Source organism: Pseudomonas sp. Pdm06 (genome assembly GCF_014851795.1).
GTDB lineage: Bacteria > Pseudomonadota > Gammaproteobacteria > Pseudomonadales > Pseudomonadaceae > Aquipseudomonas > Aquipseudomonas fluorescens_AA.
Map to the genome: position 1 here is coordinate 168,146 of NZ_JACVAH010000012.1, position 57,191 is coordinate 225,336.

The following is a 57,191-nucleotide window of genomic DNA, read 5'->3' on the forward strand; positions in this document are numbered from 1 at the left end:
TGGCCAACTGTTCGTTGACGATGAAACGGTGGTCTTTGTTGCAGACCACGATCGGCGTGTCCATGCCTTCGAACACCAGGCGCTCGAGGGTCTGCTGGAACAGGGTGTGTTCACCGGTCAGGGCCAGGAACTGTTTAGGGAATTGCTTGCGCGAAAGCGGCCAAAGACGTGAGCCACTACCACCTGACAAGATCACCGGAATCATGTTTGTTACTCCTTGAAGCGAAATGGTTGTTAGAGCTACTGCGTTCTGTCGTTTCACTCTCTTGTTGTTGTTCCGTACCCGAATGACAGCTGTGTCCAGTGTGGGAGCGAGCTTGCTCGCGATGGCGGTGTATCAATCGACATCCATGTTGAATGTCAGATAGCTATCGCGAGCAAGCTCGCTCCCACAGGGCACAGCGTCAGTCAGGAAATCTCATCAGCGGGTCGACACCGGGCGTTTCACCCACACTGGCGACAGGCTGCTGCCCGAACCGGTGACGTACAGCACGGCGGCTTCGCCGCGCTCCAGGGCCACGGGCTTGAGGTCGCCGACTTTCTTGTCGCCTTCGAACAGGGCCAGGGACACTTTCACCGGGTTGATCTCACGTTCGCCACGGCCCTTGGCGGCCACGTTCGGCACCACTTCGGTCTTGCCGTCGGCGGTCTTGAGGGTCAGTGCCTTGTCGCTGAGGTTCTGTACGCGGACCAGGGACTTCTGCTTGTTCTTGAATGGCGGTTCTTCGATCAGTTGCGGCTGGCCAGTGGCGTTGTTGACCAGGGTGTAATAGTGATCGGAGGCCAGTTTCACCGGCACGGTCTGGCTGCCGACCTTGGCGCTGTAGTCGCCACCGGGCATGAAGCTGAAGTCGCTGCTGGCCAGGGGGGCGACGTCGCTGATGTTGGTGCTGCCGACGGTGGCGCTGACTTCGGCGTTGGCGGCGTTATAGACCCGCACGAAGCTCGAGCCTTTTGGCGCGACCGGGCCGTACAGGGCCGAGTCACCGGCAAAGGCGGACAACGAGAGGGCGCTCATGCTGGCGACGAGGGCAACAGCCTTGAAGGAGCGAGCAGCGAGACGGCGAGGAGTAGTGTTGAAAGTCATGGTGGACCTCTCTTTCAGTTTTGCGCCCGGTCGGGCGTCTCGGATGGGGTGTTGGCGGCTACGTTCTGTTGGCGAGCGCCGGCTTGCTTGAGCTCTGCGACCCACTGTGGGTCGGCGTCGCCGATTTCGTTGTTTACAGGCAGGTAACGTTCAGGGAACTCCCAGATCAGCACCTGTGGCGGGCTGTTCTTGAAGGCATCGCTCTTGAGATAGCTGAGCATTGGCAGAATCGGGCCGTGGCCGTCTTCGGCGTAGTTCACGACATCGCTGTGCAGGGCTTGCTTGAGTGCACCGACGAAGTTCCAGTTAGGGTTGGCGCTGTAGCTGGTGCCGATCAGGGCCACGGGCACCTGGGCATCGGCGAACAGCGCGTCGTCGCCGGCCGGCTGGTCGTCGGCTTCGCGGGTGTTGCGCTTGACCAGCGGCTCCTGGGCTGGCATCAGGTTTTCGAACAGCGGGTCCAGCGGCAGGAACTGGCGCAGGTCGCCCTTGTGGGTGATTTTTTCTGCAGGCTCGGTGACGAAACGCTGCGGCTCGCCGTTGAGCGGCGTGCGCTCGGCAATGGCCTTGGCCAGGTTCTCGGCAGCGACCTGGGCGCCTTCCGGGGTCCAGTGGGTGTCGGTGCGCAGGAACACTTGCTGGCCGCTTTGCTTGGCCTGTTGCAGCGGGCCGAGCAGGTCAGGCGCGAGGATATTGTCGGCCGCGACGCGAGCATGGAAATCCTGGTAGAGGTTGGCGTGGATGCTCGAAGGCTTCACTTCGCCCAGGTGCTCGGGGTACAGCCGCGCCTTGGCCGGCACGATCGCCATGACCAGGGTGATGCCTTGTTCCTTGAGCTTCTGGCGCACGCCTTCGACCAGTGCGTAGTTGCCTTGCAGGTTCAGCTCTTCGTTGACGATCGGGTTGAACTCTTCGTCGCTGTACAGCCACTGGTCGCGGCCCAGGACCACGCCTTTGCGGCCTTCGTTGAACAGCTTGTAGTCCAGCGCGGCCCAGATGTTGGTACCCAGGCGCTTGATCGGGAACTCTTCGTCGTAGTGCGTTTCCACGGCCTTGGCCCAGCGCCCGTTGAGCACAGTCGCGTCGGGGTTGGTGCTGAAGCCGAAGAAGCTGCGCATCGACCAAATACCCAGGGCTGTCAGGATCAGCATGAACAGCACGACGTAGAAGATGCGTAATGAGCGGGTCATATTCAGATCCCTCAGAACTGGAAGTAAAGGAACGGCGAGAAGCTTTGCGCCGAGAGTTTGAGAATCGAAGCGATGAACAGCAGCAGCACGAGGGCGCGCATCACGTAGCGCGACCAGTCCACGGTCCAGTAGGCCGGTTGCACCTGGGCTTCGACACCCACGGTGTAGCCCGGTTCATGGATCGCCGCTGGGTTGTCACCCGGTACCGCCTTGATCATCCCCGGCTGCGCAGTGGCCGGGCCGTTGGCCTCGGTGTTGACGTCAGGCTTGGTCTTGACCGGCGGACGGTTGGTGTAGAAGTCCCGCAGGCCGAAGAAGGCGAGGGTCACGTAGGCCACCACCAGCGTGGCGATTTGCAGGCCGGTGAGGTTGGCGCGAGTCAGTTCCGACAGCGACCAGTCGCCGAAGCTGAACATGGCGCCGTACATGCGACCGGCCACGTGCAGGTTCTCGGCCCGGAAGATCACCCAGCCCATCACCACCAGCAGGAAAGTCAGCGCCCAGCGGATCGGGTTGATGCTGCGTGGCGTGGTGTTGATGCCCACCGCTTTTTCGATGGCCAGCCACATGCCGTGCCAGGCACCCCAGATCACGTAGGTGATGTTCGCGCCGTGCCACAGACCACCGAGCAGCATGGTCAGGAACAGGTTGCGATAGGTCATCAGCGTGCCTTTGCGGTTACCGCCCAGGGTGATGTAGAGGTAGTCACGCAGCCAGGTCGACAGGCTGATGTGCCAGCGGCGCCAGAACTCGGTGATCGACTGGCTGATGTAGGGCTGCTTGAAGTTTTCCATGAAACGGAAACCCATCATCAGGCCCAGGCCGATGGCCATGTCGCTGTAGCCGGAGAAGTCGAAGTACAGCTGCGCGGTGTAGGCCAGGGCGCCGAGCCAGGCATCGCCCGTGGTCGGGTTCTGCAAGGCGAAGCAATGGTCGGCCACCACCGCCAGGGTGTCGGCGATGAACACTTTCTTGATGAAGCCCTGCATGAAGCGGGTGCAGCCTTCGGAGAACTTGTCCAGCGTGTGGGTGCGGTTGTTGAACTGGTCGGCCAGGTCGCGGAAACGCAACACGGGGCCGGCGATCAGGTGCGGGAAAATCGCCACGAACGCTGCGAAGTCGATCAGGTTACGGGTTGCCGGCGTGTCACCGCGATAGACGTCGATGATGTAGCTGATGGACTCGAAGATGTAGAACGAGATCCCGATCGGCAACAACACGTGGGTCAGGATGAACGGGTTGAGACCGAAGCCGGTGATGATGGCGTTGAGGCTGTCCACGCCGAAGTTGGCGTACTTGAAATAGCCCAGGATGGCCAAGTCCACGCCCACGCCGAGCAACAGCCAGCGCTGGGCCGGTTTGGTGCGCACACCGGCGGCGCCGACCTTCAGGCCGATCCAGTAGTTCCACAGGGTCACGCCGGCGAACAGGGCGAGGAAGTCCACCCGCCACCAGGCATAGAACACGTAGCTGGCGATCAGCAGCAGCAGGTTGCGATAGCGTTGCCCGCTCAAGTAGTACAAGCCGAGAAAGATCGGCAAGAACAGGAACAGGAACACGTTGGATGAAAATACCATCCCGATCTCTCCATGTTGAATCAACAGTCAAGGGCCAGAGCCCCCCCAAACCCCCCCATGAAACCGGGAGGTTGATTACATTCGAAACAGACCACATTCCCTGTGGGAGCGAGCTTGCTCGCGAAAGCGGTAGATCAGTCGGCATCACTGTTGGATGTCAGACCGCATTCGCGAGCAAGCCCGCTCCCACAAGGGGATCGTGTTGGCCTACGAACCTTTGCCTTTCTCGTTGGCCGGGTCGTACACCCGGGTCAAGTCCCCGCCGAGGCGGAAGGTCTTGAACGGTTGCATTTCATGCTTGCGCTCCAACACATCCTCGGAGCAGGTGTAGAGGCTGCAGAACGGTTCGAGCCAGGCGAATTTCGAATCGACCTTCAGGTCTTTCATGTCCTGCTCGTCGCCGTTCTTCTCTTCGAAGATGTCCGGGTCTTTCACCCCGGCCAGCACCCGGTCACCCAGTCGCTTGAGGGCGCCGTTGTTTTCCTGGCGCAGGTCCACACCGTTGACCTGGGCGAAGCTGGCGATCATTGCCAACGGCGGCAGGGCATAGTTGTGGTAGGACAAGGCCCGTTGCTTGCGCTTGAGTTCGTTGGGCAGGAAACCGTCGGCATCGACCTGGTTGACGCCGACCTTGTATTCCTTGACAGCCCAGTCGAACAGGTCGCGACGGTTGGTTGCCACGGAGGTGGCCATCACCGACCAGGCGGCCCAGTAGGAATGGTTGTTGGTCTTGTCCAACGGCAGGTTGTCCCAGTCGCTGACCACCTGATCGGCCATCCGGCTGAACCAGCCTTCGATCAGTTGCGCCTGCTCCTGGTGGTTGGCCAGTGGGCGCGACTCGGAGAACTTCAGGCGCACATAGGCCGAAGCCATGCTGCCCAGCGCCCATTTGCGCATGGACTTGCCGGTGTGGTTGAAGTCCTTGGACATCAGCGCATCGGCCTGGGCCCAGGCGGTCAGCCAGTTCAGCGTGCATTCCAACTGCTCGGGGCGGCCGTCACGCATGAACTGCATGACTTGCTTGCTGACGCCCCGCTCGATCTTGGTGATGTCGGCGGTGCTGTCGCGGAAGGCTTTTTCCGATTGCACGTTCAACGTCGCGCGGGCCTTGTCGGAGCCCTCGTACTTGCTGCGAAATTGCAGGGAACCGGTATAGGGCGTCGGCGTGGCGTCGCAACCTTTGGCCGCTTCGCCGGCCTTGACCTTTTCGATCGGTGCGAAGTAACCCTGTGGCGGGCGCAGCGGGGCCGCGGCCTGCGTGGCCCCGGCGAACAGCGCCAGGGTCAGCAGGGAGGGCGCCAGCAGCGTTTTCAACGTTCGGGTGCGCGTGGTACTGGTCATGAGACGAGACCTCATTGTCCGATTTGAGCCGTTTGTTGCCCGGCTTGCGGAGATGCGTTGCGTTTGCAGATTTTCGCTTCGATTTGCAGTGGCTCTTTACCGGCTTCAGGGCCCTGGACTTCAACGGCTAGCAGGTTCTGCGAAGCCCAGTCCTCGTCGGTGCGCAATTGGAAGGCGAAACGTCCGTCGGTGTCGGAGGTATCCGGTTTTTCGATCTTGATATCCTCGTGGCGCCCATTCATGTACCAGAGGGTGGCTTGCAAGGTTTTCACCGAGGTGTCGGCGAAGCGGATGTCGACCTGGTGGCTGCTGTTACGCAGATCCATGTTCTTGGTATTGACCATCAATTCGTTCTTGCCTGGCTTGAGCGCGGTCTTGCTGCTCATGAGGGCCGGCTTGCCTTCGCAACCGTTATTGTCCAGCAGCGCCATCATCTGGCGGTAGATGGTTTCCTGGTCCAGGCGATACAGCGGCGAGAATTCCCAGATGAGGATTTTCGGCGGGCTCTTCTGGAACTCTTCGCTGCCCAGGTACTGGATCATCGCGCCTTCCAGACCGCCGCCAGGGAAGGCGACGTTGAGGATGTCGGCGCCGATGGCTTCTTCCAGGAAACCGGCAAAGTTGTAGTTCTTGCCGCTGTGACTGGTGCCCACGAGGGTGATCTGCGGGTTGCCGGAATCGCTGAACAGGTCGCCGTCGCCAGCCTCGCCCTTGGGTTCGGTGGTGAACTGGTCCATGTACTGGATCGCATAGCTGGTGCCGCACAGCTGCCCTGCCATGTTGTGCAGGGTGCCGGTCTTGCCCATGCGGCCGGACTTCTTGGTCTCGAACTCACGCTTGGGAATGTCGGCGAAGGCCGGGATCTGCTTGACCTTCTCGGCGACGATCTTGGCGGTGCGCTGGGCGCCATACGGCGTCCAGTGCTGGTCGCCACGGAAATAGAAATCGTGGGCCGGCAGCGTCTCGGGCAGGTTTTCGTTGGTCAGCGGCGACAGGTCCGGCACCACATAACCCATCTGGGCGAAGCGGCCGAGCATGGATTTGTAGTTGGTCAGGGCTTTCTCGTAGTCGAAGGCGGCCTTTTCCTGTGGGTTGAGCTTGTTGCGGTTCACCAGGCCCCGGGTCGGCTGGTAGACGATCACCAGCTCGACGCCTTTTGCCTTGAACGCATCGTGCAACTGTTGCATGCGCTTGTAGCCGGCGGGGGTGGTGTTGAACTCGGTGCGCAGGTCTTCCTGGGTCCGGAACAGCCAGTCGCCCTGGGCCTGCACCAGCGTGGTGAAGTTCTGCTGGTAGCGCGTGGTGTAGTTCTTCGCATCATGGGCCGCCGGGCACAGGTTGCAGCACGGTTCGGCGGTGAAGCTCGGCGCCTTGATTTCATCGGCGCGCGCGCCGCTTGCAGCGGCGAGAATGCCGGCAGCCAGGGCGGAGAGGCCCAAAAGTTTGATCATCTGTGGGTTCATAAAGGTCATCCTCAGTCCCGCAATTCGGTCTGGCGTTCGACAGGGTCGATCAGCACGGCTTTCTGCTGGCGCACCAACAGGTCGAGAATTTCATCCTGGCGTTCGCCAAGGATCCCCGTGAAGCTGATGCCGCTGGATTTGGTCGGCGCGAGCATGGACACGCGGTACAGCTCGACGCTCAACGGCGAGTCGATGGACAGCGGGCCACTGCCGTTGGCAGCCAGTTCGCCGCCGACCACGATCAGCGAGACTTCGGCGTCGAACGGGTCGAGCTTGATGTCACGGTCGGTGTCGGACAGGTCCTTGATGTGACCGTAGATACCGGTCAGGCCGTTGGCCATGGACACGTTTTCGTAGAGGCGGATGTTCACGCTGTTACGAATCCGGATGCCGTGGCGGCGATTGCTGATCACCTTGTTGCCCCACAACAGGTTGTCAGCACTCTCATAGAGCGTGATGCCGTCGGTGTGGTTCTTGTAGATCTCGTTGTAGGCGATCAGGTTGTTCACGCTGTTACGGTCGATCACCAGGCCCGAGAGTTTGTTGTCGTAGCTGCGGTTGTTGAAAATGAAGCTGTCGTTGACCTCACGGGAAACAATGATCCCGTGCTTTTTCTTGGTCCCATAGACGGTGTTGTCGGCGATGATCAGCCGATGGGAACGGTCATGGGGGTCGATGCCGTAGACGATGTTGTCTTTGTAAGTGTTGCCCTTGACCACGAAGTCGCGGGTTTCGTAGCAGTAGAAGCCGTACCACATGTCCGAGAACTCGGAACCGATGATCCAGCCGGTCGGTTCCGGACGCTTGAGGACCTTGGCCATGTTCGGCGTGTACTGGGAAATACTCACCCCGTACGACTTACTGTTGGCGTAGCCGAAACTCGCCATCTTGGTGTTGACGATGTAGGTCTCGGTGCCACCCCAGGCCAGTAGGAACGGACGGAATTCCTTGGGCGAGCGGAACGTGGCGGGGCCGTTGTCCTTTTCACGCCAGCCGGTAACCTTGGTGTCGCGGATGAACATATGGCCATCGTTGACCAGGAATGAGCCGCCCTCTTGGGACAGGCGCAGTTCCTGGGTCTGTTTGTCGATTTCCAGGATGCCTTTCTGGCCGACCACGATCGGAATCTTCGCCAGGTAGATGCCTGGCGAAGTTTCGATGATGTACTTGGGCGCCTTCTTGGCCAGGTCCTTGAGGTTCATGTAGCCGTCGTCGAGGAAGATGGCCTGTGGGATACCGTGCTGACGCACCACCCACTCGGCCATCTTGTTGTCGCCGCCGATGAAGTCCTTCAAGGCGTTTTCCTGCATCATCCGACGCACGCTGACCTTGCCGGGCTTGGTGCGGACGATTTTTGCCGCGACCGCTTCGGCGGTGTAGCCGGAGAGGTCGGGCAGGGTTGGCTTGGCCAGTTCCAGTGGTGCGGTCGGTGCACTGTTGACGGTGTAGGTCTTGGCCCGTTGCAGTTCCTTGACCACGTTGCCCGGTTTGACCACCGGTTCAACGTTGGCGAACGCCGGCGAGCCGGCCAGCAGCATCGCTGCGACCAACAGGCTGATCGAACCTTTCATCGCCTGGCTGTTCCTGAGGTAGCGGTTCATATCGGGCACTCCCATGGCCATTCGCATCAGAAGCGCCAGATCACGTCGACAAAGGCGCGATGCATGTACGAATCGACCTCTTTGCCGTAGGCGTCGCCTGGCTTGAACACGCCGCCACGAAAGCGCACCAGCGCCGACGGCTCATCAATGGACTGACTCAGCGCGGCCGGCAGCAGGCCTTGCTTGAAGTACTTGGTAACGACCAGGTCGACTTCCTGGCCCAGGTCCTTGTTGCCGTCACGCAGCGGCAGGGTCGAGGTGGACAGGATCGCGCCGGTCACGTCATCGGTGTTGTTTTCCACGGCGTTGATGCCGTTGCTGCCCACCGGCTTGTTACCGTCTACGCGCCAGAACTTGTGGTACACCAGGCTGGCGTCGTATTCGTCACGCAACTGCCAGGAACCGAACAGGCTGGCGCTCTGGGTGTTGGCCATTTCGCCCCGGAACGCTTCGCCGAAACGGTGGACCCGCGAGCGGGTGCCGGTGAAGTTCGAGCGGTTGCTTTGCAGGCCGTTCTGTTCGTAGTCCTCGCTGGCGCGGGCATAGGCCGCACCGACTTGCCATTGCGGGTCGAGACGCAAGCGGATACCCAGGTCAGTGGCCCAGCCGTCCACATCGTCGCTGTGCTTGGCTTCTGTCGGGCGTGTGCCGTCGGCATTGAGCGGGTTGACGGTGTCGCGGTCGCCGGTCATGCCGGTGATGCTGGCCCAGTAGTTGACGGTGTTGGTGTTGCGCCAGTTGTAGGCGTCGCTGTTGGCTTCCAGGCCGAGCCAGGTCAAGTCGCCGTTCTGGGTCTTGTCCAGGGTGTCGGTGGCTTCGCCCGGAGTCGGGTAATCGAGGCTGCCATTGTCATGGGAGTGGTGGGCGCGGATAGCGGCCCACTGGCCTGGCATCCACTGGTAGCCCACGTCGCCATAGACGTGGAGGCGGTCCTTGTCCTTGGGGGATAGTTCCTTGAGGTCGGTGCGGTATTCGCTGAAGCGTTCGGCCACGCCGAGGTTGGCCCGCAGCAAGGTGGTGTCGAAGGTCCAGTTCAGGGCTTCGATGTTGGTGTCGCGCCATTGGCCGTCGTCATTGCGCAGGCGTTGGCGACCGAACTTCAACTGCTCGCCCGGGTAGGGGGTCAGGCCGCGGTAGCCGATCCAGAACTCGCGCATGGCCAGGTAGCTTTTCTTGGCTTCGCGATCGCCGCTGTCGGTTTGCTGGGTGCTGCCATCGGACTGCTGCAGGGTGTCGGTCTCGATGATGTCGGAGGACGTCACGGCCTGGGCCATGGCGTAGGCGCTCCAGGCACCGCTTTCGCTTTCACCGTAGACCCAGGGACGCAGGTCCAGGCCGACACCGTTGACGTCGCCACCGCTCTGGGTGCCGAGGTCACGGTCGTCTTCGGATTGGCCGGTGATCTTCACTTCCAGGCCGAAATTCTTGGTGTCGGTCAGGGCCGCCAGGGTCGGGCAGGACCACAGCAGGGCACACGTCAGGCCAATTCCGGCCTGCACGAAAGGATTGAGCTTCAAAGGCTTCATAGAGGTTCCTCGCCGTCATCTTCTTTTAGGGCTTGCAGTTCCAGCGTATCGGGGCTCATGGCGCCGCGAATGGCCTGCTCTTGTTTTAGCAGGCGCTGGGCTTGTGCAAGTTGTTCCGGCGGTAATTGTGCTTCGAGGGTTTGGGCAAGCTCGGTGGCTTGCGGGGTGTTCTGCACCTTGGCCAACTGGCTGAACACATAAGCGTTGACCGGGTTGGGCTTGGTGCCCTTGCCCTGGGAGAACAGCTGGGCAATGGCGAAGTCGGCACTGTTCTGGCCGTTGCGGGCGGCCTTGAGCAGGTGGTCCAGGGCTTTTTGCGAGTACACCTGGCCCAGGTAACCGCGGCGATAGATCTGGCCGAGGTAGTAATCGGCGGCCACTTCGCGGCCAACGGCTTTCTGGAAATGCGCCTCGGCGGCCTTGGCATCGGCCGGGACCCACTTGCCTTCGTAGTACAGCTTGCCCAGCAACAGCTCGGCGCGAGGCTGGTCGGCGGCGCGGCCGTTTTCCAGGTATTGCATCATCTTGTCGACGTCTCCCAGTTCCGGGAAGTCGTAAAGCAGTTGCGCCAGGCTGACCCAGGCTGCGGGATAGCCAGGGGCGATGCCTTCGAGCAACGACTGGGCGGTCTTTTCGTCAGTCTTGCCCAGGCTGGCATCGGCCAGGACACGGGCAACGCTGTCCACGCGCTGGGCGGATACGACGCCACGGGCGTGACCGTCCTGCATCTGCTTGAGCAATGCGGCCTGCTGTTCCGGCTGGCCGCGTTTCTGATAGACCGTGGCCAGTTCGACGTAGCAGATGTCCGTGGTCGCCAGCGCGGCCTTGCAGACCTTCTCGACTTCATCCAGGTGCTGGTCGTAGGTGCCCTGGGTGCGGTAGAGCAGAATCTGCGCCAGGCCCGCTTCCGGGTAGCCGGCGCTGCGCCATTGGCTGATCTGCTGCTGGGCGTTGACGTTCGGGAAGCTGTGGGGGTATTGCAGGTACAGCATCGCCAGCGGGATCAGGGTGTTACCTTCGCCGTTGGCGAAGGCTTTCTTCAACAGGCCTTCGGCTTCGTGTTTTTCCGCTTCGGTGGAGCCGGGCTTGGCCACCAGCAGGCGACCCAAGCGAGCCTGGGCCCGTGGCGAGATATCGGCCGCGGCGCGGTAAGTCGCCTCGGCTTTTTTCATCTGCTCGGGGTCGCGGCTGTCCACCTGGATGTCGGCCAGGCCCACCTGGGCCTCGCTGTAGCCCAGGTCGGCCAGTTGCTGGTAGTTCTGCTGTGCCAGCGCCGTGTCGCCGCGCTTGAGCGCTTCGTTGGCCAGGCGCTGGTCGGGCAGGCCGGCGCAGCCGCTAAGACTGACTGCCAGCGCCAGAGCACACAATGCATATCCTGTGTGGGAGCGAGCTTGCTCGCGATGCAGGCCGCTCGGTGTACCAGACAGACCGCGTCGATCCCATCGCGAGCAAGCTCGCTCCCACAGGGAATGCAGTGCATTGTTGTTTTGTGGAGTGGTCACGGGCATATCCTCGACTTAAATACCGACGGCCATGGCTTTGTCGATCAGCCAGTTCAGGTTCGGGCCACGGTCGCTGGTGACTTCTACCGGACGGCCGGCCAGCGAGCTGTCCAGGGGTTCGTCAGGTTGGATCAGCACACGGATATCGGAAGACAGGTCGGCGCTTTTCAGGCTGGTGCTGCTGACGATCTTGCCGGTACGAGTGGTGTCTTCGCCGGCGACCTGGAAGCTGACCGGGGTGCCTGGGCGCACGTCGCTGAACTGGCGATAGGAGAAGCGCGCTTCGACGTTGGCTTCGGTGCCCCGTGGGACCAGTTGGAAGATCACGTCGCCCTTGCTGGCGTACTGACCGTTGGCGACCAGTTGCTGGGCCACGATGCAGTCGCACGGGGAGGTCAGGGTGCCGGTCATTTGCTTGCCAAACAGCTCCTCGACCTTGGCCGGCTGCAACTGGTTGTCGTCCAGGTGACCCTTGAGCACGTCGAGCATGCTGGTGCTGAAGGTCGCCAGCGGGGCGCCTTTGGCGGCCACACCGTCAGCCTTGACCAGGCTCTGCACGGTGCCGTCGCGCGGCATGGTGATGGCCATGCCCGGTACGTTCACCAGGCCTGCCTGGGCGTGGCTGACGAAGTACATGCCGTACACCGACTTGAAGATGAAACCGAACGCCGCCAGGCCAACGACGAAGACCCCCAGGCTGAAGGTCACGGCGCGCAGGCGACCCATGGCACTCATGCCACCGTTTTCGTCTTTCTGCTTGCGGGCCTTGGTGAAGTTGTCGCGCTGCAGGGTCGCCAGCACGTCACCGACACCGACGATGTCGCCGGCCAGGTGCGAGGTGATGATGTGACGCAGTGTCGAGATGTCCCGCGGCTCCAGGTTCTGGAACTGGCAACCGGTGCGGCCGGTCTGGCGGTCGTAGGAACGGATCTGCAACTCCACGTCCATGGCCAGGCCAAGGTTGTCGATCACGAACTGCAGGCGAGCCTTGTAGGTCTCGCCAACCTTGAGCGGCAGTTGGCCGGCGTTGAAGCACAGCCCACCGGCGGACAGGTCCAGGACCTTGACTTCCATGGGTGTACGGTCGGGGCCGAAGAAGCGCAGCTTGGCCGGGATTTTGACCCGGGCATGTTGGCGCTGGGCTTCGGATTCATGCACTACGTTGACATTCACGGCGGTGTTCATAGGGGCGATTTCCTAGTTAATTCATTCAAGTCCGGTCAGACCATCGTCAGCAGCACGGCGACAAAAATGCTGCCGGCGGAGAAGGTCATGGTCCGAGACGACCAAGTGTTGAACCAACGTTGAAAGCTGGCGAGATCACGGGTCAGTGAGGTGGGCTGGCGGGTCCAGGACTGCTGGTCGAGGCGGAAGAACACGTAGATCTTCACCAGGGCACCGACGATCTGGTTGTAATAGAGAATCGCCGGGTAGGCAGGGCCGATCTTGTGTCCGGAGCACGACAGCAACAGGGTCAGCAGCAACCGGGTGATGCCGATCCACAGCAGGTACACCAGGATGAACGCGGTGCCGTACTTGAAGCTGGCGATCAGTGCCACGGTCAGGCCCAGCAGCGAGGTCCACATCGACACGCGCTGGTCGAACAGCACCACCGAGGTGAACAGGCCCAGACGGCGCATGCCCAGGCCCAGTGCCCGGGAGTTCTGCCGCAGGTTGTTGCCGTACCAGCGGAACATCAGCTTGCGGCTGGCCTTGATGAAGCTCTTCTCCGGCGGATGCTCGACGGTGTTGATCGCCGCATCGGGCACGTAGAACGTGTCGTAGCCCAGGCGCATCAGGCTGAACCAGCTCGACTTGTCGTCACCGGTCAGGAACTTGAAGCGGCCCAGGCGCCAGTGTTGCAGCGAGTCGCTTTCCACGTCGGCGATGAAGTCCGGGTTGGTGACCACGGTGGCGCGGAATACCGACATGCGCCCGGTCATGGTCAGCACGCGCTTGGACAAGGCCATGGAGCACATGTTGATGTGCCGCTGGGCGAAGCGCAGTTTGTGCCACTCGCTCATGATGTAGCCGCCGCGCACTTCGCAGAACTCGTTGGTGGTCAGGCCGCCGACGTTGCCGAACAGCTGGAACCACGGCACGGTCTTGCGCACGACGCCTTCGGCGAGCACGGTGTCACCATCGATCACGGCGACCACGGCGCGGTCGTCCGGCAGGTGGCGGGAGATGGCGCGGAAGCCGTAGGCCAGGCCGTCACGCTTGCCGGTGCCAGGGATACGCACGAAGTCCAGCTTGACCCGCTCAGGCGGGTTCATGCGGGCCCAGAGGCTCTTGACCAGCAATTCGTCGGACATTTCCACGATGGAGCAGACCACGGTGGTGGGCAGCCCGCAGTCGATGGCCTCGCGGATCACCGAGCCATACACCTGGGCAGTGGTCAGCGCATCGATCCGGAAGCTGGTGACCATCAGGTACACGTGGGACGGATCCGCCGCCTTGCCCAGCTTGCGGACCTTGCGGCGCAGGTGTGGGTAGACGATGTACAGGAAGATCATGCCGCGCACGAAATGCGTCGCTCCCATGGAGTAACGCCAGATGCCCACGGCGCCGATCAGGAAGATGAAGTCCTTGGATTCGGAGTCGAACGTGGACGTGGGCAGCGCCATGGCGATGCCCATCAATAAACTCAAGTAAAACAGCCAACCGGCGGCCTGAAGCAGGCCGTGCTTTAGCCTGTGCATAATCTGCATCCGTCTCTATCTCGGGCGGGCCTTGTGGGCGGCCCGATGGGTTAAGGCAGGCGAAAGGCCGGCCGAGGCATGCCCCGGCCGGCAAACAGACTTACCAGCAGATGCCTTCGGTCCGGCCACTCGGGTTGGTGGCCTTGGACATGAAGCCGACCAGGTCGATGACCTGCTTGCCTTCCGGTACGTTTTCGGTCAGCGCGCGGAACTTCTCGTCGCGGTTACCCAGGATGATGATGTCGGAGCTGTCGATCACCGAGTCGAAGTCGGCGTTGAGCAAGGACGAGACGTGAGGAATCTTCGACTCGATGTAATCCTTGTTCGCACCGTGGACGCGGGCGTATTCGACGTTGCTGTCGTAGATCTTCAGGTCGAAACCCTTGCCGATCAGCATTTCCGCCAATTCCACCAGCGGGCTTTCACGCAGGTCGTCGGTGCCGGCCTTGAAGCTCAGGCCCAACAGGGCGACTTTGCGCTTGTCGTGGCTGGAAACGATGTCGAAGGCGTTCTGCACCTGGGACTCGTTGCTGCGCATCAGCGAGTTGAGCAGCGGCGCTTCCACATCCAGGGTGCCGGCGCGGTAGGTCAGGGCGCGAACGTCCTTGGGCAGGCAGGAGCCGCCGAAGGCGAAGCCTGGGCGCATGTAGTACTGGGACAGGTTCAGGGTCTTGTCCTGGCAGACCACGTCCATCACTTCACGACCATCGACGCCGACGGCCTTGGCGATGTTGCCGATCTCGTTGGCGAAGGTCACCTTGGTGGCGTGCCACACGTTGCAGGTGTACTTGATCATCTCGGCGACGGCGATGTCCTTGCGGATGATCGGCGCATCGAGCTCTTCGTACAGCGACTGCAGGACGTCACCGGAGGCGGTGTCGAACTCACCGATAACGGTCATCGGCGGCTGGTCGTAGTCCTTGATCGCGGTGCTTTCACGCAGGAACTCAGGGTTGACCGCGACACCGAAATCGACGCCGGCTTTCTTGCCAGAGCAGTCTTCCAGGATCGGGATGACAACGTTTGCCACGGTGCCCGGCAATACGGTGCTGCGCACTACGATAGTGTGGCGGGTAGTCTTGTCGCGCAGGACAAAACCAATCTCGCGGCACACCGCTTCGATGTAGTTCAGTTCCAGGTCGCCGTTCTTTTTGCTCGGTGTACCGACGCAGATCATCGACAGGTCAGTATCGCGAATCGCCTCGGCGAAGTTGGTCGTGCCGCGCAGTCGGCCAGTTTGAATGCCTTGCGCCAATAGCTCACCAAGACCCGGTTCAACGATCGGCGATTTACCGGCGTTGATCATGTCGATTTTGTCTTTGGCGACATCCACGCCAACTACATCATGGCCCCGTGCAGACAGGCAACCGGCACATACTGCACCGACGTAACCCAAACCAAATATGCTAATGCGCATCGCATTTACCTCTGTTTTCACGCCATTAAATGGCCGGAGTTAATAGTGTTCAGCGGTCATCGAGCACTCGGAAGTGTGGAATGCAGGCGCCACAGTGCCGTGTGCAGGCATACAAAGTTCCGAGTGTCTAAATAAGTGCACTCAAGTTGTGCGCAAAGCGGCCTAGTTGTTATGACCTGCCCTGTTATGCAGCCAGTCCCTGTAAATCAAGAACGCTCGTGCAAAAAGTCTCTCACCTCTGATCCCTGGCAAAAGCCCACAAAATCAGAAGCTTGTGTGCTCGGGTGAGCACGTTATAGGGGCGCAGCCTTGGCCTTGTAGGGGATAGTAATGGTGCGTTATCTCCTGTCCTTTATAAGATGGATCCAAATAGGCGACCGTTTCGCTAAATTGCCATGACAACTTGGTTACTTGGATCGACGGCCTATGTAAGTCATCTCTTACACGCTCCGTGAGAATCGTTACCGGTGGTATGAGCCGTGCAATTTCACATAGTTCCGATCCGCTCATCGCGATTTTCGTAATTTTTCGAAATATTATCGAAGATGGCACTGCCCTCAATATGATGGCACTTGCCGTTTCATCCTTTGTTAATGGGGAGTTAGGTGGGGTAGATAGTTTTGTGCCACTACGGATAAAAAATTTTGGTGCCACTACGCAAAAAACTGACGAGTGTCGAGTGAAAGAAAAGTTAGCGGGGGAGTGGGGCGATTTATTGACGTCACGAAACTGGCGAAACAGGCGGGGAACTAAGATGACAGATCGGGGCTTGATCGAAGTCCCCGATCAGGGACGATATAAGGTTATGCCTTATTCGGGAGCGTGATCGCGCAAGAACACGAGTTTGTCCTGGCTCGATTGTTGTGCGTTGAAGCGATAGCCCTGAACATCGAATTGGCTGAGTGCCGCAGGGTCGTTGATGCGTTCTTCAATGATGAAACGACTCATCAGGCCCCGGGCCTTTTTGGCATAGAAGCTGATGATCTTGTACTGGCCATTTTTCAAGTCGCGGAATTCGGTATCGATGACGCGCGCTTTCAGTGCGCTGCGCTTGACCGCCGAGAAGTATTCATTGGACGCCAGGTTCAGCAGTACGTCATCGCCTTGTTCGGCGAGGGCTTCGTTCAGCCATTCGCTGATGCGCGTGCCCCAGAAGGCATACAGGTCCTTGCCGCGGGCATTGGCCAGCTTCGTGCCCATTTCCAGGCGATAGGGTTGCATCAGGTCCAGTGGGCGCAGCAGGCCATAGAGGCCGGAGAGCATGCGCAAATGTTGCTGGGCATAGTCGAAGTCGGCTTCGCCAAAGCTTTGCGCATCGAGGCCGGTGTACACGTCACCCTTGAAGGCCAGCAGCGCCTGCTTGGCGTTGGCCGGGGTGAACGCCGGCGTCCAGCTGCCGAATCGCGCGGCATTGAGGCCGCCGATCTTGTCGGAGACATGCATCAGCTCGCTGATCTGCGCCGGCGAGAGTTCGCGCAGCTGTTCGATCAGCTCCTGGGAGTGATCCAGGTACTGCGGCTGGGTAAAGCGCGCGGTGGCCGGCGGTGTTTCGTAATCGAGGGTCTTGGCGGGGGAAATCACCATCAGCATGCAATCGTCTCCTTGAAGGTTCGGCGATTCTAGGGGGTTGTCCGGGTGGACTCCAGCTATCGAGGCAATAGGTGATGGATGGGCGAGCATTGATGGGTTTTTGTGGCGAGGGAGCTGTGGGAGCAAAGCTTGCTCGCGATGAACGATGACGCAGTCTTGCAGATGGACCGTGTCGCCTGCATCGCGAGCAAGCTTTGCTCCCACAGGTCTGCTCCCCAAGTCCACTGACCGCAAGGGTATTGCGCCAGGATCGGCTATGATGCCGCGCGGGTTTCGTTATGGAGACATCCCTTTTGCGCATCGCCCTTGTGTTATCGGCCTGGCTGTTGAGCTTCGGCGCCCTCGCGGGGCCCAACGACGTCGCCACCCTCGACCGCACCACCTGGCCGGAACAACTCACCAGCCCGACGCTGTTCGACGTGGCTTCGCGGGCCGAGATCCTGATGTTCGCCCGGGGCTTGCTGGACGTCGATGCCATGGACGAAATCGCGCTCAAGCAGTACCTGGGGCTGCGCACGGTCAATATGGCCGCGATCGACGCCCTTCGCGCCCGGCTGTGGCAACGATTGCTGAGCAACTACAACTTTGCCCAGCGCAGTTGCGATCAGGATGCGTCCTTCTGTTACCTGGTCGAGGACATGGCGACCCTGCGTGAAGAGGCCCGCAGGTTCCATCTCGATGACGATTCCTACTACATCAAATGGGCGGCACCGAGCCAGATCTTTCATACGCAATATCGTGATGAACTGCTACGCAAAGCCGCACTTTTTCCGCAAACCAGCAGTGAAATCGCCCGTTTTGGCGAATACGAGCGCAACGGCGAGGAGATGAACGACCGGCTGTTCCTGTTGACCTTCGACAGCGCCGCCAACGTCGTGCCGGACAACACCCCGTGGCTGACCGAATACCTGCGCAAGGCGAACATGAACGGCACCTTCTTCGTGCTGGGCAAGGACATCCAGGCGCGGTTGGAAGAGCGCTCGGTCAACAATCTCCAGATGTTGTATGCGGGACAGTGCGTGGGTGTGCAGGGCTGGGAGTTCCGTTCCCACAGTCATTGGCAGGACTGGCAAGACTCGGTCCGGCGCAGTGTCGAACTGGTCAAGGGCAAACTGCCCGAGAATTACGTGCCGCTGTTCCGCCCGCCCCAAGGCCAGCGTCGTGGCGATGCTGAAGGATTTTTCCGACAGCAGGGCCTGCAGGTGGCGCTGTGGGACATCGATCCCCAGGACAGCGGCAATCGGCTCAAGCCTGAGCAAAGCGCCCAGCGTGTGCTGACCCTGATGCTGCTGTGGCGCCACGGGGTGATCAATTTCAACGCCAAGCAGGATGGGGTGAAAACGGCGATGCCCTGGCTCATGGCGCAGACGGCGCAGAGCGGGATCGGTTGGGCGGACTGTCAGGAGGCGTTTCGCTGAAACCGGGAAAGGCCCGGAAACATTGGGGAAGGAGGAAAATCCGGGACACATTCATGACAACCGGACTTCCGACTTTAACGGCGCGACGGCGGTACGCCAAGGGTTATTCGTCACTCTGAAAAATAAACTTCAAAAAAGCGTCAAAGTGCTTTTTCCTGTCATGGTTTTTGGAGTATCAAGAAGTCAGACCGCCGAAACCTGCAACACAGGTGGCGTCTTCCAAGACCCAGATTGTGTGCAGTTCACCTGAATCCTCGCGGGTGAATTCGGTGGCTACCTCGAGGCGCAGCACTGTCACGGTATTGCGTCGAATGGCCCCCACATAGGTGACCGAGTATGGATGACCACGGACGTAGCCCTTCCTCCAACCAGCCAATCCTCTATGTACTCGATACCAACGTATTGATCCACGATCCAAACGCGCTCCTGAACTTCGAAGAACACCACGTCGCCATCCCGATGACCGTGCTTGAAGAGCTGGACAAGCTCAAGAGCGGGCACCACAGCGTTGCGGCCGAATGCCGGCAGGCGATCCGCCTGATCGACAAGACCTTGGGGGATGCCTCCCCGGAAGACGTTGAGCTCGGCGTGCCGATCCAGCGCGGCAAAAGTGGTCCCAAGGGCCTGCTTTCGATCCTGATGAGCAAGCGCACCGAACCCAACCTGGTGCTGCCTGAACACCTGAACGACAACATCATCATCAACCAGTTGATCGACCTGCACGCGCGCAACAAGGACCAGTCCGTGGTGCTGGTGACCAAAGACATCAACATGCGCCTCAAGGCCCGCGCCTGCGGGATCGCGGCGGAGGACTACAGCACCGACCAACTGGTTGATGACGTTTCGCTGTTGCCCAACGGCTACCACACCATGACCGGCTCCTTCTGGGACCGTGTGAGCAAGGTCGAGACTCGCCAGGACCATGGCCGCACCTGGCACCAGGTGCAACTGATCGACAACCTGCCGGCCGTGCACATCAACGAGTTCATCATCGACGAACAAGGCTTCGTCGGCTGGATCAAGGAAATCCAGGTCGACAAACTGCTGATCCTCGACTTGCACCAGGAACCGCTGCTGCACCAGGAAGCCTGGGGCCTCAAGCCACGCGACATCTACCAGAGCCTGGCCCTGTTCGCCTTGCTCGACCCGGATATCCACCTGGTCAACCTGTCCGGCGCCGCCGGTTCCGGCAAGACCATCCTGGCCCTGGCCGCCGCCATCGAGCAGACCATGGTCAGCAAACGCTACCGGCGCATCATCGCCACCCGCAGCGTGCAGGGCCTGGACCAGGAGATCGGTTTCCTGCCCGGCACCGAGGCGGAAAAAATGGAACCGTGGCTGGGTGCGATCACCGACAACCTCGAAGCCTTGCACATGGATGACGAAAGCACCCATGGCAGCGTCGACTACATCCTCAGCAAAGTGCCGTTGCAGTTCAAATCCCTCAACTATATTCGCGGGCGCAGCTTCCAGCAGAGCCTGATCCTGATCGACGAATGCCAGAACCTGACCCCGCACCAGATGAAAACCATCATCACCCGTGCCGGCGCCGGTTCCAAAGTGGTGTGCCTGGGTAACCTGGCGCAGATCGACACCCCTTACCTGTCCGCGACCAGCTCCGGGCTGACCTACCTGACCGAACGCTTCAAGGACTTCCCCAACGGGGTCCACATCACGCTGCAGGGCGTACCGCGCTCGATCCTGGCCGAATACGCCGAATCCCACCTGTAACCCCAACCCAGCCGGGCGGCCTTCAAGCCGCCCGGTTTTTCATGGCTGTACAAAAACTGTGGGAGCGAGCTTGCTCGCGATGACGGTGTATCAGATAAAAAATAAGTGTCTGACCCACCGCCATCGCGAGCAAGCTCGCTCCCACAAGGTTTTGCGCTGACTTTCGAGTCCGATACGCAAGTGGGGTGCGACAATCAACCCTGCCGGAATCTGACCCACAGGTTTACAATCGACATTCCCGATCAGGAGTAACCCTGTGCTGACTCATCTCGATTCCCAAGGTCGCGCCAATATGGTCGACGTGACCGACAAGGCCGTGACGTTCCGTGAAGCCACGGCCGAGGCCTTTGTGCGCATGCTGCCCGACACGCTGCAGATGATCGTCAGCGGCGGTCACCCCAAGGGCGACGTGTTCGCCGTCGCGCGCATCGCCGGCATCCAGGCTGCCAAGAAAACCAGTGACCTGATTCCGCTCTGCCACCCGTTGCTGCTCACCGGCGTCAAGGTCGAGCTCAACGCCGAGGGCGAGGACCGGGTGCGCATTGTCGCCCGCTGCAAACTGTCGGGGCAGACCGGCGTGGAAATGGAGGCCCTCACGGCCGCCAGCGTCGCCGCGCTGACCATCTACGACATGTGCAAGGCCGTCGACCGTGGCATGACCATCGAAGGCGTGCGAGTGCTGGAGAAACTCGGCGGCAAGAGCGGCCATTTCCAGGCGGATGCGTCATGAAGATTACCGTGAAGTTCTTTGCCCGTTATCGTGAAGCGCTTGGTGTGGATGCGGTAAAGGTGGAAGGCGATTTCGCCACGGTCGACGACGTGCGCGTGCTGCTTGCCCAGCGTGACGGTGCCGACGTGCTGAAGGAGCAGAACCTGATGTGCGCACGCAACGAAGACCTGTGCCAGCTCGACGAGCCCCTGGCGGACGGTGACGAAGTGGCGTTCTTTCCTACCGTGACCGGAGGCTGAGCCGTGGCGATTCGTGTGCAGGTCGAACCGTTCGACCCGGGCGTCGAAGTCAACGCGATGCACGCGGCCAATGTCGGCGTGGGGGCGGTGGTGAGCTTCGTCGGCTACGTGCGTGATTTCAATGACGGCCTCGACGTGTCCGGGATGTTCCTGGAGCACTATCCGGGCATGACTGAAAAGGCCTTGGGCAAGATCGCCAGCGAGGCCGAGCAGCGCTGGCCGTTGCTCAAGCTGGAAGTGCTGCACCGCATCGGTGCCCTGGAACCGGGCGAGCCGATAGTCTTCGTCGCGGCCGCCAGTGCTCATCGCCAGGCGGCGTTCGACGCCTGCGCCTTTGTCATGGACTACCTCAAGACCCGTGCGCCGTTCTGGAAAAAGGAAAACACCGTCGATGGCCCGCGCTGGGTTGAAGGGCGGGACAGTGATCATGCGGCGGCGGATCGCTGGAAGCAGTAAGCCCCCTGTTGTTGTTTCGCAAGCCATGAGTCTGTCATCGCGAGCAAGCTCGCTCCCACACTGGATCTTTATGCATCAAGGATCCCCTGTGGGAGCGAGCTTGCTCGCGATGAGGCCATCAGCCACCCATCACATCCCCCTGCCTACCGATTGACGATATGTACATTAAAGTCCAGTATGGATTTATAAGTACAAAACAACTGCGTCCACCTTTCTCTGCCAAACCAACAACAACCTGCGAGAGATTGATCATGAGCAAACTCCCCCTCATCACCGGCCTGGCCTTGAGCCTGTTGGCCTCCAGTAGCCTGTTCGCCGCTGAGAAAACCTTGCGCATCGGCATCGAGGCAGCCTATCCGCCGTTTGCTTCCAAGACCTCGGAAGGGAAAATCGAGGGGTTCGACTACGACATCGGCAATGCCCTGTGCGCGCAGATGGAGGTCGAGTGCGAATGGATCGAGGGTGAGTTCGACGGGCTGATTCCATCGCTCAAGGTGAAGAAGATCGACCTGGCGTTGTCGTCCATGACCATCACCGAAGAGCGCAAGAAGTCAGTGGATTTCACCCACAAGTACTACTTCACCTCATCGCGCCTGGTCATGAAGGAAGGGGCAGTGGTCGATGATCAGTACGCCAGCCTCAAGGGCAAGACCGTGGGCGTGCAACGGGCCACCACCACTGACCGCTACGCCACTGAAGTGCTCGAACCCAAGGGTGTGACGGTCAAGCGCTACAGCAACAACGAAGAAATCTACATGGACCTGGCGTCCGGTCGCCTGGACGCGATTTTCGCCGACACCATCCCGCTGGAAGACTTCCTGTCGATGCCCCGGGGCAAGGGCTACGCGTTTGTCGGCCCCGAACTCAAGGACCCGAAATACGTCGGCGAGGGCGCCGGTATCGCGGTGCGCAAAGGCAATACCCAACTGGTGGCGGACTTGAACAAGGCCATCGATGGGATTCGGGCCAATGGGAAGTACCAGGAGATCCAGGCCAAGTATTTCAAGTCGGATATCTATGGTGACTGATTAATCGCTATCGCGAGCAAGCTCGCTCCCACAGGGGATTGGTGTCGTACACGATATCTGTGTGCAATGAGATCGAATGTGGGAGCGAGCTTGCTCGCGAAGGCGCCAGGCCAGGCAATACAAATCTCAGCCCTTCAACTCCTTCAAATGCTTGTACACCGTCGCCCGGCCCATGTTCAGCACATTGGCCACATAGTTGGACGCGCTCTTGCCCTTGAAGGCGCCTTCGGCATGCAGCGCCAGCACCAGCTCGCGTTTGTGATCGCGGGTCAACAGGTTCAGGCTCAGCTGACGCTCGCGCATCCAGGCGTGGAGGAAGGTGTTGATCCGCTCCTGCCAGTCATCGCGAAACAGTGAGTCCGGCTGGGGAATCAACTTGCCCGGCGACAGGAACAAATCCAACGCGGCCTTGGCATTCTCGAACAGCGAAATATTCAGGTTGATGCACAGCACCGCCAGCGGATGACCGTGGGCGTCGCGCAGGACGCTGCTGAGGCTGCGAATCTTCTGTCCGTCCCAGTTCAGTTTCTCGTACGGCCCGATGTTACGTTCGCTGACGTCCTCACTGAGCATGTCTTCCAGGGACGAGTCATCGCCAATCTCGCGCTTGGACAGGTTATTGGCGATGTAATCGACTTTCTGGCTGCGCAGGTCGTGCAGCACCACTTCGGCGTGGGGGTAGAACAGCGTGGCGATGGCGTCGGCGATGGTGCGGAAGTTTTCCAGCGCCGGATCGGATGGCGAAGCGGTCATGACAGGGCTCCAGGCAGCGTCAGCGCCCCGTGGAACAGGGGCGCGGGGGAGTGTGCCGCAATCGTGGCGATGCGTCACCCCGGTTGGCTCACCCCAAACGCTTGGGGGAGAGCATGGCGCTGCTCAGGCCGAAACGGGCCAGGGCTTCGGGCAGCGGTTCGCCACGCACCAGCGCGGCGCTGGCCTGGCCCATGGCCGGTGACGTCTGGATGCCGTAGCCGCCCTGGGCCGCGACCCAGAACAGTCCGGGCACCTGTGGATCGAAACCGGACAGCAGATCACCGTCATGGACGAAACTGCGCAATCCGGCCCAGGTGCGGGTCGGGCGGCGGATGGTCAGGGTGGTGGCTTCTTCGATCTGGTAGATGCCCATGGCGATGTCCAGCTCTTCCGGCTGAACGTCGTGAGGCTCCACCGGGTCGGCGTTGGCTGGCGAGCCGAGGAACATGCCGGCGTCGGGCTTCATGTAGAAGGATTCGTCCAGGCTCACCAGCATCGGCCAGTCATGGATATCCACGCCTTCGGGGCCGGCGAAGATGAATGCCGCACGCCGCTTGGGTTGCAGCCCCAGCTTCCGGGCGCCAGCCAGGTCGGCCACCTGATCGGCCCAGGCACCGGCGGCGTTGATCACGATGGGAGCGGTGAAGCGTTGGCTGGCGGTCTTCACCCGCCAAAGTCCCTGGTCGTCGCGGCTCAGGCCCAGCACTTCGCTGTCGGTGTGCACTTCACCGCCGCTGCGACGGATGCCGCGCAAGTAGCCCTGGTGCAGGGCGTCGGTGTCGATGTCGCAGGCCGTCGGGTCATAGATCGCTCCGTGGACCTTGTCCCGCCGCAGGATCGGCAGCCGCACGCAGGCTTCTTCGGCGCTGAGCAGTTGCATCTGCGGCACCGTAGCCTTGGCGCTCAGGTACTGGTTGTTCAGCTCGGCCGGATCGCCGGTGAAATCCACGGTCATTTCGCCCCGTGGACTCAGCAACGGGTGCTCGCAGAAACCGGCCGGCGGGGCGTCGAAAAAATCCCGGCTGGCCTGGGTCAGCGCCCGCACCTGCGGGGTGCCGTAGGCGGCGGTGTACAGCGCCGCCGAACGTCCGGTGGAGTGATAGGCCGGATGGGATTCGCGTTCGAGCACAATCACCCGGCCGTGGGGTGCCAGCCAGTAACCGGTGGAAGCACCGGCAATGCCGCCGCCGATGATGATGAAATCTGCTGAGGTCATGAAATGCTCCTGTGGAACACAGTGCCGGGACTCTGGAAAAAACGGTGGGAGCGAGCTTGCTCGCGATGGCGGCCTGACAGTCGACATGGGTGGTGACTGACCCACCGCTATCGCGAGCAAGCTCGCTCCCACAAGGAATTGTGGTGTGTCAGTTGCGAAGTCGGTAAAGCGCATTCGCCAGCGCAACATCCTCCAGCCCCAGGCCGATGGAGCGGAAGAACACGTGGCGTTGGTAGTCGGGACGCGCCACGTGTTCGCTGAGCAATTCAGGCAAGTCGCCGACGATGCGCGACGCCTCCCAGCCGTGCTGTTCGCCGGCGATCAGCATTTCACCGGCCGAGCCCGGGGTGGTCTGACGATAGTCGCAGAACACGTCCATGTCGTTGAGGCGCTGGGGCGGTATTTCGTGGGCGCGTGGGGCGTTGGTGCTGATGGAGGTGATCAGCGCCGGTTTGTCCAAGGTCTGCGGGTCGAGCACGGCTTTGGCGGACGAAGTGCAGAGCATCACCACATCGGCGTCGTGCAGCGCGGCTTCGAGGGTGTCGACGATTTGCAGGCGCGGGTCCAGGCCGGTGAACGAGGCACGTTCCTGTGCCGACTTGGTCTTCAGGCCTGGCGAGTAGAGGCGAATGCCTTGCCAGTCCCGCAGGTCCTTGACGTAGTGCACGTGCGCCTGGGCCACCGCGCCGCTGCCGATGACCGCCAGGCGCCTGGCGTTGTGCGGGGCAAGGGCATCGACGGCGACGGCGGTGGTGGCGGCGGTACGGGCGGTGGTCAGTTCGGCGGCGTCGCACAGCAGCAGCGGCTGGCCGGTCTGCATCGACATCAGCAAGGTCCAGGCGGTGACCAATGGGCCTTGCTCGCGCACGATATAGGGCGAAGTCTTGATCCCGTAGACCTGGTCTTCAGCCAGCACGCCCAGGTAGTTGATGAAATCCCCGGCGCCGTGGGGAAACACCACCAGTTGCTGAGGCGGCTGCACCGCTTGCCCGGCCGCCAGATCACGAAACAGCTGGCGCAGGATGTGCGGCACGTCGATTTGCCCGAGCAGTTCACGGACTTGGGCTTGGGTCATCACAGAGGGCGTGCTGGGCATGGAGGCTCCGGGTACCGTGTAAACTAATTTGTCCATTATGGACTTTTAGTTTAATCGAGCAATATCCCGGGGCAAAAAAAAGCGCAGCTCGTTCTGGCTGCGCTTTTTGCTCTGTGGAGACGGTTAAGGGCGCTTGCGCTCGACCGGTCGCAACAGGTGGGTCGGTGGCATTTCACAGCTGATCTTGCGCCCCAGCAACGCCTCGATCGACGGCAACTGGTAGGAGTCGTCTTCACCGGCGAAGCTGATCGAAACCCCGGCGGCCCCGGCGCGCCCGGTACGGCCGATACGGTGCACGTAGTCGTCCGGGACTTCCGGCAGGGTGAAGTTGATCACGTGGCTGATGCCGTCGATGTGGATGCCGCGGCCGGCCACGTCGGTGGCAACCAGCACGCGGATCTTGCCTTCGCGGAAACCTTCGAGGGTCTTGATGCGCTTGTGCTGGGGCACGTCGCCCGAGAGCTGGGCCGCGTTGACGCCATCGCGCACCAGGCGTTCTTCGATGCGCCGCACTTCGTCCTTGCGGTTGGCGAACACCATCACGCGCTCCCAACCGTTGTCGTTGACCAGGTTGTAGAGCAGCTTGTACTTGTCGGCACCGGCGACTGCGTAGATATGTTGCTCGACGTTTTCGCTGGCGACGTTCTCGGCTTCGATCTCGACGATGGCCGGGTCGGTGGTCCACTGCTTCGCCAGGTTCATCACGTCCTCGGTGAAGGTGGCGGAGAACAGCAGGGTCTGGCGTTCGCTCTTGGGTGGAGTCTGGCGAATGATCTGGCGCACTTGCGGGATGAAGCCCATGTCGAGCATGCGGTCGGCTTCGTCCAGCACCATCACTTCGACCATGTCCAGGTGCACGTCGCCGCGCTGGTTGAAGTCCAGCAGACGGCCCGGCGTGGCGACCAGGATGTCGCAATGGCGGGCTTCGAGGTGCTTGAGCTGCTTGTCGAAATCCATGCCGCCCACGAACGTCATGACGTTCAGGCCGGTGTACTTGGTCAGGTCGGCGGCGTCCTTGGCGATCTGCACCACCAACTCACGGGTCGGCGCGATGATCAGTGCCCGTGGTTCGCCCATGTAGCGTTCTTTGGGCGGCGGGGTCTGGAGCAGTTGGGTGATGATGGAAATCAGGAACGCGGCGGTCTTGCCGGTGCCGGTCTGGGCGCGACCGATGGCGTCCTTGCCGGCGAGGGTGTAACCCAGCACTTGCGCCTGGATCGGCGTGCAGTATGGGAAACCCAGGTCCTGGATGGCGTGCATCAGTTCCGGGGCGAGCTTGAAGTCGTGGAAGCGCGTCTTGCCTTCCTGGGGTTCTACGGCGAAGTCCTCGAGTTTCCAGGCGACGACCGGCGGTTTGGGTGCGCGTTCGCGACGCGGCCGGGGGGCTTCGTTGCGGGGTGTCTCGGGCTCGGGGGACTTGACTGGCTGGGCGGCGGGTTCTTTTTTCGCCTGTGCAACGGGGGCCGTCCGGCGCGGTTGTTGCGCATCGGTACGGCTCGGGCCGTGGGTCGGCGCAGTGGAGCCAGGCGCGAGTTGCTCGGCCTCGCTTTTACCGAACATCTTCTTGAGTGCTTTGAGCACGGTCATCTCATCGATTGGTTAAGGAATGTACGCCGGCCAGTGTAATGCAAGAAACGGGCGCGGCGTAGTGGGATCGTCAAAGGACCGGCGTGGCGATTGGCCTCTTAGCGCAACCGTTCGGCCAGCCAGGTGCCGATGTCATGAATCTCCTCGGGTAACACTTCGTGGCCCATTGGGTATTCCTGCCATGTCACGGTGACACCATGCTGCTTCAAATACTCTTTTGCGGTCCGGCCCATGGGGTTGAGTACCACTTCGTCGTATTGGCCGTGCAGGGCCAGGACCGGAATGCGTTGCTGGCTGGCCGACAATTGCAGTTCATCGCTGAACGTCGGTGCATAAGTAGACAGCGCGATCACGCCGCCCAGTGGCCCCTGCCATTTCACGAAGGCGGTGTGATAGACCACCGCGCCCCCTTGGGAAAAACCGGCGAGGAAAATCCGCGAGGCGTCTATTCCGCTGGCTCGCTGGGTTTCGACCAGGTCGATGACCCGTTGCGCCGAGGCTTCGAGTTGTTGTTCGTCAATGGCCCGCGCCGGGCTCAAGGCGCGGATGTCGTACCAACTGGGCATCTCATAGCCGCCGTTGATCGTTACTGGCTGGGTTGGCGCCTGGGGTAGAACGAAACGTGTGGTGAGCAGTTTTTGCTGCAGCATTTCGGCCACTGGCAGGAAATCATAACGATCGGCGCCCAGGCCGTGGAGCCAGATAACGCACGCGTCAACAGTGCCGCTGGGCTCGAGAATCAAGGGGTCGGTCATGGTTGTGCTCCAAATCTGTGCGGGTGCGCCCAATCAGTGCGTGATTACAGTGCGCTCCCGGTGCCTCAGTTAATTAGATGTCGCAAAGTTGAAAGTTTTTGTCTTGACGTGTTTTACATGGCCCAAGCGCAGCGGTCTGGTACGGGCTTTGCTATGGGGTTGCTGAGTGATGATTCTTACGCTGCGCGGTAACACTATCAGTTAGACGCGCCGCATGGGATATCAGAAATCCGGTGATGAATGTTCGCCAGCAGCCGCTACGGGCTTCGCGAACGTGAAGGGCTACAGCCCGTTCGGCCGATTGGTGAGAGATGGGTATGACCACTGTTTACGGACATCCTCATTAATTAGACTCATAGCGAAGGTCCAGACGTCGGTTGACCCTAAAAAAAGCCAACAAGGGTCGGCAATGCCTCAAAAGGGTGCGACAGGGCTCGAGCTCCGACACAACAAGAGCAAAACTGGAGGTTTGAATGAAGTTACTGAAATCCACCCTGGCAATCGTCACTGCAGCAGCAGTACTGGGTGTCAGCGGGTTCGCTCAGGCGGGTGCAACCCTGGATGCCGTGAAGAAGAAAGGTTTTGTGCAATGCGGTGTGAGTGATGGTCTGCCAGGTTTCTCTGTGCCTGATTCGACCGGCAAGATCGTCGGTATCGACGCTGACTTCTGCCGCGCCGTTGCCGCTGCGGTATTCGGTGATGCGACCAAGGTCAAGTTCAGCCAGTTGAACGCCAAGGAGCGCTTCACTGCGCTGCAATCCGGCGAAATCGACATCCTGTCGCGCAACACCACCATGACCAGCTCCCGTGACGCCGGCATGGGCCTGAAATTCCCAGGCTTCATCACTTATTACGATGGCATCGGCTTCTTGGTTAACAACAAGCTGGGCGTCAAGAGTGCCAAGGAACTGGACGGTGCAACCATCTGCATCCAGGCCGGTACCACCACCGAGCTGAACGTTTCCGACTACTTCCGCGGCAACGGCCTGAAGTACACCCCGATCACCTTCGACACCTCCGATGAAAGCGCCAAGTCGCTGGAATCCGGTCGTTGCGACGTGCTGACCTCCGACAAGTCCCAACTGTTCGCCCAGCGCAGCAAGCTGGCTTCGCCGAAGGACTACGTGGTTCTGCCGGAAACCATTTCCAAGGAACCCCTGGGCCCGGTCGTGCGTAACGGTGACGACGAGTGGCTGGCCGTTGTGCGCTGGACTGGCTATGCCATGCTCAATACTGAAGAAGCCGGCATCTCTTCGAAAAACGTCGAAGCTGAAGCCAAGGCCACCAAGAACCCTGACGTCGCGCGTATGCTCGGTGCTGACGGGGAATATGGCAAGGACCTGAAACTGCCGAAAGACTGGGTCGTACAGATCGTCAAGCAAGTCGGCAACTACGGTGAAGTGTTCGAGCGTAACCTCGGCAAGGGCACGCCGCTGGAAATCGATCGCGGCCTGAACGCTCTGTGGAACGCTGGCGGCATTCAATACGCACCACCAGTGCGCTGATGGTTCTATCACCCGGTGGGCCAACCACCGGGTGATGTTCTGTTCCATTCCTTGCGGGGCACTTCATGCAAAATTCAATCGGCGCACCTAAGCAGAGGCTCAGCCTCAGCGATCCACGAGTGCGTGCGTGGGTATTTCAGATCGTCACCATCGTGGCGGTTATTTCGCTGGGCTGGTTTCTGTTCGATAACACACAGACCAACCTCGAGCACCGGGGCATCACTTCCGGTTTCAGCTTCCTGGAGCGCAGTGCCGGTTTTGGCATCGCTCAAACCCTGATCGACTACACCGAGGCGGACAGTTATGCCCGCGTCTTTGTCATCGGGTTGCTCAACACTTTGCTGGTGACGTTCATCGGCGTGATCCTGGCAACAATCCTTGGTTTCATTGTCGGCGTGGCCCGACTGTCGAAAAACTGGATCATTGCCAAAGTGGCGACCGTGTATGTGGAGGTTTTCCGCAATATCCCACCGCTGCTACAGATCCTGTTCTGGTATTTCGCGGTGTTCCTGACCATGCCGGGGCCGCGCAACAGCCATAACTTCGGCGATACCTTCTTTGTCAGTAGCCGCGGCCTGAACATGCCGGCAGCGCTGGTGGCGGAAGGATTCTGGCCGTTCGTGGCCAGTGTCGTGCTGGCGATTGTCGCCATCGTGCTGATGACCCGCTGGGCCAACAAACGTTTCGAAGCGACCGGCGAGCCGTTCCATAAATTCTGGGTCGGCCTGGCGCTGTTCCTGGTGATCCCGGCCTTGAGCGCGCTGCTCTTTGGTGCACCGGTGCACTGGGAAATGCCGCAGCTCAAGGGTTTCAACTTCGTCGGTGGTTGGGTACTGATTCCCGAGCTGCTGGCCTTGACCCTGGCCTTGACCGTGTACACCGCGGCGTTCATCGCCGAGATCGTGCGCTCGGGCATCAAGTCGGTGAGCCATGGCCAGACCGAGGCGGCTCACTCGCTGGGCCTGCGCAACGGTCCGACCTTACGCAAGGTGATCATCCCGCAAGCCCTGCGCGTGATCATCCCGCCGTTGACCAGCCAATACCTGAACCTGGCGAAAAACTCTTCGCTGGCGGCCGGTATCGGTTACCCGGAAATGGTTTCGTTGTTTGCCGGTACGGTGCTGAACCAGACTGGGCAGGCCATTGAAGTCATTGCCATCACCATGAGCGTGTACCTGGCGATCAGTATCAGCATTTCCCTGCTGATGAACTGGTACAACAAGCGCATTGCGCTGATCGAGCGGTGAGGAAACGCGCATGACATCCCATACTTTCAAACCTGACATGCCCCCTCCGAGCAACAGTATCGGCGTGGTGGCGTGGATGCGCGCGAACATGTTCTCCAGCTGGCTCAACACCTTGCTGACGTTGTTTGCGTTCTACTTGATCTACCTGGTGGTTCCGCCGATTCTGGATTGGGCGATCCTCGATGCCAACTGGGTCGGCACCACCCAGGCCGACTGCACCAAGGAAGGCGCCTGCTGGGTGTTCATCCAGCAGCGTTTCGGCCAGTTCATGTACGGCTATTACCCGACGGACCTGCGCTGGCGCGTAGATCTGACCGTGTGGCTGGCGGTACTCGGTGTAGCGCCGCTGTTCATCTCGCGCTTCCCGCGCAAGGCGATCTACGGCCTGAGCTTCCTGGTGCTGTACCCGATCATTGCCTGGTGCCTGCTGCACGGTGGCGTTTTCGGTCTGGATGCCGTGGCGACCAGCCAGTGGGGCGGCCTGATGCTGACGTTGGTGATCGCCACCGTCGGTATCGCCGGCGCACTGCCGCTGGGTATCGTCCTGGCCCTGGGCCGGCGCTCGAACATGCCTGCGATCCGTGTGGTCTGCGTGACCTTCATCGAGTTCTGGCGCGGTGTGCCGTTGATCACGGTGCTGTTCATGTCGTCGGTGATGCTGCCGCTGTTCCTGCCCGAAGGCATGAACTTCGACAAGCTGCTGCGGGCACTGATCGGGGTGATCCTGTTCCAGTCGGCCTATGTGGCCGAAGTGGTGCGCGGCGGCCTGCAAGCCATTCCCAAGGGCCAGTACGAAGCGGCCGCGGCGATGGGCCTGGGGTACTGGCGCAGCATGGGCCTGGTGATTCTGCCGCAAGCCCTGAAGCTGGTGATCCCGGGGATCGTCAACACCTTCATTGCGTTGTTCAAGGACACGAGCCTGGTGATCATCATCGGCCTGTTCGACCTGCTCAACAGCGTGAAACAAGCTGCCGCCGACCCGAAATGGCTGGGCATGGCCACTGAAGGCTATGTGTTCGCCGCCCTGGTGTTCTGGATTTTCTGTTTTGGTATGTCCCGCTATTCCATGCATTTGGAACGCAAGCTGGACACTGGCCACAAGCGTTAGGAGCGTAGTTTATGAGTGAAGCGATCAAACAGCCTGTGAGCCCTGAAGGCATTATTCAGATGCAGGGCGTCAACAAGTGGTACGGCCAGTTCCATGTGTTGAAAGACATCAACCTGAACGTCAAGCAGGGCGAGCGCATTGTGCTGTGCGGCCCGTCGGGCTCCGGCAAGTCCACCACCATCCGCTGCCTCAACCGCCTGGAAGAGCACCAGCAGGGTCGCATTGTGGTCGACGGCGTGGAACTGACCAACGACCTCAAGCAGATCGAAGCGATCCGCCGTGAAGTCGGCATGGTGTTCCAGCACTTCAACCTGTTCCCGCACCTGACCATCCTGCAGAACTGCACCCTGGCGCCGATGTGGGTACGCAAGATGCCCAAGCGCAAGGCCGAGGAAATCGCCATGCATTACCTGGAGCGCGTACGCATTCCAGAGCAGGCGCACAAGTACCCGGGCCAGCTCTCCGGTGGTCAGCAACAGCGCGTGGCCATCGCCCGTGCCCTGTGCATGAAACCGAAAATCATGCTGTTCGACGAACCGACCTCGGCCCTCGACCCGGAAATGGTGAAAGAGGTGCTGGACACCATGATTGGCCTGGCCGAAGACGGCATGACCATGCTCTGCGTAACCCACGAAATGGGCTTCGCCCGCACCGTGGCCAACCGCGTGATCTTCATGGACAAGGGTGAAATCGTCGAACAGGCTGCGCCGAACGATTTCTTCGACAACCCGCAGAACGACCGCACCAAGCTGTTCCTGAGCCAGATTCTGCATTGATCCGGTCTTAGGCAGTGAAATAAACCCGGACGTGTTCCGGGTTTATTTTTGTGCATCGGTGCTCAGGAAACCGTGAGGGTCTCGTGTTCCTTGTGCACCGTCGTTTTGAATTGCCGCAAGTCTGCGTCTTCAGCGAAGGCATGGACATCGGCAAGCAAATGCGGATAGCGATCAAGCAGGCGCATCAGCAAGATCAACGCCTTGGGTGGCACTACCTCGCCGCGCTCGTAGCGGGAAAACGCATTGTGTCCACCGCCCGATAGCAGCAGTACCGCTTCCTTTTGCGATAGATGCAGTTTGCGCCGGACACGTTTGATCTCTTCGCCGATCATTCGCCTGGCCGCGTTGACCAGCTCATCACCTGCGTGGTCGTAGCGATCCGAGCAGCTTGAATCGAGCTCGACTTCGCCGCACATCTGACATTCCCAGCCAGACAAGTCATCGACCCGGCGTTCCAGTCCCTTGACGCTCATGGTTTCGCCGCGACCTTCGAAATGCAACATGCCTTCCGGGGCACCACAGCTGAAGCATTGCTGGTGTTTCATGAGTTTTTCTCCTTGAAGGAAATGACCGGTGGGCCTCCGCTGGGGCGGTACGTCACCTTCAGGTAAATCTGCAGACCGTGTGAATTGGCGTGGTAGACGTCATGCCAGACTCGATGATCGTCATAGGTGGTCATCGATTTGTAGAACTGTTTTCGCTCAAGCCCATGGATGACCTGCTGCATGTCCGAGACGTTTAAACCGAGCATCCGAGCAGTGTTCTTCGCAGTGCTGGTGAAAGCTTTCCCTTTAAGCCACCTGACATCTGCCTGTATCGCCGCCAAGGCGTAGTGGGGTGTGTTCTTTTCCATAGAACGGCGTGCCTTGTCCTTAAAATTACCCTCAAAGGGTAATTTTGACTAATCGAAAATCTCGTTTCTTTACCTCCCGTTGACCCTAGGCGGTTGCCGTCCTACGCGAAGCTGACTAACATGTCAGAAAATTCATCCTATGATTGGATGAAAGGGTGAGCTCCATGTCAGACATTTCTCCATTAATTAAGCGGTCCTTGGTCGATCAAGCCCTGGACCAACTGCGCCAGCGCATCAGTGATGGCGTGTGGGTCGTGGGCCAGCGTTTGCCCACCGAGCCCGAGTTGGTGGCCGAGCTGGGTATCAGTCGCAATACCGTGCGCGAAGCCATGCGCGTGCTGGCGTTTTCCGGGCTGATCGAGATCCGCCAGGGCGACGGCAGTTATGTACGGGCGACGGTGGACCCGCTCGATACCCTCAAGGTGCTGTCGCGCTGTTCGCTGGACCAGGCCCGGGAAACCCGGCATATCCTCGAAGTCGAGGCCATTGGCCTGGCCGCGCTGCGGCGCACCGAAGAAGACTTGCTGGCCTTGCGCAAGGCGCTCCAGGCCAGTGGCGAGCATTACCACGGCGACCTGGAGCACTACATCGCCTGCGACCTGGTGTTCCACCGCCTGCTGGTGGATGCCGCGCACAATCCAACGCTCAGCGAGCTTTATCGTTACTTTTCCAGCGTGATCGGCGCGCAGTTGCGCCAGAGCCTCAATATCGTCCCTCGCCATCAGCATGTGTTCGACCTGCACGTCGACATTCTCGAAGCGGTCGAACGCCAAGACCCGGAGCAGGCCAAGGCCCTGTGCCGGCAGTTGATCAATGAACCTTGAGCCCGAGCTTTCCATGTCCCGCGATCTGCTTGACCCTGCCACCTCGACGGCGTCCAAACGTGCCGCCGAACTCGAAGAACTGTTGATCGATGCCGAGGCCGACGATGAACAGGCCCAGCAACGCCATCCTCTGGTGCGCCGGCCCTGGCTGTTGCTGCTCGGGCTGATCCTGGTGGCGCTGAACCTGCGTCCGGCGTTGTCGAGCATGGCGCCGCTGCTCAGCGAAGTGTCAAGAAGCCTTGGCCTGTCGGCTGCCCAGGCCGGTTTGCTGACCACGTTGCCAGTGCTTTGCCTGGGCCTGTTCGCGCCGCTGGCGCCGGTGCTGGCGCGGCGCTTCGGGGCCGAGCGCGTGGTGCTGGGGATCTTGCTGACACTGGCGGGCGGGATTGTTCTGCGCAGTGCGTTCGGTCAGGTTGGGCTGTTCGCCGGCAGTATCCTGGCCGGTGCGAGCATCGGCGTGATCGGCGTGCTGCTGCCGGGCATCGTCAAGCGCGACTTCGCCAAACAGGCCGGTGCCATGACCGGTGTCTACACCATGGCGCTGTGCCTGGGCGCGGCGATGGCGGCCGGGGCGACAGTGCCGTTGAGCGAGCACCTGGGCCACAGCTGGGCCTTGGGCCTGGGATTCTGGGTGGTCCCGGCGCTGTTGGCCGCGGTGTTCTGGTTGCCGCAAGTGGGCGAGAAACACGGCGCCCATCAGGTGGCGTACCGGGTCCGCGGCTTGCTGCGTGATCCCCTGGCCTGGCAAGTGACCTTGTACATGGGGCTGCAATCGTCCCTGGCCTATATCGTCTTTGGCTGGCTGCCCTCGATCCTGATTGGACGTGGCCTGACCCCGACCCAGGCCGGGCTCGTGCTGTCCGGCTCGGTCATCGTGCAATTGATCAGCTCCCTCGCGGCGCCCTGGCTGGCAACGCGCGGCAAGGACCAGCGCCTGGCCATCGTGATCGTCATGCTCATGACCCTGGGCGGGCTGTTCGGTTGCCTCTACGCCCCCCTCGATGGCTTGTGGGGCTGGGCGATATTGCTGGGCTTGGGGCAGGGCGCGACGTTCAGCCTGGCGCTCACGCTGATCGTGTTGCGTTCGCGGGATGCCCATGTGGCCGCCAACCTGTCCAGCATGGCCCAGGGCTTCGGCTATACGCTGGCGTCGCTGGGGCCCTTCGCGGTGGGGGTGGTCCATGACTTGACCGGGGGCTGGAATGCCCTCGGCTGGATCTTCGGCCTGGTTGGCCTGGGGGCGATCATCGCGGGCATCGGCGCAGGCCGGGCGTTGTACGTCGGGGTCGAGAGCGAAAGAGTCACCGACCTTCGCTGATATCATTTTCATGGCGAATGACGATAGTCTTCCCCGCGGCGGCAGATTATCGTGCAGGCCTACTGAAACGTTTTTCGGAGCCGGTCCATGAGTGATGCCCACAACGCCTTGATCACCCGTTTTTATCAGGCCTTCCAGCGCCTGGACGCCGACGCCATGAGCGCTTGCTACACCGACGACGTGCTGTTCAGCGATCCGGCGTTTGGCGAGCTGCGCGGGCGCGATGCCGGCGACATGTGGCGCATGTTGACGACCCGGGCCAAGGACTTTTCCCTGACCTTCGATAACGTGCGCAGCGACGAGCGTACCGGCGGTGCTCACTGGGTGGCGACGTACCTGTTCAGCCAGACCGGCAACATCGTGATCAACGACATCCAGGCGCGCTTCGTGTTTCGCGATGGCAAGATCTGCGAGCACCATGACAGCTTCGATCTGTGGCGCTGGTCCCGCCAGGCGTTGGGCACCAAGGGCCTGCTGCTGGGGTGGACGCCGTTGGTGCGCAACGCCGTCAGGGCCCAGGCGCTGAAGGGGTTGCGGGCGTTCCAGGGCAGTCGCTGATAAGATTGCGGCTTGTCTTTGCCCACCTGTTGAACATCTTGTGACGACCGCCGACCTCTCTCCCGATCTGCCTGCGCAAGGCCCCGCCGAAGCGGACAAACCCTGGTTCGTCTATTTGGTGCGTGCCGCCAATGGCTCGCTGTACTGCGGCATCAGTGATGACCCGGTGCGGCGCTTCGCCAAGCATCAAAGCGGCAAGGGCGCGCGCTTTTTCCTGTCCAGCCCGGCAGTGGCCCTGGTGTACACCGAGGCCTGTCGTGACAAGGGCGAGGCCCTGCGCCAGGAGCGACTGATCAAAAAGCTCAAGAAAAGCGCCAAGGAATGCCTGGTGGCCAGTGCGCTGTCGCTTCATCAGCCTGGCTGATAGGCCTTTATCAGGCCGGTAGGCTGGCCCGGTCAGTCGCGCTAAGCTGCAAGACTTCATTCCTGCAGCGGCGAGTCTCATGTCAGAGCTGATTCTTCATCATTACCCAACGTCTCCTTTCGCGGAAAAGGCCCGGCTGTTGCTAGGCTTCAAGGGCCTGTCCTGGCGTTCGGTGAGCATTCCGCCAATGATGCCCAAGCCTGACCTGACGGCACTGACGGGCGGCTATCGCAAGACGCCGGTATTGCAGATCGGCGCGGACATCTATTGCGATACGTCCCTGATCGCCCGTCGGCTGGAGCAGGAAAAAGCCTCGCCGGCCCTGTTCCCCGAAGGCCGGGAAATGCTGGCTGCGTCCTTTGCCGCCTGGGCCGATTCGGTGGTGTTTCAGCACGCGGTGAGCCTGGTGTTCCAGCCTGAGTCGGTGGCGGTGCGTTTCGCCAAGCTATCGCCTGAAGCCATCAAGGCGTTCATCAGCGACCGCGCCGGGCTGTTCAGTGGCGGCACGACCACGCGCTTGCCTGCCGACCAGGCCAAGCACCAGTGGCCGACGATCATGGCGCGCCTGGAGCAGCAGTTGCAGCGCGAGGAGGGCGATTTCCTGTTGGGTGATCCGTCGATTGCCGACTTCGCCATGGCCCATCCGCTGTGGTTCCTCAAGGCCACCCCGGTGACCTCGCCGCTGGTGGACGCGTATCCGGCTGTTTCGGCATGGTTGGCACGGGTGCTGGGTTTCGGTCATGGCGCGTCGAGCCAGATAAGTGCCGAAGAAGCCTTGGACGTTGCCCGAAACGCGACACCGGCAGCGCTGCCGGATGAGTCGTTCGAAGAGCCGAACGGCTTCACGGCAGGGCAGCAGGTGACCATCGCCGCGACGGACTATGGCGTTGATCCGGTGGTCGGGGAGTTATTGTTTGCGGGCAGCGAAGAATTGATTCTGCGTCGCGAAGATGAGCGTGGCGGGGTGGTGCATGTGCACTTTCCGCGGTTCGGGTTTCGGATCGAGGCTCGCTGAGCGACGAATGACCTGTGGGTGCGAGCTTGCTCGCGATGGCGGCGACACATCCGACATTGATGCAAGCTGACCCATCGCTATCGCGAGCAAGCTCGCTCCCACAGAGGATTTGCCACGATGACTAGATGGCAGACAACGCCCTGAGAATATTCTCCGGCTCGTACCCACGAATCAGCGTGCCATTCACATCGAGGATCGGAATCCCCCGGCCACCCAACGCCTCGTAGGCCTTGCGCGCCTCGGTGTCCTTCTCGATATCGAACTCGCGAAACGGCACGCCTTTCTCATCCAGGAACCGTCGGGTGGCCTTGCAGTAGCCGCACCAGTCGGTGGCATACAGCACCACGCGGGCATTGCTGCGAATCTGTTCTGAAACCATCTGCGATGGGTTGAACACCCGCTCGATCTTGCCCCAGTTCTGGTACGCCACCACTACCAGCAGAATCAGCAGAAACTTCTTCAGCACCCTACCGAGCATCAATTACGCCGCTTGAGCTGGTCGGTCAGCGAGGTCGGCAACCCCTTGATGATCAACGTACCGGCTTCCTCGTCATACTCGATCTTGGAGCCCAGCAAGTGCGCTTCGAAGCTGATGGACAAGCCTTCGGCGCGACCGGTGAAGCGGCGGAACTGGTTGAGGGTTCGTTTATCCGCCGGGATTTCCGGCGACAACCCGTAGTCCTTGTTGCGGATGTGGTCGTAGAAGGCTTTCGGGCGATCTTCGTCGATCAACTCGGACAGTTCTTCCAGGCCCATGGGCTCGCCGAGCTTGGCCTGGCTGCTGGCGTAGTCCACCAGGGTCTTGGTTTTTTCCCGGGCATCGTCTTCCGGCAAGTCTTCGCTTTCGACGAAGTCGCTGAAGGCCTTGAGCAGGGTGCGGGTCTCACCGGGGCCGTCGACGCCTTCCTGGCAGCCGATGAAGTCGCGGAAGTACTCCGAGACCTTCTTGCCGTTCTTGCCCTTGATAAACGAGATGTACTGCCTGGACTGCTTGTTGTTCTGCCATTCCGACACGTTGATCCGCGCCGCCAGGTGCAGCTGGCCCAGGTCCAGGTGGCGGGACGGGGTCACGTCCAGTTCATCGGTCACCGCCACGCCTTCGCTGTGGTGCAGCAGGGCGATGGCCAGGTAGTCGGTCATGCCCTGCTGGTAATGCGCGAACAGCACGTGGCCGCCCACCGACAGGTTGGACTCTTCCATCAGTTTTTGCAGGTGTTCCACCGCCACTCGACTGAACGCGGTGAAATCCTTCCCGCCATCCAGGTACTCCTTCAGCCAGCCGCTGAACGGATGCGCCCCGGACTCGGCATGGAAAAACCCCCAGGCCTTGCCTTGCTTGGCGTTATAGCTTTCGTTGAGGTCGGCGAGCATGTTCTCGATGGCCGTGGACTCTGCCAGTTCGGAGTCGCGGGCATGGAGCACAGCAGGGGTGCCGTCGGGTTTTTTGTCGATCAGGTGGACGATGCAATGACGGATCGGCATGGATTTCTCGGCTGATGAAAGAGAGGAGGGCGTGCTCCCCGAAAAAGGCCCAGTGTACCGCAATCACTGGTTTTGGAACCCGGCAAAGGCCCTTTCAGACCTGTCCGACTGCCTATATGCATTTTTTTAACGTTTTAGCGCAAGAAAGCTGACCAAATGGGTAGCTAGAGGCGGATATTTCAGAGGCGTTGTGCTAGTTTTGCCCGGTCTTACGCGAAGTCACTGCGTTAAGCGTGCATTCAGCATTTGTCAGGTCGAACCAAACCCGGTTTTCGGCATCTATTACCCCGATCCGTCGTGGTGATTGCCGAGGGTGCCTGATCTGGAGAGATCGGGCTCGATGGCTGACACTGCACTCTGCAATCCATATGAATTTGATAGGGAAGGAACACTACATGGCTCTTACTAAAGACCAACTGATCGCTGACATCGCTGAAGCTATCGACGCGCCAAAAACCACCGCGCGTAACGCTTTGGACCAACTGGGCCAAATCGTTGCCGATCAGCTGGAAAACGGCGGCGAAATCACCCTGCCAGGTATCGGCAAGCTGAAAGTCACCGAGCGTCCTGCCCGTACCGGCCGTAACCCTTCGACTGGCGCTGCCATCGAAATCGCTGCCAAGAAAGTGATCAAGCTGGTTGTGGCCAAAGGCCTGACCGACGCGGTCAACAAGTAAGATCGCTGTAAAAAAACCGTGCCTCGGAGCGATCCGGGCACGGTTTTTTATTGCCTTGGGAAACCGCCCGTAGGAGCTGTCGAGCGGAGCGAGGCTGCGATCTTTCCCCTGGCTGTTAAATTTCAAGCGAAAGATCAAAAGATCGCAGCCTCGCTTCGCTCGGCAGCTCCTACGCTAGCGCAATGTCCTTCTAATCTTTGCGAACCCAGCGCGCCTGGCGCCAGGCCTGTTGCTGCGCCTCGGTCTGGAAGGTCCAGGCCACGAAGCGGCTCTGCTTCTGGCCCTGGGACATTTCCACTACCTGGCTGTGCAGCGCACCGGCTTTCTTCAACGCAGCCTGGATCGCCGGCAGGTTCGAAGCTTTCGATACCAGGGTGCTGAACCACATCACTTGGCTGGCCAGTTGTGCGCTTTCGCTGATCAATTGCGTGACGAACCGGGCTTCCCCACCCTCGCACCACAACTCCGCAGCCTGACCGCCAAAATTCAGCACCGGCAGCTTGCGTTTCGGATCGGCCTTGCCCAACGCACGCCACTTGCGCTGGCTACCCTTGGTGGCTTCTTCCAGGGACGCATGGAACGGTGGGTTGCACATCGTCAGGTCGAACCGTTCGCCATCCTCCAGCAGACCCAGGAGGATCTGCTTGCGGTTGGCTTGCTGGCGCAACTGGATGGCCTTGTTCAAACCATTGGATTGGACGATGGCCTTGGCCGAGGCAATGGCGGTCGGGTCGATCTCCGAGCCCAGGAAGTGCCAGCGGTAGTCGCTGTAGCCGATCAACGGATAGACGCAGTTGGCGCCAGTGCCGATGTCCAGCACTTTGACGGCCGCCCCGCGGGGGATTTCACCGTCGTTGTGGCTGGCAAGCAGGTCGGCGAGGAAATGCACATAATCCGCCCGGCCAGGCACCGGTGGGCACAGGTAATCGGCCGGAATGTCCCAATGGGCAATGCCATAGAAGGCTTTGAGCAGCGCCCGGTTGAACACTCGCACCGCGTCGGGGCTGGCGAAGTCGATGCTTTCCTTGCCGTAGGGGTTGATGATCACGAACTTGGCCAATTCAGGCGTGGACTTGATCAACGCCGGGAAGTCGTAGCGGCCCTGGTGGCGGTTGCGCGGGTGGAGGCTGGCCTTCTCCCGCGGCACCACGGCCTTGGCCTCGGTGGTGGACTTGGGCTTCTGGCGTGTAGGTTTGGATATGCGGGGGGCGGTCATGGGCGGGTCGATTCGGGGGTGGCTCAAAAGTGGTGGGTATTGTCCCACACTGGTCGTATCAATTGCAGAGCCGCCCAGCAACGGGGGCTATTTCAGTAATAACGAAGCACCGTAACGTGGCGGGGATGGTGCATCGTTTAATGAAATAAAATGACCTCAGTTTAAGCTTTTAAGTGCTTAACAACTGTCAACCTTGACAGTTGGCTATTGCTGAGCCAGAGGCATACTAAAACCTCACCTGTTGAAACAGGAGTAACTGAAATGGCATATACGAACGTGCCCGAAACTTACGGTAATACACCAGAAAAACCGAGCCCCTGGGGTTCTAGCGCAACAGAAGTCAGGGTCGACCTAGGCATTCCCGGATATGAAGGGTATGTCTATCTGTGGAAATCGGATAATAGATGGCATCAGTTCGAAGAGGGAACGGAGCCTGATCCGAATATATTCAAATTGAATTGATGTGGAAAAATGCCAGTCAGTTTTGCTGACTGGCATTTAATCTCCGCTCAGATGCGTCGTCCGGGCGTTGAACTTAGGTAAGTCTATTAGGCTCGACTTACAACTGTATCACTTCCCTGAGCAAGCCCACTCCGACATGGGCTTTCCTGCAAATGCTACAGACTGGCAATCCGCCCATGCTGTTCGGCCAGCTTGCCCAGGGCCTGTTCGGCCTCGGCCAGTTTGGCCCGTTCCTTCTCGATGACTTCGGCCGGAGCCTTGTCGACGAAACCAGCGTTGGACAGCTTGCCGCCGACCCGCTGCACTTCACCCTTCAAGCGCAGGATTTCCTTGTCCAGGCGCGCCAGTTCGGCGGCCTTGTCGATCAGGCCAGCCATCGGCACCAGCACTTCCATCTCGCCGACCAGAGCGGTGGCGGACAGTGGCGCTTCTTCGCCGGCGGCCAGTACCGTCACCGACTCGAGCTTCGCCAGCTTCTTGAGCAGCGCTTCGTTTTCGTTGAGGCGGCGCAGGTCTTCGGCGCTGGCATTCTTCAGGAACAGGGTCAGCGGCTTGCCCGGGCCGATGTTCATTTCGGCGCGGATGTTACGCAGGCCCAGCATGAAGGTCTTGAGCCATTCGATGTCGTCCTCGGCTGCCGGATCGATGCGGGTCTCGTTGGCCACCGGCCACGGTTGCAGCATGATCGTCTTGCCCTGGATGCCCGCCAGCGGTGCGATGCGCTGCCAGATTTCCTCGGTGATGAACGGCATGAATGGATGCGCCAGGCGCAGGGCCACTTCCAGCACGCGAACCAGGGTGCGACGGGTGCCGCGCTGGCGCTCGAGCGGTGCGTTCTCGTCCCACAGCACCGGCTTGGACAGCTCCAGGTACCAGTCGCAGTACTGGTTCCAGATGAACTCGTACAAGGCTTGTGCGGCCAGGTCGAAACGGAACTGGTCCAGTTGGCGGGTCACTTCGGCTTCGGTGCGTTGCAGCTGGGAAATGATCCAGCGATCGGCCAGGGTCAGCTCGTAGGCTTCGCCGTTCTGGCCGCAGTCTTCGCCCTTGTCCAGCACGTAGCGCGCGGCGTTCCAGATCTTGTTGCAGAAGTTGCGATAGCCTTCGACGCGACCCATGTCGAACTTGATGTCGCGACCGGTGGACGCCAGCGAGCAGAAAGTGAAACGCAGGGCATCGGTGCCGTAGCTGGCGATGCCCTCGGCGAATTCTTCGCGGGTGGCTTTCTCGATCTTCTTCGCCAGTTTCGGCTGCATCAGGCCGGAGGTGCGTTTCTGCACCAGGGTTTCCAGGTCGATGCCGTCGATGATGTCCAGCGGGTCCAGGACGTTGCCCTTGGACTTGGACATCTTCTGGCCCTGGCCGTCGCGCACCAGGCCATGGACGTAGACCGTCTTGAACGGTACTTGCGGGGTGCCGTCTTCGTTCTTCATCAGGTGCATGGTCATCATGATCATCCGGGCGACCCAGAAGAAAATGATGTCGAAACCGGTGACCAGCACGTCGGTGGAGTGGAATTTCTTCAGGAACTCGGTCTGCTGCGGCCAGCCCAGGGTCGAGAAGGTCCACAGGCCCGAGCTGAACCAGGTGTCGAGGACGTCGTTGTCCTGCGTCAGGGCGACGTCCGGACCGAGGTTGTGCTTGGCGCGGACTTCGGCTTCATCGCGGCCGACATAGACCTTGCCCGACTCGTCGTACCAGGCCGGGATGCGATGGCCCCACCACAGCTGCCGGCTGATGCACCAATCCTGGATGTCGCGCATCCACGAGAAGTACATGTTTTCGTATTGCTTGGGCACGAACTGGATACGGCCGTCTTCCACGGCGGCAATCGCCGGTTCGGCCAGCGGTTTGGTGGACACGTACCACTGGTCGGTCAGCCACGGCTCGATGATGGTGCCGGAGCGGTCGCCTTTCGGGACTTTCAGGGCGTGATCGTCGACGCTGACCAACAGGCCGGCGGCCTCGAATGCCGCGACGATCTGCTTGCGCGCCTCGAAGCGGTCCAGGCCGGCGTATTCGGCCGGCAGCGTGCCGTCGACGCTTTCGTTCAGCGTGCCGTCGAGGTTGAACACTTGGGCCGCCGGCAAGACAGTGGCGTTCTTGTCGAAAATGTTCAACAGCGGCAGGTTGTGGCGCTTGCCGACTTCGTAGTCGTTGAAATCGTGGGCCGGGGTGATTTTCACACAGCCGGTGCCGAATTCAGGGTCGCAGTAATCGTCGCCGATGATCGGGATGCGCCGGCCAACCAGGGGCAGTTCGACGAACTTGCCGATCAACGCCTGGTAGCGCTCATCGTTCGGGTTTACCGCCACGGCGGAGTCACCCAGCATGGTTTCCGGACGCGTGGTGGCGACGATCAGGTAATCCTTGCCTTCGGCGGTCTTGGCGCCGTCGGCCAGGGGGTACTTCAGGTTCCACAGGAAACCTTTCTCGTCGTGGTTCTCCACTTCGAGGTCGGAAATGGCCGTGTGCAACTTGGTGTCCCAGTTGACCAGGCGCTTGCCGCGATAGATCAGCCCGTCTTCATGCAGGCGCACGAAGGCTTCCTTCACTGCTTCCGAAAGACCATCGTCCATGGTAAAGCGCTCGCGGCTCCAGTCCACGGAAGAGCCGAGGCGACGGATCTGGCGGCTGATGTTGCCACCGGACTCGTCTTTCCATTCCCAGACTTTCTCGAGGAATTTCTCGCGACCCAGGTCGTGGCGATTCTGGCCTTGGGCTTCGAGGCGACGTTCCACCAGCATCTGCGTGGCGATACCGGCATGGTCGGTGCCCGGCTGCCACAAGGTGTTGCGACCTTGCATGCGACGGAAACGGATCAGGGCGTCCATGATCGCGTTGTTGAAGCCGTGGCCCATGTGCAGGCTGCCGGTGACGTTCGGCGGCGGGATCATGATGGTGTAGGAATCGCCCGCGCCTTGCGGAGCGAAATAATTCTCGGACTCCCAGGTGTTGTACCAGGAAGTTTCAATGGCGTGCGGCTGGTAGGTCTTATCCATGCGCGGCGGGACCCTATTGGCATTTATTCAGGAAAAGCCGGGAAGTATAGCGGGCGGGGCTGGTGCAAGCCACAGGCGCAGAAAGTGTGAACATTGCCGAATCCTGTGGGAGCCGAGCTTGCTCGCGATAGCGGCGGCACATCCGACAATGATGCAGGCTGACCCGCCGCTATCGCGAGCAAGCTCGGCTCCCACAAGGTGTCCACTGTAAGGCAGGAAAACTACTCGTAGTGGCTAAGCAACCGCTCCATCCGCGCATCCAGCCGGCGCTTGATCTCGGTTTCGATGTGCGGGGCGAAGTCGTCGATGACGTCTTGCATGATCAACTGCGCCGCAGCGCGCAATTCGCGGTCCAGGTGCAGCAGGGCGTCGGGGCCCTTCGCTTCGGCCTTGGCGGCCGGCTCGGGTTCGGGCTGGCCGTTGATCGGATCGAACAGCAGGGGAATCTGCTCGTCATGCACCGGCTCGGGCACGACCGTGTCGGTCAGCAGTGGCGGTTGCAGGTTGTCGTCGCCGAGCAACTGGCGGATCGACTCGAGGTCATCCAGCAGGTGCGCGGGCTTTTGTGGCGATTTTGGAGTGTCCATCGTAGGGCTCAGAGTCGCTGTAAACGGTGGTCTTGCAGAGGATAGCCCTGTTCGCGGTAGAAACGGAAACTCTCCCGCGCGGCTTGTCGGATGGCCGGGTCTTCCACCACCACTTCCGCCACGCGGGCGAAGCGTTGGGCAAAGGCCGGTACTTTCAGGTCGAGGTTGACCAACAGGTCCTGGTGCTGGCCGCAGTCATCTCCCAACCCCAGTACGATCAGCCCCTCGGGTTCGCTTTCGGCCGGGCCGTGGGGCACGAAACTCTCGCCCTTGAAAGCCCATAGGCGTGCGTCCAGGTCATCGCGCTGGGCGGCATCGCTGCAATGCAGGTAGATGCGGTGCCCCATGCGCCAGGCCTTTTCGACGAGCTTGCAGGCGAAATCCAGCCGCGCCGACGGATCGGCGCTGGGCAGGATATAGAAATCGACTTTGGTCATTGCGGTTCCTGAGCCGCCGCTGGCACCACCCGAGGGCGACGCCAACGCCGGTCATTGGTGTCAGGCCTTGGCGCGGTCCAGCAGGTACTGGGTCAGCAGGGGCACTGGACGACCGGTGGCGCCTTTGTCCTTGCCGCCGCTGGTCCAGGCCGTGCCGGCGATGTCCAGATGCGCCCAGTTCAGGTTCTTGGTGAAACGCGACAGGAAGCAGGCCGCGGTGATGGTTCCGGCTTTCGGGCCGCCGATGTTGGCGATGTCGGCGAACGGGCTGTCCAATTGTTCCTGGTACTCGTCGAACAAGGGCAACTGCCAGGCGCGGTCGTCGGCTTGCTGGCCGGCGCTGAGCAATTGGCCGATCAGTTCGTCGTTGTTGCCCAGCAGGCCCGAGGTGTGGGCACCGAGGGCGACGACGCAGGCACCGGTCAGGGTCGCGATGTCGATCACCGCTTGCGGCTTGAAGCGCTCGGAGTAGGTGAGGGCGTCACACAGCACCAGGCGGCCTTCGGCGTCGGTGTTGAGGATTTCCACGGTCTGGCCGCTCATGGTGGTGACGATGTCGCCCGGACGCGAGGCCGTGCCGCTGGGCATGTTCTCGGCGCAGGCCAGGATGCACACCAGGTTGATCGGCAGTTGCAGTTCGAGCACGGCGCGCAGGGTGCCGAACACGCTCGCGGCGCCGCCCATGTCGTACTTCATTTCATCCATGCCGGCGCCTGGCTTGAGGCTGATGCCGCCGGTGTCGAAGGTGATGCCCTTGCCGACCAGTGCGTAAGGCTTCTCGGACTTCTTGCCGCCGTTGTATTGCATGACGATCAGGCGTGGCGGCTGGGCGCTGCCCTGGCCGACGGCATAGAACGAACCCATGCCCAGGTCCTTGATCTTCTTCTCGTCGAAGACTTCGACCTTCAGGCCCTTGAACTCTTTGCCCAGTGCCTTGGCCTGCTCGCCGAGGAACGTCGGGTGGCAGATATTCGGCGGCAGGTTGCCCAGGTCGCGGGTGAAGGCCATGCCGTTGGCAATCGCGGTGGCGTGGGTCACGGCGCGCTGGACTTCAGCCTGGGCGGCCTTGATGGTCAGCAGGGTGATTTTCTTCAGGGTGCGGGGTTCGGCTTTCTGGCTCTTGAACTGGTCGAACTGGTATTCGCCGTCCACCAGGGTTTCCGCCAGCAGGCGGTTCTTGCCGTAGCTGTCGCGCCCCTTGACCACCAACTCGTCCAACGCCAGGACGGCATCAGCGCCGCCCAGGCCCTTGAGGGTACCCAACACGCCGGCGATGATTTTACGGAATGGACGGTCGCCCAGTTCGGCGTCCTTGCCCACGCCCACCAGCAGCACACGATCGGCCTTGAGGTTGGGCAGGCTGTGCAGCAACAGGCTCTGGCCGACCTTGCCGGCCAGGTCGCCGCGCTTGAGCACGGCGCTGATGGCACCGCCGCTCAGGCTGTCGAGCTGGGTGGCGACGACGCCGAGCTTGCGGTTTTCACCGACGGCAACCACCAGCGTGGCGGTTTTCAACGTTTCTGGGCTGACGCTTTTTACAACCAGTTCCATGTCCGGATCCCTGAGTGAATGGTCAAGAGGCCAGGCGCCGACACAATGGCGCGCTGAGCGAGCTTCTTCTATATAAAAGAAGCGCCGGTGCTTGCCGGCGACAAAGGCCGCAGTTTGAACCCCGGCGCCCGAGCCTGACAACCCTCGGCGGCGCTAACTTTTGGCTTTAAGCAGCGGTTTAAAGCGTGCGAAGTGACAGGCGCCTCCAATCACAGGATAATGCGGCTCTTTTTTCGGCGGTTCGCGTTGGCGGACCGGCTCGATACGTTTGCTTGTTTGGCCGCCTTAAGGGTTTGTATGAAAAGTCGCCGAGCGGCGATCAGGCAAGGCGAAGACAGGCGAGGAAGCGGAGTTGACTGGCTGTCAATGAGCATTCCGAGCCTGTTTTCAACGCAGCATGATCGTCGCGCAGGCACTTTTCATACAAAACCCAGCCTGACAACCCTGGAGTGTCTGGTGTGATCGTCTTTCGTTATCTATCCCGCGAAGTCCTGCTGACCCTGAGCGCCGTGAGCGCCGTGCTGCTGGTCATCATCATGAGCGGACGTTTCATCAAGTACCTTGCCCAGGCGGCCTCCGGCGCCCTGGATCCGGGCTCCCTGTTCCTGATCATGGGGTTCCGCCTGCCGGGCTTCCTGCAATTGATCCTGCCGCTGGGGTTGTTCCTCGGCATTTTGCTGGCCTATGGGCGCTTGTACCTGGACAGCGAAATGACCGTGTTGTCGGCCACCGGTATGAGCCAGCAACGGCTGTTTCGCATGACCCTGTTCCCGGCCACATTGGTGGCGCTGGTGGTGGCCTGGCTGAGCCTGAGCCTGTCGCCCCAGGGCGCCAACCAATTCCAACTGCTGATCAACCAGCAGGACGCCATGACCGAATTCGACACCCTGGTGCCAGGGCGTTTCCAGGCCCTGCGCGATGGCACGCGGGTGACTTACACCGAACAGCTCTCGGATGACCGGATCGACCTGGGCGGCGTCTTCATTACGCAAAAGAACCTGTCTTCGGACACCAAGAAGGACCGTGGCATTTCCGTGCTGGTGGCCGAGAAGGGCCGGCAGGAAATCAACCCCGACGGCAACCGCTACCTGATCCTGCACAATGGCTATCGCTACGATGGCAAGCCGGGGCAGGCCGACTACCGGGCCATCAAGTACGACACCTATGGCGTGCTGTTGCCCAAGCCCGAGGTCAGCGACGAAGTCACCGACCGCGACGCAATGCCTACCGCCAGCCTGCTGGGCAACAAGGACATTCGTGCCCGCACCGAGCTGCAATGGCGCCTGTCGTTGCCGCTGCTGGTGTTCATCGTGACCCTCATGGCGGTCCCGCTGTCGCGGGTCAACCCGCGCCAGGGTCGTTTCCTCAAGTTGCTGCCGGCGATTCTCCTGTATATGGCTTACCTGACCATCCTGATTTCCGCCCGCGGCGCCCTGGAGAAGGGCAAGATCCCGCCAGCGCTGGGCTTGTGGTGGGTGCATGGCATCTTCCTGGCCATCGGCCTGGGGCTGCTCTATTGGGAACCGTTGCGCCTGAAACTGGCCAGTCGTCGCAGCGCGCTGGAGGTGGCCCGTGGTTAAACTCGACCGCTACATCGGCAGCAGTGTGTTCATGGCGATTCTCGCGGTGCTGGGGATCATCCTTGGCCTGGCGACCCTGTTTGCCTTCATCGATGAAATGAGCGACGTCAGCGACACCTATACCCTGACGGACGTGGCGAGCTACGTGCTGCTGACCGCGCCTCGGCGCCTTTACGACATGCTGCCGATGGCGGCGCTGATCGGCTGCCTGATCGGCCTGGGCAGCCTGGCCAGCAACAGCGAGCTGACCATCATGCGCGCCGCAGGCGTGTCCATTGGTCGGATCGTCTGGGCGGTGATGAAACCGATGCTGGTGCTGATGCTGGTGGGTGTGTTGATCGGCGAATACATCGCCCCGGCCACTGAAAACACCGCTCAGGCCAACCGTTCCCTGGCCCAGGGCGGCGGTGATGCGCAAAGCGCCAAGCACGGCCTGTGGCACCGCCAGGGTGACGAGTTCATCCACATCAACTCGGTCCAGCCCAATGGCATCCTCTATGGCGTGACCCGCTATCGTTTCGACGACCAGCGGCACATGCTGTCATCGAGCTTCGCCAAGCGCGCGAATTTCGCCGAGGACCACTGGCAATTGAGTGATGTCACCACCACCCTGTTCCATGACAAGCGCACCGAAGTGGTCGCCGCCCCGCAAGAGCGTTGGGACGTGTCGATCAGCCCGCAGTTGCTCAGTACCGTGGTGATGGCGCCGGAGTCGCTGTCGATTACCGGTTTGTGGGGCTATATCCACTATCTGGCGGATCAGGGCCTGAACAATGGCCGCTACTGGCTGGCTTTTTGGGTCAAGGTGTTGCAACCGCTGGTCACCGCCGCCCTGGTGTTGATGGCGATTTCCTTCATTTTCGGCCCGCTGCGTTCGGTGACCCTCGGTCAACGGGTGTTTACCGGCGTGCTGGTGGGCTTCACCTTCCGTATCGCCCAGGATCTGCTGGGGCCGTCGAGCCTGGTGTTCGGTTTCTCGCCGCTGTTCGCGGTGCTGGTGCCGGCCGGTGTCTGCGCGTTGGCCGGGCTCTGGCTGTTGCGCCGGGCGGGTTGAGCTACATCCAACGTGGCGAGCGGGCTCCTGTGGCGAGGGAGCTTGCTCCCGCTGGACTGCGCAGCAGTCCCCTACCGTCTGCCTGACATATCGCCGTGGCGGGTAAATCGAGGGCCGCTTCGCAGCCCAACGGGAGCAAGCTCCCTCGCCACGAGAGCTCATCGACAGGCGAACGTGACGCTTGCGCGGTGTATCAGGTACAATTCCCGGCTATTTTTCGGCGGGCCATGCCTGCAGCCTTTTTGAGTGTTGATCCGTGAGTGATTTGAGTCATATCCGCAATTTCTCCATCATCGCCCACATTGACCATGGCAAGTCGACGCTGGCTGATCGCTTCATCCAGATGTGCGGCGGCCTGGCCGAGCGTGAAATGGAAGCCCAGGTCCTGGACTCCATGGACCTCGAGCGCGAGCGCGGGATCACCATCAAGGCCCACAGCGTTACCCTCTACTACAAGGCCCGCGACGGCGTCACCTATCAGCTGAACTTCATCGATACCCCGGGCCATGTCGACTTCACCTATGAAGTCAGCCGGTCGCTGGCGGCCTGTGAGGGTGCATTGCTGGTGGTCGATGCCGGCCAGGGCGTCGAGGCCCAGTCGGTTGCCAACTGCTACACGGCCATCGAGCAGGGCCTGGAAGTCATGCCGGTGCTGAACAAGATCGACCTGCCCCAGGCCGATCCGGACCGCGTGAAGGAAGAAATCGAGAAGATCATCGGCATCGACGCCACTGACGCGGTCACCTGCAGCGCCAAGACCGGCCTGGGCGTGGATGAAGTGCTCGAACGCCTGGTCACCACCATTCCCGCGCCAACCGGCAACATCGAAGATCCGCTGCAAGCGTTGATCATCGACTCCTGGTTCGACAACTACCTGGGTGTAGTCTCCCTGGTTCGCGTGCGCCATGGCCGCGTGAGGAAGGGCGACAAGATCCTGGTCAAGTCCACCGGCAAGATCCACCTGGTGGACAGCGTCGGGGTCTTCAACCCGAAACATACCGCCACCGTCGACCTGAAGGCCGGTGAAGTGGGCTTCATCATTGCCGGTATCAAGGACATCCACGGGGCGCCGGTCGGCGACACCCTGACCTTGAGCTCTACCCCAGATGTCGATGTGCTGCCCGGTTTCAAGCGCATCCAGCCGCAGGTCTATGCCGGCCTGTTCCCGGTCAGCTCCGACGACTTCGAGGATTTCCGCGAAGCCCTGCAAAAGCTGACCCTGAACGACTCGTCCCTGCAATACACTCCGGAAAGCTCCGACGCCCTGGGCTTCGGCTTCCGCTGCGGGTTCCTGGGCATGCTGCACATGGAAATCATCCAGGAGCGCCTGGAGCGCGAGTACGACCTGGACCTGATCACCACGGCACCGACGGTAATCTTCGAGCTGCTGCTCAAGAACGGCGAAACCCTCTACGTCGACAACCCGTCCAAGCTGCCGGACCTGTCGGCCATCGAAGACATGCGCGAGCCGATCGTGCGGGCCAACATCCTTGTGCCTCAGGAGCACCTGGGTAACGTCATTACCCTGTGCATCGAGAAACGCGGCGTACAGCACGACATGCTGTTCCTTGGCACGCAGGTCCAGGTGACCTACGACCTGCCGATGAACGAAGTGGTGCTGGACTTCTTCGACCGCCTCAAATCCACCAGTCGCGGCTATGCTTCGCTGGACTATCATTTCGATCGTTACCAATCGGCTAATCTGGTGAAGCTGGATGTGCTGATCAACGGTGAGAAAGTCGATGCCCTGGCATTGATCGTGCACCGTGACAACGCGCACTACAAAGGTCGTGCATTGACCGAGAAGATGAAGGAACTGATTCCGCGGCAGATGTTCGATGTGGCAATCCAGGCCGCCATTGGCGGGCAGATTGTGGCGCGTACAACCGTCAAGGCGCTCAGAAAGAACGTATTGGCCAAATGCTACGGCGGCGACGTCAGCCGTAAGCGCAAGCTGTTGGAAAAGCAGAAGGCCGGTAAAAAACGCATGAAGCAGGTCGGTAACGTGGAAATTCCACAGGAAGCCTTCCTTGCGGTGCTCAGGTTGGATAGTTAGGTCCTATGTCGCTAAATTTCCCGCTGTTGCTGGTTATCGCCGTGTTTGTCTGCGGCCTGTTGGCGTTGCTTGATCTGTTGTTCCTGGCGCCTCGGCGCCGGGCGGCCATTGCCTCATATCAGGGCAGCGTCAGCCAGCCTGATGGCGTGGTGGTCGAAAAGCTCAACAAGGAACCGCTGCTGGTCGAATACGGCAAGTCGTTCTTCCCGGTGCTGTTCATCGTGCTGGTGCTGCGTTCGTTCCTGGTGGAGCCGTTCCAGATCCCGTCCGGCTCGATGAAGCCGACCCTGGACGTGGGCGATTTCATTCTGGTGAACAAGTTCTCCTACGGGATCCGCCTGCCGGTGATCGACAAGAAAGTCATCGAAGTGGGTGATCCGCAGCGCGGCGATGTCATGGTGTTCCGCTTCCCGAGCGACCCGAACGTCAACTACATCAAGCGCGTGGTCGGCTTGCCGGGCGACACGATTCGCTACACCGCCGACAAGCGCCTGTTCGTCAATGGCGAATCAGTGGCCGAACAATTGCTCGGCTCCGAGCCGGGTACGCTGGGCAGTGCCGAACTCTACCGGGAAAAACTCGGCGAGGCCGAACACCTGATCCGCAAGGAAATGAGCCGCTACCGCGCAACGCCGGACCGTTCGTGGACCGTGCCGGCGGGGCACTATTTCATGATGGGCGACAACCGCGACAACTCCAACGACAGCCGTTACTGGGATGATCCGAACATTCCCAAGGACCTGCTGGGCATGGTCCCGGACCGAAACATCGTCGGCAAGGCCTTTGCGGTCTGGATGAGCTGGCCGGAACCCAAACTCAGCCACCTGCCGAATTTCTCGCGGGTTGGCCTGATCAAGTAATCACACACGGCGCTGTTGAACACAGCGCCGAATGCTTTTCTGGAGCCTGCACAAGGTTGCCCGGAGGCATGAAGCCAACGATAGTCAGGACGTCATTTTTGAACACAGCGTTAATTGTCCCAAGCCAACGGTGCCTTGCCACCGTGGCGGTGGAATCCAGCCACGAACTCAGCGTGGGTAAACCGTGAGCGTTTCTCTAAGCCGTCTCGAGCGTCAGCTCGGCTACACCTTCAAGGACCCGGACCTGATGCTCCTGGCCCTCACTCACCGCAGTTTTGCCGGGCGCAACAACGAACGCCTGGAATTCCTCGGTGATGCCATCCTCAACTTCGTGGCCGGCGAGGCGCTGTTCGAGCGCTTCCCGCTGGCCCGCGAAGGCCAGTTGTCGCGTTTGCGCGCGCGATTGGTAAAAGGTGAGACCCTGGCCGTGCTGGCCCGTGGCTTCGACCTGGGCGAATACCTGCGCCTGGGCTCCGGTGAATTGAAAAGCGGCGGTTTCCGTCGCGAGTCGATCCTGGCCGATGCCCTGGAAGCGTTGATTGGCGCGATCTACCTGGACTCCGGCATGGACATGGCGCGCGAACGCGTGCTGGCCTGGCTGACTTCCGAGATCGACAGCCTGACGCTGGTGGACACCAACAAGGATCCCAAGACCCGTTTGCAGGAGTTCCTGCAGTCGCGCAGTTGCGAACTGCCGCGCTACGAAGTGGTGGATATCCAGGGTGAGCCGCATTGCCGAACCTTCTTCGTCGAATGCGAAGTTGTCCTACTGAATGAAAAAAGCCGGGGTCAGGGTGTGAGTCGTCGTATTGCCGAACAGGTAGCGGCCGCCGCAGCACTGATTGCCCTGGGCGTGGAGAATGGCAATGACTGATACAACCGTCACCCGCTGCGGCTATGTCGCCATTGTCGGTCGGCCGAACGTGGGCAAGTCCACGCTGCTGAACCACATTCTGGGCCAGAAACTGGCGATCACCTCGCGCAAGCCCCAGACCACCCGCCACAACATGCTGGGCATCAAGACCGAAGGCGCCGTGCAGGCGATCTACGTCGACACCCCAGGCATGCACAAGGGTGGCGAAAAGGCCTTGAACCGCTACATGAACAAGACTGCCTCGGCGGCGTTGAAAGACGTCGACGTGGTGATCTTCGTGGTCGACCGCACCAAATGGACCGAAGAAGACCAGATGGTCCTCGAACGCGTCCAGTACGTGACAGGGCCGTTGATCGTGGCGCTGAACAAGACCGATCGCATCGAAGACAAGGCTGAACTGATGCCGCACCTGACCTGGCTGCAGGAACAGTTGCCCAATGCCCAGATCATTCCGATCTCTGCCCAGCACGGCCATAACCTCGACGCGCTGGAGCGGGTGATTGCCGAACACCTGCCGGAAAACGATCATTTCTTCCCTGAAGACCAGATCACCGACCGCAGCAGCCGTTTCCTCGCCGCCGAGCTGGTGCGCGAGAAAATCATGCGCCAGATGGGCGCCGAGCTGCCGTACCAGATCACGGTCGAGATCGAGGAGTTCAAGCAACAGGGCAAGACCCTGCACATCCATGCGTTGATCCTCGTCGAACGTGACGGCCAGAAGAAAATCATCATTGGCGACAAGGGCGAGCGCATCAAGCGCATCGGCACCGAGGCGCGCAAGGACATGGAGCTGCTGTTCGACTCCAAGATCATGCTCAACCTGTGGGTCAAGGTGAAGGGCGGCTGGTCCGATGACGAGCGTGCGCTGCGTTCGTTGGGTTACGGCGACCTGTAACCCCAGGATCATGGTGGGCGGGCTTTTGTGGCGAGGGAGCTTGCTCCCGCTCGGCTGCGAAGCAGTCGTAAAATCAGGCAATGCGGTGGGTCTGACTGAACGAAGTCGTTGAACCTGGGGCTGCTTCGCAGCCCAGCGGGAGCAAGCTCCCTCGCCACGAAGCTTTCTTCCATAGTCGATATCTTCTGATATTCAGGCCCCTGATGCCCCCAACCCAACCCACCGGCCAACCCGCCTACGTCCTCCACAGCCGCGCCTACCGCGAAAGCAGCGCCCTGGTGGACTTCCTCACGCCCCAAGGGCGGCTGCGGGCGGTGTTGCGGGGGGCGCGGGGCAAGGCGGGGACGCTGGCGCGGCCGTTCGTGCCTCTGGAAGTCGAATTTCGCGGGCGGGGGGAGTTGAAGAACGTCGGGCGCATGGAAAGCAACGGCGTCGCCGCCTGGCTCAACGGCGAGGCGTTGTTCAGCGGCTTGTACCTCAATGAACTGCTGATTCGCCTGCTGCCCGCCGAAGATCCCCACCCGGCCGTCTTCGACCACTACGCCGCCACGCTGCTGGCCCTGGCCGAAGGCCGTCCGCTGGAGCCGCTGCTGCGGTCGTTCGAATGGCGGCTGCTGGATGACCTGGGCTATGGCTTCGCCTTGAGCACCGACCTGCACGGCGAGCCCATCGCCGCCGACGGCCTCTACCGTTTGCAAGTGGATGCTGGCCTGGAGCGGGTCTACCTGCTGCAACCGGGGCTGTTCAATGGCGCCGAGCTGCTGGCCATGGCCGAGGCCGACTGGAGCGCGCCGGGCGCCTTGTCGGCGGCCAAGCGGCTGATGCGCCAAGCCCTGGCCGTGCACCTGGGCGGTCGGCCCCTGGTCAGTCGCGAGCTGTTTCGCAAGCCCTGATCAACCCGTATGCTGTGGGCCGACTATCTGTCCCTTCAGGAGCCTTTTTGTGAGCACCAGCAATCGCATTCTTCTCGGCGTGAACATCGACCATGTCGCCACCCTGCGCCAGGCCCGCGGTACGCGCTACCCGGATCCGGTCAAGGCCGCGCTGGACGCGGAAGAGGCGGGTGCCGACGGCATCACCGTGCACCTGCGTGAAGACCGTCGCCACATCCAGGAGCGCGACGTGCTGCTGCTCAAGGACGTGCTGCAAACCCGCATGAACTTCGAAATGGGCGTGACCGAAGAAATGATGGCGTTCGCTGAACTCATCCGCCCGGCGCACATCTGCCTGGTGCCGGAGACGCGCCAGGAACTGACCACCGAAGGCGGCCTCGACGTAGCGGGGCAGGAATCGCGGATCAGCCTGGCGGTGGAGCGCTTGTCGAAGATCGGTGCCGAGGTATCGCTGTTCATCGATGCCGACGAACGGCAGATCGAAGCGTCCAAGCGGGTCGGCGCCCCGGCCATCGAACTGCACACCGGTCGTTACGCCGATGCCGAAACCCCCACCGACGTGGCCGACGAGCTGCAGCGGGTCGCCGATGGCGTCGCCTTTGGCCTGGCCCAGGGCTTGATCGTCAACGCCGGCCATGGTCTGCACTACCACAACGTCGAAGCCGTCGCGGCCATCAAGGGCATCAACGAGCTGAACATCGGCCACGCGCTGGTGGCCCATGCGTTGTTCGTCGGGTTCAAGTCGGCGGTGGCGGAAATGAAAGCGCTGATCCTGGCTGCCGCCAAGTCCTGACCGCAGCCACCATCCCCTGTGGGAGCAAGCTTTGCTCCCACAGGCCCGCTCCCACATTAAGGGTTGTGTACAGCTGTCAGAGCTGCGGGGATTCCTGGTTCGGCTTGCTCTTGTCCACACCCGGCACGTGCAGGTTGCCCTCGGCCACCTGGTCGCCTTCGAGTTGCGGCTGCGTCACCCAGGTCAGGATGTCGTAGTAGCGACGGATGTTCGCCACGAAATGCACGGGCTCGCCGCCCCGGGCGTAGCCGTAGCGGGTCTTGCTGTACCACTGCTTCTGGGACAGGCGCGGCAGGATCTTCTTCACATCCAGCCACTTGTCCGGGTTCAGCCCTTCCTTGGCCGCCAGTTTGCGGGCGTCGTCCAGGTGGCCGCTGCCGACGTTATAGGCAGCCAGGGCGAACCAGGTGCGGTCGGGCTCCTCGATGCTTTCGTCCAGTTGGTCCTTCATGTAGGCCAGGTACTTGGCGCCGCCCATGATGCTTTGTTTCGGGTCCAGGCGGTTGGACACGCCCATGGCCTGGGCGGTGTTCTGGGTCAGCATCATCAGGCCGCGCACGCCGGTCTTGGACGTGACCGCCGGTTGCCACAGTGATTCCTGGTAGCCGATCGCGGCCAGCAGGCGCCAATCGACTTTTTCCTGCTTGGCGTAGGCCTTGAAGTGCTGCTCGTATTTGGGCAGGCGTTGTTGCAGGTGCTGGGCGAACGTGGTGGCGCCCATGTAGCCGAGGACATCGACGTGGCCGTAGTAGCGGTCCTTGAGGCGTTGCAGCGTGCCGTTCTTCTGGACCTTGTCGAGGTAGCTGTTGATCTCGTTGAGCAGGCTGTTGTCTTCACCAGGGGCTACCGCCCAGCTCTGGTTGCGGGCATCGCCGAGGTCGAAGGCCACGCGCACGTTGGGGAAGTACACCTGGTTCATCGCCACTTCGTTGGAGTCCACCAGGGTGAGGTCGATCTGGCCCTCGTCGACCATGCGCAGCAGGTCGACCACTTCAACCGCGTCGGACTCTTCGTATTCGATGCCCGGGTATTGCTGCTTCAACTGTGCCAGTTGTTCGGCGTGGGTGCTGCCCTTGAGCACCATGATCTTCTTGCCCGCCAGGGCGGCCGCGTCGGTGGGGCGTGACTGGCCGTTGCGGTAGATGACCTGCGGGGTGACTTCCAGGTAGGCGTGGGAAAACCGCACCTGCTTCTTGCGC

53 protein-coding genes (2 of these 53 running past the window's edge) are annotated in these 57,191 nt (G+C 61.0%); 25 read left to right on the forward strand and 28 right to left on the reverse strand.

Features of this window, described 5'->3' with window-relative positions:
• The 12 genes from IB266_RS19975 to IB266_RS20030 form a co-directional block, all read right to left on the reverse strand.
• A protein-coding gene (locus tag IB266_RS19975) for a mannose-1-phosphate guanylyltransferase/mannose-6-phosphate isomerase (RefSeq protein ID WP_060740771.1) crosses the window boundary here: on the reverse strand, positions 1-205 show its beginning. 1,247 nt of this gene lie to the left of the window's left edge; 205 of the gene's 1,452 nt are visible here — the first part of the coding sequence; the start codon lies at positions 203-205; the stop codon falls past the left edge of the window.
• A 216-nt stretch (positions 206-421) separates the two neighbouring features.
• Positions 422-1,087, reverse strand: coding sequence for an alginate O-acetyltransferase AlgF (locus IB266_RS19980; protein ID WP_060740772.1), 666 nt, complete (start codon positions 1,085-1,087; stop codon positions 422-424).
• Positions 1,088-1,101: 14 nt separating this feature from the next.
• Positions 1,102-2,277, reverse strand: a complete 1,176-nt coding sequence (locus IB266_RS19985) for an alginate O-acetyltransferase (protein WP_192262185.1) — start codon at positions 2,275-2,277, stop codon at positions 1,102-1,104.
• Between the two features lie 11 nt (positions 2,278-2,288).
• On the reverse strand, positions 2,289-3,854 hold the full coding sequence (locus IB266_RS19990) for an MBOAT family O-acyltransferase (protein ID WP_192262186.1): 1,566 nt from the start codon (positions 3,852-3,854) through the stop codon (positions 2,289-2,291).
• A gap of 207 nt (positions 3,855-4,061) precedes the next feature.
• On the reverse strand, positions 4,062-5,195 hold the full coding sequence (locus IB266_RS19995; protein ID WP_192262187.1) for a mannuronate-specific alginate lyase: 1,134 nt from the start codon (positions 5,193-5,195) through the stop codon (positions 4,062-4,064).
• An 11-nt stretch (positions 5,196-5,206) separates the two neighbouring features.
• On the reverse strand, positions 5,207-6,658 hold the full coding sequence (locus IB266_RS20000; protein ID WP_192262188.1) for an alginate O-acetyltransferase: 1,452 nt from the start codon (positions 6,656-6,658) through the stop codon (positions 5,207-5,209).
• An 11-nt stretch (positions 6,659-6,669) separates the two neighbouring features.
• Complete coding sequence (gene algG, locus IB266_RS20005) at positions 6,670-8,259, reverse strand: mannuronan 5-epimerase AlgG (RefSeq protein ID WP_192262189.1); 1,590 nt, start codon at positions 8,257-8,259, stop codon at positions 6,670-6,672.
• Positions 8,260-8,285: 26 nt separating this feature from the next.
• Entirely contained in the window at positions 8,286-9,776 is a 1,491-nt protein-coding gene (locus IB266_RS20010) for an alginate export family protein (RefSeq protein ID WP_192262219.1), read from the reverse strand.
• 5 nt (positions 9,777-9,781) lie between these two features.
• A complete protein-coding gene (gene algK / locus IB266_RS20015; RefSeq protein WP_192262190.1) occupies positions 9,782-11,293 on the reverse strand; it encodes an alginate biosynthesis TPR repeat lipoprotein AlgK in 1,512 nt (503 codons plus the stop codon).
• A gap of 9 nt (positions 11,294-11,302) precedes the next feature.
• On the reverse strand, positions 11,303-12,472 hold the full coding sequence (locus IB266_RS20020; protein WP_060740778.1) for an alginate biosynthesis protein Alg44: 1,170 nt from the start codon (positions 12,470-12,472) through the stop codon (positions 11,303-11,305).
• A 35-nt stretch (positions 12,473-12,507) separates the two neighbouring features.
• A complete protein-coding gene (alg8, locus tag IB266_RS20025) occupies positions 12,508-13,989 on the reverse strand; it encodes a mannuronan synthase (RefSeq protein WP_371914118.1) in 1,482 nt (493 codons plus the stop codon).
• Between the two features lie 100 nt (positions 13,990-14,089).
• Positions 14,090-15,406 (reverse strand): nucleotide sugar dehydrogenase, encoded by a 1,317-nt coding sequence (locus IB266_RS20030; RefSeq protein WP_192262191.1) that lies wholly within the window; start codon positions 15,404-15,406, stop codon positions 14,090-14,092.
• Positions 15,407-15,878: 472 nt separating this feature from the next.
• Here IB266_RS20030 and IB266_RS20035 point away from each other — a divergent pair, with 472 nt between their 5' ends.
• Complete coding sequence (locus IB266_RS20035) at positions 15,879-16,232, forward strand: hypothetical protein (protein ID WP_146042675.1); 354 nt, start codon at positions 15,879-15,881, stop codon at positions 16,230-16,232.
• On the opposite strand, the gene yaaA is transcribed toward IB266_RS20035, so the two are convergent.
• Entirely contained in the window at positions 16,217-16,996 is a 780-nt protein-coding gene (gene yaaA / locus IB266_RS20040) for a peroxide stress protein YaaA (protein WP_192262192.1), read from the reverse strand. The two genes, IB266_RS20035 and yaaA, sit on opposite strands and share 16 nt — an antisense overlap.
• Before the next feature lie 293 nt (positions 16,997-17,289).
• Between yaaA and IB266_RS20045 the strand changes: the two genes are divergently transcribed.
• The 6 genes from IB266_RS20045 to IB266_RS20070 all read left to right on the forward strand — a co-directional run bounded on the left by IB266_RS20045 (position 17,290) and on the right by IB266_RS20070 (position 22,598).
• A complete protein-coding gene (locus tag IB266_RS20045) occupies positions 17,290-18,414 on the forward strand; it encodes a polysaccharide deacetylase family protein (RefSeq protein ID WP_192262193.1) in 1,125 nt (374 codons plus the stop codon).
• A gap of 336 nt (positions 18,415-18,750) precedes the next feature.
• Complete coding sequence (locus IB266_RS20050; RefSeq protein ID WP_060740782.1) at positions 18,751-20,145, forward strand: PhoH family protein; 1,395 nt, start codon at positions 18,751-18,753, stop codon at positions 20,143-20,145.
• Between the two features lie 256 nt (positions 20,146-20,401).
• A complete protein-coding gene (moaC, locus tag IB266_RS20055; protein WP_058542774.1) occupies positions 20,402-20,875 on the forward strand; it encodes a cyclic pyranopterin monophosphate synthase MoaC in 474 nt (157 codons plus the stop codon).
• Positions 20,872-21,114 carry a MoaD/ThiS family protein gene (locus IB266_RS20060; RefSeq protein ID WP_092331917.1) on the forward strand — a complete coding sequence of 81 codons (243 nt, stop codon included), beginning with the start codon at positions 20,872-20,874 and terminating at the stop codon, positions 21,112-21,114. Before moaC ends, IB266_RS20060 begins: the two co-directional genes overlap by 4 nt.
• A gap of 3 nt (positions 21,115-21,117) precedes the next feature.
• Entirely contained in the window at positions 21,118-21,570 is a 453-nt protein-coding gene (moaE, locus tag IB266_RS20065) for a molybdopterin synthase catalytic subunit MoaE (RefSeq protein ID WP_060740785.1), read from the forward strand.
• 251 nt (positions 21,571-21,821) lie between these two features.
• Positions 21,822-22,598 (forward strand): ABC transporter substrate-binding protein, encoded by a 777-nt coding sequence (locus IB266_RS20070; RefSeq protein ID WP_192262194.1) that lies wholly within the window; start codon positions 21,822-21,824, stop codon positions 22,596-22,598.
• 126 nt (positions 22,599-22,724) lie between these two features.
• Here the strand turns inward: IB266_RS20070 and IB266_RS20075 are convergent, their stop codons facing one another.
• The 5 genes from IB266_RS20075 to IB266_RS20095 form a co-directional block, all read right to left on the reverse strand.
• Entirely contained in the window at positions 22,725-23,351 is a 627-nt protein-coding gene (locus tag IB266_RS20075) for a transcriptional regulator (protein ID WP_060740787.1), read from the reverse strand.
• Between the two features lie 88 nt (positions 23,352-23,439).
• Positions 23,440-24,567: an NAD(P)/FAD-dependent oxidoreductase gene (locus IB266_RS20080; protein WP_192262195.1), complete on the reverse strand. Its 1,128-nt coding sequence runs from the start codon at positions 24,565-24,567 to the stop codon at positions 23,440-23,442.
• A 148-nt stretch (positions 24,568-24,715) separates the two neighbouring features.
• Positions 24,716-25,663: an ornithine cyclodeaminase family protein gene (locus tag IB266_RS20085; protein ID WP_192262196.1), complete on the reverse strand. Its 948-nt coding sequence runs from the start codon at positions 25,661-25,663 to the stop codon at positions 24,716-24,718.
• A gap of 123 nt (positions 25,664-25,786) precedes the next feature.
• Positions 25,787-27,250 (reverse strand): ATP-dependent RNA helicase RhlB, encoded by a 1,464-nt coding sequence (gene rhlB / locus IB266_RS20090; protein WP_192262197.1) that lies wholly within the window; start codon positions 27,248-27,250, stop codon positions 25,787-25,789.
• Between the two features lie 98 nt (positions 27,251-27,348).
• The gene (locus tag IB266_RS20095) at positions 27,349-28,005 is read right to left on the reverse strand and encodes an alpha/beta hydrolase (RefSeq protein WP_092166252.1); all 657 of its coding nucleotides are present in this window, start codon (positions 28,003-28,005) and stop codon (positions 27,349-27,351) included.
• A 473-nt stretch (positions 28,006-28,478) separates the two neighbouring features.
• Between IB266_RS20095 and IB266_RS20100 the strand changes: the two genes are divergently transcribed.
• The 4 genes from IB266_RS20100 (at position 28,479) to IB266_RS20115 (ending at position 32,641) form a co-directional block, all read left to right on the forward strand.
• Positions 28,479-29,510: an amino acid ABC transporter substrate-binding protein gene (locus IB266_RS20100; protein ID WP_072408945.1), complete on the forward strand. Its 1,032-nt coding sequence runs from the start codon at positions 28,479-28,481 to the stop codon at positions 29,508-29,510.
• Positions 29,511-29,575: 65 nt separating this feature from the next.
• Complete coding sequence (locus IB266_RS20105) at positions 29,576-30,757, forward strand: amino acid ABC transporter permease (protein WP_192262198.1); 1,182 nt, start codon at positions 29,576-29,578, stop codon at positions 30,755-30,757.
• 10 nt (positions 30,758-30,767) lie between these two features.
• Positions 30,768-31,865, forward strand: a complete 1,098-nt coding sequence (locus tag IB266_RS20110) for an amino acid ABC transporter permease (protein WP_192262199.1) — start codon at positions 30,768-30,770, stop codon at positions 31,863-31,865.
• An 11-nt stretch (positions 31,866-31,876) separates the two neighbouring features.
• The gene (locus tag IB266_RS20115) at positions 31,877-32,641 is read left to right on the forward strand and encodes an amino acid ABC transporter ATP-binding protein (protein WP_003178331.1); all 765 of its coding nucleotides are present in this window, start codon (positions 31,877-31,879) and stop codon (positions 32,639-32,641) included.
• A gap of 62 nt (positions 32,642-32,703) precedes the next feature.
• Here the strand turns inward: IB266_RS20115 and IB266_RS20120 are convergent, their stop codons facing one another.
• On the reverse strand, positions 32,704-33,186 hold the full coding sequence (locus IB266_RS20120) for a type II toxin-antitoxin system MqsA family antitoxin (RefSeq protein ID WP_060740795.1): 483 nt from the start codon (positions 33,184-33,186) through the stop codon (positions 32,704-32,706).
• Complete coding sequence (locus IB266_RS20125) at positions 33,183-33,494, reverse strand: type II toxin-antitoxin system MqsR family toxin (protein ID WP_192262200.1); 312 nt, start codon at positions 33,492-33,494, stop codon at positions 33,183-33,185. Before IB266_RS20125 ends, IB266_RS20120 begins: the two co-directional genes overlap by 4 nt.
• 164 nt (positions 33,495-33,658) lie before the next feature.
• On the opposite strand from IB266_RS20125, the gene IB266_RS20130 reads away from it, so the two are divergent.
• The 5 genes from IB266_RS20130 (at position 33,659) to IB266_RS20150 (ending at position 37,573) form a co-directional block, all read left to right on the forward strand.
• Positions 33,659-34,318 carry a FadR/GntR family transcriptional regulator gene (locus tag IB266_RS20130; protein ID WP_192262201.1) on the forward strand — a complete coding sequence of 220 codons (660 nt, stop codon included), beginning with the start codon at positions 33,659-33,661 and terminating at the stop codon, positions 34,316-34,318.
• Positions 34,308-35,636, forward strand: coding sequence for a CynX/NimT family MFS transporter (locus IB266_RS20135; RefSeq protein WP_192262202.1), 1,329 nt, complete (start codon positions 34,308-34,310; stop codon positions 35,634-35,636). The genes IB266_RS20130 and IB266_RS20135 overlap by 11 nt, the downstream gene beginning before the upstream one ends.
• An 87-nt stretch (positions 35,637-35,723) precedes the next feature.
• Positions 35,724-36,194, forward strand: coding sequence for a nuclear transport factor 2 family protein (locus IB266_RS20140; RefSeq protein ID WP_060740798.1), 471 nt, complete (start codon positions 35,724-35,726; stop codon positions 36,192-36,194).
• A gap of 40 nt (positions 36,195-36,234) precedes the next feature.
• Complete coding sequence (locus tag IB266_RS20145) at positions 36,235-36,558, forward strand: GIY-YIG nuclease family protein (protein WP_060740799.1); 324 nt, start codon at positions 36,235-36,237, stop codon at positions 36,556-36,558.
• 79 nt (positions 36,559-36,637) lie between these two features.
• A complete protein-coding gene (locus IB266_RS20150) occupies positions 36,638-37,573 on the forward strand; it encodes a glutathione S-transferase family protein (RefSeq protein WP_192262203.1) in 936 nt (311 codons plus the stop codon).
• Positions 37,574-37,694: 121 nt separating this feature from the next.
• Here the strand turns inward: IB266_RS20150 and IB266_RS20155 are convergent, their stop codons facing one another.
• Positions 37,695-38,051 (reverse strand): glutaredoxin family protein, encoded by a 357-nt coding sequence (locus IB266_RS20155; RefSeq protein WP_192262204.1) that lies wholly within the window; start codon positions 38,049-38,051, stop codon positions 37,695-37,697.
• Positions 38,051-39,055, reverse strand: a complete 1,005-nt coding sequence (yejK, locus tag IB266_RS20160; RefSeq protein WP_024777637.1) for a nucleoid-associated protein YejK — start codon at positions 39,053-39,055, stop codon at positions 38,051-38,053. Before yejK ends, IB266_RS20155 begins: the two co-directional genes overlap by 1 nt.
• Positions 39,056-39,450: 395 nt before the next feature.
• Between yejK and IB266_RS20165 the strand changes: the two genes are divergently transcribed.
• Positions 39,451-39,732 carry an HU family DNA-binding protein gene (locus IB266_RS20165; protein WP_007905514.1) on the forward strand — a complete coding sequence of 94 codons (282 nt, stop codon included), beginning with the start codon at positions 39,451-39,453 and terminating at the stop codon, positions 39,730-39,732.
• A 190-nt stretch (positions 39,733-39,922) separates the two neighbouring features.
• Here IB266_RS20165 and rlmF read toward each other — a convergent pair whose 3' ends face one another.
• The 5 genes from rlmF to IB266_RS20190 all read right to left on the reverse strand — a co-directional run bounded on the left by rlmF (position 39,923) and on the right by IB266_RS20190 (position 46,987).
• Positions 39,923-40,948 (reverse strand): 23S rRNA (adenine(1618)-N(6))-methyltransferase RlmF, encoded by a 1,026-nt coding sequence (rlmF, locus tag IB266_RS20170; RefSeq protein WP_192262205.1) that lies wholly within the window; start codon positions 40,946-40,948, stop codon positions 39,923-39,925.
• Positions 40,949-41,565: 617 nt separating this feature from the next.
• On the reverse strand, positions 41,566-44,412 hold the full coding sequence (locus IB266_RS20175) for a valine--tRNA ligase (protein WP_192262206.1): 2,847 nt from the start codon (positions 44,410-44,412) through the stop codon (positions 41,566-41,568).
• A gap of 221 nt (positions 44,413-44,633) precedes the next feature.
• Positions 44,634-44,999: a DNA polymerase III subunit chi gene (locus IB266_RS20180; RefSeq protein WP_072408968.1), complete on the reverse strand. Its 366-nt coding sequence runs from the start codon at positions 44,997-44,999 to the stop codon at positions 44,634-44,636.
• An 8-nt stretch (positions 45,000-45,007) separates the two neighbouring features.
• Positions 45,008-45,436: a DNA polymerase III subunit chi gene (locus tag IB266_RS20185; RefSeq protein WP_072408970.1), complete on the reverse strand. Its 429-nt coding sequence runs from the start codon at positions 45,434-45,436 to the stop codon at positions 45,008-45,010.
• Between the two features lie 60 nt (positions 45,437-45,496).
• The gene (locus IB266_RS20190; RefSeq protein WP_192262207.1) at positions 45,497-46,987 is read right to left on the reverse strand and encodes a leucyl aminopeptidase; all 1,491 of its coding nucleotides are present in this window, start codon (positions 46,985-46,987) and stop codon (positions 45,497-45,499) included.
• A gap of 458 nt (positions 46,988-47,445) precedes the next feature.
• Between IB266_RS20190 and lptF the strand changes: the two genes are divergently transcribed.
• The 8 genes from lptF to pdxJ all read left to right on the forward strand — a co-directional run bounded on the left by lptF (position 47,446) and on the right by pdxJ (position 55,992).
• Entirely contained in the window at positions 47,446-48,567 is a 1,122-nt protein-coding gene (gene lptF, locus IB266_RS20195) for an LPS export ABC transporter permease LptF (protein WP_072345612.1), read from the forward strand.
• Entirely contained in the window at positions 48,560-49,621 is a 1,062-nt protein-coding gene (gene lptG / locus IB266_RS20200; RefSeq protein WP_060740808.1) for an LPS export ABC transporter permease LptG, read from the forward strand. The genes lptF and lptG overlap by 8 nt, the downstream gene beginning before the upstream one ends.
• Positions 49,622-49,877: 256 nt before the next feature.
• Positions 49,878-51,677 carry a translation elongation factor 4 gene (gene lepA, locus IB266_RS20205; protein ID WP_192262208.1) on the forward strand — a complete coding sequence of 600 codons (1,800 nt, stop codon included), beginning with the start codon at positions 49,878-49,880 and terminating at the stop codon, positions 51,675-51,677.
• A 5-nt stretch (positions 51,678-51,682) separates the two neighbouring features.
• Positions 51,683-52,537, forward strand: coding sequence for a signal peptidase I (gene lepB, locus IB266_RS20210; RefSeq protein WP_060740810.1), 855 nt, complete (start codon positions 51,683-51,685; stop codon positions 52,535-52,537).
• Between the two features lie 184 nt (positions 52,538-52,721).
• On the forward strand, positions 52,722-53,411 hold the full coding sequence (rnc, locus tag IB266_RS20215) for a ribonuclease III (RefSeq protein WP_060740811.1): 690 nt from the start codon (positions 52,722-52,724) through the stop codon (positions 53,409-53,411).
• Positions 53,404-54,306, forward strand: a complete 903-nt coding sequence (gene era, locus IB266_RS20220) for a GTPase Era (RefSeq protein ID WP_003205264.1) — start codon at positions 53,404-53,406, stop codon at positions 54,304-54,306. Before rnc ends, era begins: the two co-directional genes overlap by 8 nt.
• Before the next feature lie 203 nt (positions 54,307-54,509).
• Positions 54,510-55,199, forward strand: a complete 690-nt coding sequence (gene recO / locus IB266_RS20225) for a DNA repair protein RecO (RefSeq protein ID WP_092251906.1) — start codon at positions 54,510-54,512, stop codon at positions 55,197-55,199.
• Between the two features lie 49 nt (positions 55,200-55,248).
• Positions 55,249-55,992: a pyridoxine 5'-phosphate synthase gene (gene pdxJ / locus IB266_RS20230; RefSeq protein ID WP_072408980.1), complete on the forward strand. Its 744-nt coding sequence runs from the start codon at positions 55,249-55,251 to the stop codon at positions 55,990-55,992.
• A gap of 76 nt (positions 55,993-56,068) precedes the next feature.
• Here the strand turns inward: pdxJ and mltF are convergent, their stop codons facing one another.
• Positions 56,069-57,191 carry the 3' portion of a membrane-bound lytic murein transglycosylase MltF gene (mltF, locus tag IB266_RS20235; RefSeq protein ID WP_192262209.1) on the reverse strand. It continues 338 nt past the right edge of the window, so 1,123 of the gene's 1,461 nt are visible here — the last part of the coding sequence; its start codon lies off the right edge, out of view; its stop codon occupies positions 56,069-56,071.

Bases quoted from the DNA above. Each gene is read 5' to 3' on its own strand.
- algG (WP_192262189.1), bottom strand. From the start codon at position 8,259: ATGAACCGCTACCTCAGGAACAGCCAGGCGATGAAAGGTTCGATCAGC.
- IB266_RS20075 (WP_060740787.1), bottom strand. From the start codon at position 23,351: ATGACCGCTTCGCCATCCGATCCGGCGCTGGAAAACTTCCGCACCATC.
- IB266_RS20100 (WP_072408945.1), top strand. From the start codon at position 28,479: ATGAAGTTACTGAAATCCACCCTGGCAATCGTCACTGCAGCAGCAGTA.
- algK (WP_192262190.1), bottom strand. From the start codon at position 11,293: ATGCCCGTGACCACTCCACAAAACAACAATGCACTGCATTCCCTGTGG.
- IB266_RS20050 (WP_060740782.1), top strand. From the start codon at position 18,751: ATGGATGACCACGGACGTAGCCCTTCCTCCAACCAGCCAATCCTCTAT.
- rhlB (WP_192262197.1), bottom strand. From the start codon at position 27,250: ATGACCGTGCTCAAAGCACTCAAGAAGATGTTCGGTAAAAGCGAGGCC.
- IB266_RS20080 (WP_192262195.1), bottom strand. From the start codon at position 24,567: ATGACCTCAGCAGATTTCATCATCATCGGCGGCGGCATTGCCGGTGCT.
- IB266_RS20115 (WP_003178331.1), top strand. From the start codon at position 31,877: ATGAGTGAAGCGATCAAACAGCCTGTGAGCCCTGAAGGCATTATTCAG.
- IB266_RS20035 (WP_146042675.1), top strand. From the start codon at position 15,879: ATGAGCCGTGCAATTTCACATAGTTCCGATCCGCTCATCGCGATTTTC.
- IB266_RS20020 (WP_060740778.1), bottom strand. From the start codon at position 12,472: ATGAACACCGCCGTGAATGTCAACGTAGTGCATGAATCCGAAGCCCAG.
- IB266_RS19980 (WP_060740772.1), bottom strand. From the start codon at position 1,087: ATGACTTTCAACACTACTCCTCGCCGTCTCGCTGCTCGCTCCTTCAAG.
- yejK (WP_024777637.1), bottom strand. From the start codon at position 39,055: ATGCCGATCCGTCATTGCATCGTCCACCTGATCGACAAAAAACCCGAC.
- IB266_RS20185 (WP_072408970.1), bottom strand. From the start codon at position 45,436: ATGACCAAAGTCGATTTCTATATCCTGCCCAGCGCCGATCCGTCGGCG.
- IB266_RS20060 (WP_092331917.1), top strand. From the start codon at position 20,872: ATGAAGATTACCGTGAAGTTCTTTGCCCGTTATCGTGAAGCGCTTGGT.
- lepB (WP_060740810.1), top strand. From the start codon at position 51,683: ATGTCGCTAAATTTCCCGCTGTTGCTGGTTATCGCCGTGTTTGTCTGC.
- IB266_RS20190 (WP_192262207.1), bottom strand. From the start codon at position 46,987: ATGGAACTGGTTGTAAAAAGCGTCAGCCCAGAAACGTTGAAAACCGCC.
- IB266_RS20125 (WP_192262200.1), bottom strand. From the start codon at position 33,494: ATGGAAAAGAACACACCCCACTACGCCTTGGCGGCGATACAGGCAGAT.
- IB266_RS20175 (WP_192262206.1), bottom strand. From the start codon at position 44,412: ATGGATAAGACCTACCAGCCGCACGCCATTGAAACTTCCTGGTACAAC.
- IB266_RS20030 (WP_192262191.1), bottom strand. From the start codon at position 15,406: ATGCGCATTAGCATATTTGGTTTGGGTTACGTCGGTGCAGTATGTGCC.
- IB266_RS20105 (WP_192262198.1), top strand. From the start codon at position 29,576: ATGCAAAATTCAATCGGCGCACCTAAGCAGAGGCTCAGCCTCAGCGAT.
- IB266_RS20165 (WP_007905514.1), top strand. From the start codon at position 39,451: ATGGCTCTTACTAAAGACCAACTGATCGCTGACATCGCTGAAGCTATC.
- IB266_RS20000 (WP_192262188.1), bottom strand. From the start codon at position 6,658: ATGAACCCACAGATGATCAAACTTTTGGGCCTCTCCGCCCTGGCTGCC.
- IB266_RS20135 (WP_192262202.1), top strand. From the start codon at position 34,308: ATGAACCTTGAGCCCGAGCTTTCCATGTCCCGCGATCTGCTTGACCCT.
- IB266_RS20110 (WP_192262199.1), top strand. From the start codon at position 30,768: ATGACATCCCATACTTTCAAACCTGACATGCCCCCTCCGAGCAACAGT.
- IB266_RS20095 (WP_092166252.1), bottom strand. From the start codon at position 28,005: ATGACCGACCCCTTGATTCTCGAGCCCAGCGGCACTGTTGACGCGTGC.
- IB266_RS20140 (WP_060740798.1), top strand. From the start codon at position 35,724: ATGAGTGATGCCCACAACGCCTTGATCACCCGTTTTTATCAGGCCTTC.
- IB266_RS20130 (WP_192262201.1), top strand. From the start codon at position 33,659: ATGTCAGACATTTCTCCATTAATTAAGCGGTCCTTGGTCGATCAAGCC.
- recO (WP_092251906.1), top strand. From the start codon at position 54,510: ATGCCCCCAACCCAACCCACCGGCCAACCCGCCTACGTCCTCCACAGC.
- IB266_RS19995 (WP_192262187.1), bottom strand. From the start codon at position 5,195: ATGACCAGTACCACGCGCACCCGAACGTTGAAAACGCTGCTGGCGCCC.
- IB266_RS20070 (WP_192262194.1), top strand. From the start codon at position 21,822: ATGAGCAAACTCCCCCTCATCACCGGCCTGGCCTTGAGCCTGTTGGCC.
- IB266_RS20180 (WP_072408968.1), bottom strand. From the start codon at position 44,999: ATGGACACTCCAAAATCGCCACAAAAGCCCGCGCACCTGCTGGATGAC.
- era (WP_003205264.1), top strand. From the start codon at position 53,404: ATGACTGATACAACCGTCACCCGCTGCGGCTATGTCGCCATTGTCGGT.
- IB266_RS20120 (WP_060740795.1), bottom strand. From the start codon at position 33,186: ATGAAACACCAGCAATGCTTCAGCTGTGGTGCCCCGGAAGGCATGTTG.
- yaaA (WP_192262192.1), bottom strand. From the start codon at position 16,996: ATGCTGATGGTGATTTCCCCCGCCAAGACCCTCGATTACGAAACACCG.
- alg8 (WP_371914118.1), bottom strand. From the start codon at position 13,989: ATGCACAGGCTAAAGCACGGCCTGCTTCAGGCCGCCGGTTGGCTGTTT.
- IB266_RS20150 (WP_192262203.1), top strand. From the start codon at position 36,638: ATGTCAGAGCTGATTCTTCATCATTACCCAACGTCTCCTTTCGCGGAA.
- rlmF (WP_192262205.1), bottom strand. From the start codon at position 40,948: ATGACCGCCCCCCGCATATCCAAACCTACACGCCAGAAGCCCAAGTCC.
- IB266_RS20155 (WP_192262204.1), bottom strand. From the start codon at position 38,051: ATGCTCGGTAGGGTGCTGAAGAAGTTTCTGCTGATTCTGCTGGTAGTG.
- IB266_RS20085 (WP_192262196.1), bottom strand. From the start codon at position 25,663: ATGCCCAGCACGCCCTCTGTGATGACCCAAGCCCAAGTCCGTGAACTG.
- IB266_RS19985 (WP_192262185.1), bottom strand. From the start codon at position 2,277: ATGACCCGCTCATTACGCATCTTCTACGTCGTGCTGTTCATGCTGATC.
- IB266_RS19990 (WP_192262186.1), bottom strand. From the start codon at position 3,854: ATGGTATTTTCATCCAACGTGTTCCTGTTCCTGTTCTTGCCGATCTTT.